The sequence below is a fragment of the Sphingobacterium phlebotomi genome (genome assembly GCF_008180195.1).
Taxonomy (GTDB): Bacteria; Bacteroidota; Bacteroidia; order Sphingobacteriales; family Sphingobacteriaceae; genus Sphingobacterium; species Sphingobacterium phlebotomi.
Genome location: NZ_VTAV01000021.1, coordinates 1 through 57,671 on the forward strand (window position 1 = coordinate 1; position 57,671 = coordinate 57,671).

Below are 57,671 nucleotides of genomic sequence, written 5' to 3' on the forward strand. Positions count from 1 at the left end.
ACATGGTATTTTCATCGTATTCGTACGAACCACCCCTATGCGCAAATATTTTAACTTCTTTTTGCTGCGCAAACGAACTGGAAGCATGAAAAGAGATAATCATTGAAAAAACAATAAAATGAATATGTTTCATATTAATAACGTATTTATTTGTTAGTAGATTTTATCATTCAACGTTGGTTTCCGGCTCCTTTTTCGGCAAGGTGATGAACCTCGTCAGGAATGCACTGATAAAGTATAATCCGGACAATACCCATACAACCCCTTCATCGCCAATTGTTCCGATCAAAGCACCGACAATCGTAGGGCCAACGAACACAGACAAGCCGGCTCCAAGATTGAGAATAGCCATCGCGGCACCTTTATCTTTTTTGACCAACGAAGGCATCAATGCAGAAAGTGGTACATAACCCGCCAATAAGGCACCCCATATTACCCCACAGCCCATGACCGCCCAGTAACTGCCGTCAAACCAAATGGGTGAATAGAAAAGGAGCAATGTTGTGATGCCGCAACCCACGCCCCCAAACCACATCACCGTATTTCGCCAGCCCAAACGATCGCCCACAAAACCAAAAATAAGATTAAAAGCAATGTTACTCGTGAATATGGTTCCCCAAATCTGCAACCATTCTTTGGTACTGAATCCGTGACTAGCCATATAAATAGGTAAAAACACCGGAAAGGCATACATAGCTGTTGTATTAATGACCCGTACAATGCCGCCTATGAGCACTTTAGGTTCATCCCGTACAATGGTGAGTCCTTTCAGCAGTTCCTTTGTCTTCGATCCTGCATCGGTCGACGGTGTAAATTTATCTTTATTAAGTACAAGTGCAAAAAAAGCACCGAGCGATACCCAAAAAATAGAGCTCCATAGCGTATTGTGGTATCCGAGCGCTTCGATCGCCCAACTGGAGTAATATGCACCGCCAACGTTTAAGCCCCCCGTGAAAACAAACCAAAACCAACCCACTGCACGGCCAAGTTTATTTTGCGGTGTCCGGTAGGTTATCCAAACCAAAAATGAATAAGCAAACAGCGGGTAGGACAATCCTCTTATCCCATATGTAATAAGCATAATCGGATAATCGAGATGTTGTATACCTAAGCCCACGAAACCAACGGTACCTATAATATATAGCAATACACCCAACAGCATCGCTTTCCGCGGCCCGTATCCTTCGGCCAGAACTCCCGAAAACCACGATGATATGGCGATGGTTATCCCGTATACGGTAAACAATAGCGCTGATTGCTGCATAGAAAGTCCATTTTCTATGAGATAGGGACTAAGCCACCCCTGTTCAACGCCATCTCCCATCATAAAAATGATGACACCTAGGAATCCCCAGGCAAGGGATTTCGGAAGTCCGATTTTGTCAAAGACAGTGTCTTTTTCTTGTGTAATTGACGTCATAACACTTCGTTATTTACCCGCGGTCTCTTCTTCGTACGAACAGATACGATTTACTTTTTCTGTTGATCCACCTCCAGAAAACTCACTGGACAACCAGATGTCCAACAAGTCTTTGGCCAACTCAAACCCAATCACGCGTTCGCCAAAACAGATAATCTGTGCATTATTACTTTTGCGGGATCGTTGTGCCGAAAATGAATCATGGCATACCGCCGCTCTGACACCTTTGACTTTATTAGCGGATATGCACACACCAATCCCTGTGCCACACACCAGAACAGCCCGTTCAAACTCGCCATTGGCTACCGCCTCAGCCACCTTAAATGCCACATCAGGATATAGGATAACCTCGCCTGCTCCGGCACCATAGTCTACTACCTCATAACCTTTTTCTTCCATGTGCTTTATTAATACGACTTTCATATTATAAGCAGCTTCATCACATCCGATGGCAATTTTTTTCTTTTCCATTATTTTTTCTTTTTAAAGTTCTCTATTCGATATAGCTTTTTATGCGTTAGCGTTATTATAGTATTAATTCTTTTACACCTTCAAGTTTCAGGTATTTTTCATATTGTTCCGCATAATAGTCATGATGTGCTGTATTTGGTTTGTACACCGTTGATATATCCATCTTCATGGCCTTCTGTGCCTGCGGTATATCGGTATATACTCCGGCTACTACAGCAGCGGTGATTGCAGCTCCATGGGCACAGGCCTCCCGGGTAGCAATAACGCTTATGGGCATACCGATGACATCGGCGAGAACCTGCATGACATACGGTGACTTACTGGCAATACCGCCCACCGCTATAATTTCTTCCAGACACCCTCCATTATCCTGAAACTGTGCGGTGAAGGCTTTTGCCCCAAATGCCGTTGCTTCTACTAAAGACCTGTAAACAAGTGGTGCCGTGCTGGATAATGTTAACCCCGCGATGGTACCTTTCAATTCATAATCTACATTTGGAGAGCGGCGGCCGTTTATCCAATCTGTTGAAATGAGATGGCTATCTTCGTGAGGTATCGCCGCTGCGTGACTATTTAGTGCGGGAAGCATTTGAGCGTATACCTCATCGATCAGCTTGGTTTTCGTATCTTGATCAACAATTGTTGTATTGGCCAATATATTATTCAACGGCCACATCAGCATTTTTTTAAACCACGCATATAAATCTCCAAAGCAAGATTGTCCACCTTCATAGCCAATCATCCCGGGTATTATCATATCATAGGCTTGTTGTGGAACTCCGGGAACCTCCTTGTTCGAAGATACCGTAATAGCACAGGTGGAGGTACCTATGATTTCAACAATAGCCCTATCTCTAACCCCGGCGCCGATGGCACCGGCATAACAGTCGAGATTCCCGACGGTCACGATGACTTTGTCGTTCAGGTTGAGTCTTTCAGCCCATACGCGAGTCAATGTGCCTACCGGTTGGTCCAACGTATAAGGTTCTGGGCGAAATGTGTCTATTAACCCTCCCAAGGCAGGATCGAGTGCTTTGAAATATGTATCTGGAGGGTATCCGCCCCATGCTTTATTCCACATCCCACGCGAAGAGGCAGTACTCATTCCGCGCAACAACGTTTCGGGCGTCGTATTGCCTGTCAATTCTCCAGGAAGCCAATCGCACAATTCAACGAACGAATGAGCAGCAGTTCTTATTTTGTTATCCCTGAAGATGTGAAGCGCCTTTGCCCAGAAGTGTTCTGTGGAATAATTTCCGCAGAGTTCGGACCGTGTATAATCTGTATGCCATGTCTTTGAAAAAGTATTGAGATGATCACAGGCCTGTTGACTGGTATGATCTTTCCATAAAACAAACATCGCATTTGGGTAGTCCTCGAATTCGGATTTCATAGCAAGGGGGCTTCCTTCATGGTCCACAGCAACAGGCGTCGACGCGGTCGTATCGATACCGATTGCTTTCACATGATGCTTTGAACCGGGAACCTTATTTAAAACTGCATTTATGACATACTCGATTGCTTCCAAGTGGTCTACGGGATGTTGTCTGAACTGAAACTTAACAGGATTGCAATATAATCCCCGTTTCCATCTTGGATACTCTTTGATTGATAACGCTAATTCCTTTCCTGTTTCAGCATCTATCAAAGCAGCTCTGGCCGAATCGGTTCCATGATCAACCCCAATCACCAGGTTATTCGAATGTTTCATAAATCTGTTTTTCAAATAGCCAAAACCCCACCATCAGCGAAAAGTTCATCTATCCATTTATCGAAATAGCCTGTCCGATAGGCTACATCCAAAACGGTGAATCTGCTTCTTAATTTATGGGCTTTATAAAAGCTTTCTCTCAACCGATCTTTTGTGATACCGATTTGCTCACATGTTACCGGAGCGCCTGTCAGTTCCAGACGTTTTTTTGTTTCTTCATACGGAGTTAATTGCTTTTTTAATTTTTCCTGTATTTCGGGCCAGTTATTTTTTAAAACGGTGAGTTGCTCTTTCAGTCTTTCTTTTGATATATATTTATCGGAGACCTGTTTAAGCGAAAACAATCTAGGCCCCTCTTCGGTAAACATTTCATTGACCTCAGCAATCTGTTCCTCCAGGGGTTTCCACTGACTTACAGCTTTATCAACGTCAAGCTGATCGAGAGGTGTTTCAAATATTCGCTCATATAAAGCGATTACAGTAAGTGTGCCTATACCTACCTTGAAACCATGAGACGGTGCCTGCTCGTCCCGATCTTTGTATAGACCGTATATTTTTGCCATTTCACCTTTGAAGGTATGATGCTCCATATCCCATAAATGGCTAAATTGGTGTTCAGCTCCCGATGCAGGGCGACTTGATTGCAGCGATTGCATAGCAAAACCAGCCAGCATCAACCCTTCAGTCAATGGTTTTATAGCTGCAATATCGCCGGATTTTACCCCTTCCGGGTATTGCAACGCGTGGGCCAATCCATCCTGTACAGTATGCCATGACTGGCTGTCTATCGATTCGACACCTAAAGCATCTGCAAGTATCCAATCGGCGCCTGCGGGTACTTTTGCGTACAAATCAGCATAACCCGAAGCATTACTTACTGCAGGTGCATCGCACATCACTGCTAAGTCTGCCACGATTGCCCTTGGTGCTGGACATTCCATAGTCATCTTCGCTCCGGATTTTGTAATGGAAGCTCCGTATGCAGAATATCCATCCATGGATGCCGCGGTAGCCACACACATATAGGGCTTGTCCACCTCGTGACTAGCTCGTTTAACAAGGTCGTTAATTACACCAGATCCCACCGCGATGGCAATAACATCGACAGGCTCGAGGTGAGGAACAATCTGTTGTACAAAATTATACTCTGCATACAACTTGGGATCATCGATGATTACCGGTGAGGCATACTCCAAATCGGCTTGGGATAGGTGATGATGAACGGCCTCGCCCGCTTTCGGATAGGTGTTTTTATCCGCAATGATGAGACCCTTTTTACCTGGAAATTGATCTTTAAATATTTGTGCAATCTCCCCTAACACATTTTCGCCAAGCTTAAGAAGCTTAGTTTCATTAGCAAGGCTTAACGCTTTTTCTACTTCATTTTTACTCATAACATTCGTTATATTTATTTGTTTATCTAAATTTTTGCCAGTATATAGATTGATTATTCATGATGCTAAATAACGTATGTCGTCGTACGCCAATCAAGTAGCGTACCACCGGCATCACGATCATATCCCCATTCTGGATGGCGAAATCTCCTAAAGCGCTGGTGTATGGTTCATAACGGAAGCCGTATGCAACAAAACAAACAATACGAAATAGATCGAAATAAAAAAGTCTATACTACAAATATAAACAAAATAAATCGAAATTATAATAAAATTTAAAACAACTTAATTCCCCTCAACAGATTAGTGATATTGATGAAAAAAAATAAACAAATACCTCATATTCAATATTTTAAAAAATAATATAAATTTTAGACTTTGTATTTAAAGCGAAAGGAAACACATTCGCAACACAAAAAAGAAACAAAATGAAAACAAATTAAACCCAAAATGAAGAGTCCCTCATTGTCACAGACGGAACAAATAGTAAAGCTATTTTTCTTTTACCATTCTCGGTTTTTTCGTACTTTTACCTACTTTCAGAGTAAAACAAACTGTATCAAAATAAAAGTCATTTTATTTTAAATGAGCGAAGAGACAAATTTTCCAAACGGAGGGAATCCAGATCAGCATACGGACAATCAAGAACACGAGTTAAATTCGACAACAATACCGCTATCGGGCTTGTATGAAAACTGGTTTCTGGATTATGCTTCTTATGTAATCCTGGATCGTGCTGTCCCGCATATCAATGATGGTTTTAAACCTGTACAACGCCGTATCCTCCATTCGTTAAAGGAGATGGATGATGGACGCTACAATAAAGCGGCGAATGTGATTGGTAATACGATGAAATACCATCCGCATGGTGATGCATCTATTGGTGATGCGATGGTTCAACTCGGTCAAAAAGATCTGTTAATCGACTGTCAAGGAAACTGGGGAGATCCTATCACAGGAGACTCTGCAGCTGCCCCACGTTATATTGAGGGTCGTTTGTCTAAATTTGCCAACGAAGTAGCCTTCAATCCAGATACGACCGAATGGCAATTAAGTTATGATGGCCGAAACAAAGAACCCGTTACACTTCCTGTAAAATTTCCTCTTCTGCTGGCACAAGGCGCGGAAGGTATTGCGGTAGGATTGGCGACCAAAATCATGCCCCACAATTTCATCGAACTGATTGATGGTTCAATACAAGTACTGAAAGGAGAACGTCCCAATCTATTTCCAGATTTCCCGACAGGCGGATTTGCTGATGTTTCCAATTATAATGAAGGGCGCAGGGGTGGAAAAATCCGCGTACGGGCGAAAATTGAAGAAAGAGATAAAAAAACATTAGCGATTACGGAAATTCCTTTTGGCAGTACAACAGGAGGACTAATAGAAAGTGTGGTTACGGCCAATGAAAAGGGTAAAATCAAGATAAAAAGAATTGAAGATAATACCGCTGAAAATGTAGAAATTATTGTACACCTAGCTGCAGGTATTTCTCCTGATGTAACGATAGATGCACTCTATGCGTTCACTGCATGCGAAACGTCCATTTCGCCGAATACCTGTGTCATTATCGATAACAAGCCACACTTTATGAGTGTGAACGACATCTTGATCGAAAATACGAAACAAACGAAGGCGCTCTTGAAACGGGAACTTGAAATCAAGCTTCATGAATTGCAAGAGAAAATATTCTTCAGTTCGCTGCTCAAGATTTTCATTCAAGAAGGTATGTATAAGCATCCGGATTATGAAAATGCAGGTGATTTCGAAACGGTTGTGAAAGTACTAAATAACCTTTTCGAGCCATTCTTTGATCAGTTTTATCGCGCTATAACCCCTGAGGATTATAAAAGGCTTATTGATAAACCGATGAGTAGTATCACCCGCTTTGATTTGAAGAAAGCCGATGAGCAGATGAAATCGCTGGAAGACGACATCAAAGTGGTCAAAAAAAATCTCCGAAATCTAACGGAATTTACTATTGACTGGTATGAACATTTACGCAACAAATATAGTAAGGGGCGCGAACGCAAAACGGAAATACGTATTTTTGACAAGGTGGAAGCCTCGCAAGTTGCTCTTGCCAATGCCAAGCTTTATGTAAACCGTATCGAAGGTTTTATTGGAACAGGTATGCGTAAAGACGAATTCGTATCAGAATGTTCCGACATCGATGATATTATCGTATTTCGTGCAGATGGAAAATACTCCGTTACCAAAGTACAGGACAAGATTTTTGTGGGAAAAGATATTATCCACGTTGCCGTCTTCAAAAAAGGTGATGATCGAACCATTTATAACGCTATTTATAAAGATGGCACTACGGGAACGAGCTATATCAAACGTTTTGCAGTAACAGGCGTAACACGTGATAAAGAATATGATATTAGCAAAGGGATAAAAGGCTCTAAGGTCCTTTATTTTACTGCCAATCCAAATGGAGAAGCAGAAATAGTCAACATACAGCTTAAGCCACATTCGAAATTACGTAAACTCACCTTCGATCTTGATTTTGCTGAAATTGCTATCAAAGGAAGGGGTTCACAGGGAAATATTGTTTCCAAATACCCTTTAAAAAAGGTTTCATTCAAAAATGCCGGCGTTTCCACTCTCGCCGGGCGTAAAATATGGTTTGACGATGTTCTTCGTCGGCTTAATGCGGACGAACGTGGACGATATTTGGGTGAATTTGATGGAGATGATAAAATCCTGCTAGTATATCCAGACGGGTCCTACGAATTCTCTAGCTTCGATCTCAGCAATCACTTTGACAGCAATGTTTTGCGGATGGAGAAATTTATACCGGAACATGTATATACGGCCGTTCACCAAGACGGTAAATCGGGGACATACTATGTAAAACGGTTTAAGTTTGACGACCAACCCATTGGCAAGCGCATTTCTTTTATCAACGAAGCTCCTGGTTCTAAGCTTACCGTACTTACAAACGGTACGGAACCCGTAGCGCGTGTAAATCTGTTAAAGGGAAAAACACAAACGCCGGAAACGTTGGAACAACCGCTAAACGAAATTATCGATATCAAAGGCATGCGAGCACAAGGTAATCGACTTTCATTCCATACTGTAAAGAAAGTGAAGTTGATTACAGAGGAAGTTGACTTTACGGAAAAAGTGAAACTGCAAGCCGATGATGATACTCTTTCGCTTGCTGATAATACCGAAAAGGAAATCACGGAAGAAGCTTTGAAACAGGAGCCTACTGACAATGAAGCAGCAGATGAGAAAAATGGAGAAGTGGATGTGCTACAAGATAACGCAGATGATAACGTCAGTTTTGAAATTACGAATCCCGATGATATTAATCTCGACGATTCGGGGCAGACATCATTGTTCTAATCCTCTTTCTTCTTTTCTTAACATACATCAATGTACTCAAACAATATTTGAACCATATTTGTATTGTTCAGATAATAAATAAAACAGAAAATAGATTATGGCAAAATGGAATTTAGACAAAGCGCATAGCGAGCTTGAATTCAAAGTAAAACATATGATGATATCCAACGTCAAAGGAGTTTTTCTTGACTTTGATGTTATAGTGGATGGTAGTCCAGAAGATTTATCTCAAACGCAAGTAGGTGTAGAGATAAAAACAGCATCGATCAATACTAAAAGTGAATCTCGTGATGAACATCTGAAAAGTGCTGAATTTTTCGATGCGAACACCTACCCCACTATAAAGTTTAAAACAACCGAAATAAAGAAAATAGACAACGACGAATTTGAATTAACTGGTGACCTAACGATTAAAGATGTTACGAAACCCGCAATGTTGACAGCAAAATACGGGGGTACAGCGAAAGACCCTTGGGGAAATCAAAAAGTGGGATATACCGTATACGGCAAAATAAACCGCCAAGATTTCGGATTGACATGGAATACTGCATTGGAAACAGGTGGTGTTATGGTCAGTGAAGAGGTTAAATTTTACGCGGAAGTACAATTTATCCTTTCTTAAAGTCAGAAATAAAAGTAGAGACGAAAGAAATTTCGTCTCTACTTTTATAAATGCTCTTTATACGCCAGTTTACGGATACTCCGCTCCAGTTCTGTACGATTTTTTTCAGACAACGCAATTGGTCGTTCTATTATGTCCTTCAGATCATTCAATTGCGCCAATGTACGTACACCTACTGCAGCTACATCCACGACAGGACGACTGAGGACGTACGTTAGTAAAAGATGGGTTTTACTGATACCTAACGAAGATGCTAGTTTTTCTACGTTCCGTTGTGCACGTCCTACTTCTCCTGAAGTCAATTGCAAATAGTCCTTCGCAGGTTTATCAATTAACAATCCCTGTGTCAGTGCGCCACGACTGATAACGGAAATATTTTTCTCCTCCAAGAGAGGAAAAACAACTTCCGATCTACGATCTAATAGATTATATTGCATCATGACACTAACAATATTAGACTTTCTGGCATATTCTCCGATTACGTTCGGGCGTATAGAAGAAAGCCCATAATAGCGAATCTTGCCTTCTTTCACCAACTGCTCAAAGGCTTCTATAATTTCATCGATAGGATCTTCTATTGTTCCGCCATGCAATTGATATAAGTCAATATAGTCTGTATTCAGCCGTGCCAATGAGGCATCTACGGCCTTCACGATGTAAGATTTAGAGGCTTTCCAATCCCATGTACTGCCGTCCGAACGCCATTGATTGCCGACCTTGGTTGCTAGAACGACTTTATCACGTATGGGCGCTAATACTTGGCCGATCATATCTTCGTTCATGCCACGCTCATACAAATCGGCCGTATCAAAATAATTTATGCCCAATTCGAAGGCACGCTGCAAGACTTCTGTGTTTTGTTTTGTAGCGCCACCTTTAAGCGACATCGTCCCTATACCGATGGGTGCTATCTCCAGTTCTGAATGACCTAATTTCGTTAACGCTATCATTGTCCTACATCGTTGTTTCTTGCTCCTTTATCCCAATTAATTCAATTTCAAAAACCAACGGACTATAAGGTGGTATATCCACCCCGGCACCACGTTCGCCATATCCCAATTTCGAGTGGATATACAACCTATATTTCGCCCCACTTGACATTAATGGAATGCCTAATTGCCATCCTTTAATGACATTAGCTAAGTCAATATTCAAAGGCTCACCACGTTCATAGGAATTGTCAAAAACCTTTCCATTCGCCAATGTGCCTTTATAATGTACCTGTACTTCATCGTCTCCCGTTGGTTTTGCTCCGCTCCCCTCTTGAATCACTTCATAATAAAGTCCGTCTTGGAAATGTTGTATACCAGGCTTTTCCTTAATCGTATCGAAAAATACCGTTTCTTCTTCCTTGAATGCATTGATTCTTTCCTCAGCTGCTTTGGCGAATGCGGCCTTAATAATACGTATCCCCTCCTCTTCGCCAATCAGTTCCTCATTTCCTTGTATAGCATCATTTACACCCTGTAAAAAAGTTTCCGAATTAATCGCAATGCCGCTGCTCGCAAGTGAAGAGCCTACATCCTTACCCAATGCATAGGAGACAGAATCCGCATTCGATTTTAAAACCTGTCCTTGCGTTGCGGAGACACCTGTAAATGTAATTGCCATCACGGCAAACCCAATCTTCTTTATATTCATTGTTTATATTTTTCCACTATTTTCGTCACAATTTCCCTTGTCATATTAGGATAGTCAACCGTAACTTTGATTTTACTGTTTAACCATGCTTCAATAGCATAATCGAACTTTTTCTTCAAACTATTAATCACCGGAACACCCATCTGTTCTAAAGCTGCTGCATTTAAATGCTGTTCATATTGGTTTTTCATTGGAATCACCAATAATTTCTTTTCCAGAAATAGCGCCTCAGCGGGTGTTTCAAATCCGGCACCACACAGTACACCTGAAGCATTCGCCATACTTTTTACAAATGTATCGCTCCTTATCGGATTAATGGTTACATTCTTAACCGTGAATTTCTTTTTGTTGTGCTTGGAATAGACGTCCCACTTTACATCCGAAAACTTAGAAAGATTTTTCAGTAAATGCGCATCGTCGTATGCAGGCAAATAAACAGTATAATGTCCGTTATCTTTAGGGTCAAGCTGACGGATAGACTCTCGTATCACGGGCGTATAAATATGGTCGTGATAGGCTTTGAAGTGAAATCCATAGGCCATACTTGAAGGAGCATAATTTTTCATAATGAACTTACCCAACATGTCCGTTTCCTCTGGTTTAGGACTTGCGGGGTGTAATGCGCCTATCTGATGACTAAGCCCAATGCACGGAATTTCCCGTGTTTGACACGCCCAAGCCGAAATAGGCTCGAAATCATTGATGATGAGGTCATATTTTTCCACAGGCAGGCTATTTATCTCTTTCATAAATCGCCGAACAGTAGAACTCATAAACGTACGCCACAAATCCACTCCCCCTGATTTTCCAAAAATAAAACTCAAACCATGCAGGCGGTATTTGACAGGAAACGGCAGTTCTATATCTGCTTGGATGCCGCTGACAAGCACATCTACTTCCCCCAATGTCTGCAATATCGGAATGATGTCCAACGCTCTACATAAATGACCGTTACCTGTTCCTTGCACTGCGTACAATATCTTCATTATATCGCTTTCTTTTAAGTGTCCAAAGTACTAATTTTCCTTCATTTAGGGAACAGATAATCTACTTTAATTTAAATTTATTATCTTTAGTACAAACCATCTATACGAGTGAATTATGTACAATAAATATTGTTACCTTATTAGCATGTTCCTTATTCTAATGCTCAGTTCATGGGGATTTTATGCGCACAAAAAAATTAATCACGCAGCCGTGTTTACACTACCTACACAACTGGCAACATTCTACAAAAAGCATATAGATGTGATCACGGAAAAAGCCGTGGACGCAGATAAAAGATGTTACGTTGATTCTTTAGAGTCTCCTAGACATTTTATTGACATCGAAGAGTATGAAGACGGCGATATGGATTCCATTCCCATACATTGGAGTCGTGCGACAGCGAAATTTCAAGAACGTAAGTTACGTGCAAGCGGCATCGTACCTTGGCAGATATATTTCACCTATCAGAAATTGGTAAAGGCATTTCGGGATCATAACACAGATGCCATCATTCGCCATTCCGCCGATTTAGGCCACTATGTGTCGGATGCACACGTGCCGCTCCACACAACGCGGAACTATAATGGCCAACTGACCGGACAAATTGGTATTCATGCTTTTTGGGAAAGCAGATTGCCGGAGATGTTTGCCGATGAATATAACCTGTTCGCTGGAAAAGCCCAGTACCTTGATAACCCACTCGATTCTGCATGGGTTATTGTACGGGAAAGTCATGCTTTAGTTGATTCGGTACTATTATTCGAAAAAAAACTCTCCGAAACCTTCCCGAAACATCTGCAACGAAGTTATATTACACGGAACAATGTACTTATTTCTACGTATTCGGACGCGTATGCCCGTGCTTACCATCAGCGTATGCAGGGTATGGTAGAAGATCGTATGCGAAAATCCATTCAACGGACGGGCTCTTTTTGGTTTTCAGCTTGGGTAGATGCCGGCCAGCCTGCTTTAAAGGGCAAATTCAAACCCGATCAAAAAGACGAAGAAACGGAGATTGAATACAAGAAAATTATCGGACGGGAGGAATGGCATTGACGGAATCCATACATTTCCACAATATTTCCAATGCCTGCTCAATTTCGGTTTCATTTAAATGACCGAATCCTAACCGCATGGCGGATAATGTATTATTCTGATACAATAAATTCTTTGGAATAAATAAGTCCTCGTTTCTACATAAATTTGCGATTTGAAAAAGCGAAAAACGCTTATCCCAAGTTGTCCATAAGGCTAAACCGCCCGAAGGCTTTTGGAACGCTACGCGTCCATTAAAGCGCGTTTCTAGAATTTCGCAGAACAAATCCCGTCGTTCACGATATACTTTCAGCGATTTTTTGAGATGTCGATGAATCTCCCCCTCCTCTATCATTTCGCCTAAAGCCTGTTCCATAATCACATCTCCTTGCCTATCGATGATGCCGAGATATTTACGCATTTCCGCAATAAGATTATCCGGAGCTACGACAAACCCTGTCCGAAAAGCTGGCGCAAGCGATTTTCCGAAGGAACCGACGTACACCACCATCCCGTCAATATCCCCACTTGCTAAAGGCATAACCGCCGTCTGTTCGTATTGAAAGTCATAATCGTAATCATCTTCCACAATCAGAAAACCATATTCCCGTGCCAACTGCAGTAAGGTGATTCGTTTTTGTGCAGATAAAGTTACTGTCGTAGGGTAATGATGATGTGGCGTAACATAAACCATACGAATCTCACCTGGTTTAAAATGTGTGCGGATGTAATCTATATTAATACCGCTTTCATCTATTGGAATAGTGCGTACCCTTGCACCCATTTTCTGAAAAACCATATTAGCAGAAAACATACTTAAATCGCCCACCAAAACTTGATCGCCTTTCGAAAGCAAGATCTGCGAAATGATGTATAAACTCATTTCCACACTGCGCGTGATGAGCAAGTTATTTTTTGAAATATGTAAACCCCGAGAGAAATTCAAGTAGTTGCTCAACTGTTCTCGAAAATATTCACTCCCTTCCATCTGATGTCTTATAAGGCGCTTCAAATTGTGTTTACGTTTCATCGAAGCACTGTACCATCGGGAAAGATGTTGCATTTGTGTTAGGCGTATATCTGGCTGTCCATCATTGAAAATCAGACTGCAATCCGAAGATTCGAAAGGATTATCCAAAATGGTCGATTCCCGAAATACGAACCCTGTATGGGTCGGGTACTTCGCTAGTGAAATCAATTTTTCGTAAGGTTTATCGAGTTTTACTTGTTGAGATTGATTGATAACAAATGTACCTTTGTTTGGCCTTACTTCAACCCATCCTTGCGCATCCAATTCATCGTAGATAGCGATAACCGTCTTTCGATGCACCTGCAACACTTCACTCAATGCCCTTGTTCCCGGTAGCTTCGTGCCCACCAATAAATATCCACGCTGAACGGCATTTATCACCTGTTGGGAAACCTGTAAATATATAGGTTGTACAGATGTTCTGTCAATAAGTACAAAACTGGAGAACAAATCTAAAACCGGACTACTCATCTTATTAAAATTGGAACCATATAACAATCCGGAAAGATAATATTTTTGCCGCATGAAATTCATAAACAGCAATCAAATATTATTAGCCGCGGCATTTTTACCTTTGTGGGGATATGCACAAGAAACAAAACTAGACAGTATTCAGGAGGTGATGGTTCATGCAAATCGCTTACAAATTCCGTTCAGTAAAGATAACAGAAATGTGGAGATTTTAAGTGCAGAGCAAATTAAACAACTACCTGTCAAAAATTTGAATGAAGTATTGGGGTTCTTAAATGGTGTTGACTTACGGCAACGTGGTCCTTTCGGTGCTCAGGCAGATGTAAGTATCGATGGAGGAAGTTTTGAACAGACCTTAATATTGGTCAACGGTGCAAAGGTTTCCGATTCACAAACGGCGCACCATAGCCTAAACCTGCCTATCCCGTTAGATGCGATCGAGAGAATAGAAGTACTTCGGGGTGCAGCAGCACGTATTTACGGTATCAATGCGTTGACTGGTGCAATCAATATCATCACGAAGACTGTAAACAAAACCTCGATACAGGCCAATGTATATACAGGAAGCCCTTTTAAAAATAGGGACGAAGAGGATAAGGATGGTATTTATTATCACGCTGGAACGCAAGTCGGAGCAGGCTGGTTTAAAGAGAAACACCAACATCAGTTTTTTTACAACAAAGAAAAATCTAATGGTCAACGTTATAATACGGCATCCCAAAACGATAAAATATTTTATCAAGGAAACCTCGCGATAGATGATCATAACGAAATGGAATGGTTAGGCAGTTATATGTATAATCGTTTTGGGGCTAACGGTTTTTATGCTGCTCCTGGTGACCGGGAGTCTGAAGAAATTGTAGAAACTGTATTTGCTTCTCTTGGATCCAAGCATCAGCTTTCTGAGCGTTTCTATCTTAGTCCGCGTATTACCAACCGCTATAACGAGGATGATTATCGTTATATGCGGCAGAACCTCGCTGTAGGTCGTTCACAGCATTATACCAATGCCTTCTCCATAGAGCTAAATAGTCGTTACCAAACTACCTTTGGTGACTTTGGGTTAGGTCTGGAATCCCGTTTAGATCGTATCGCAAGTTCTAATATGGGTGATCATAATCGAAACAACCACGGCGCTTATGCGGAATTTAGAACTGAGGAGATAAAAAACATGTCGGTCAATGTCGGTGCGTATATTAATTATAACACACAGTACGGCTGGCAAGTTTATCCCGGTATCGACCTAGGGTATAGCATAACGCCAAAATGGAAACTCGTATTTAATACCGGAACAAGTCAGCGTATCCCCTCTTTTACCGATCTTTACTTAAACCAACGTCCGGGAAATATCGGCAATCCGGATTTGTTCTCGGAGGATGCCTGGCAAACCGAAGGGGCTATTAAGTTCCAAAGCACCAATTTTATTGCCCATGGAGGATATTTTTATCGAAACATCCGAAACTTTATTGATTGGATAAAAACGGATGTAAACGATCCCTATCAACCATTTAATATTGGCAAAAATAAAGTACACGGGATAAACACCAATTTTTTATATACCTTTCAAGCAGACGATATTCGGTACAGGGTGAATCTAGGATACAATTACCTGCATGCATCTTTAGTGCAAACCGAAGACGTGATATCTAAATATAGTCTGGAAAATCTAAAACATCAGGCGAAGTTGCTCTTCATGGCAAACAATTCGGTTTGGAACGCGTCTATAGCTAACCGCTTTAATCAACGAATATCAGACAAATCTTATTTCTTGACAGATATACGGATTGGTTATAATTTCCCTTCGCTTTCCATCTATACAGATGCACAGAACATCTTTGATGTTACCTATATTGAAACAAGTGCTATTCCCATGCCAGGAAGATGGTATAGTTTAGGAGTCTTTTACCGACTATAAAGAGGCTTTCACCTATTTTTATAATCCATTGACCTAAATCCTCTCCCATTTTTTTTCCTTTCCTCCGTATTTTGTTGTAACATAACACGAAACAAATGGGATGGCTTACATTTTTTAAAAAGAACAAAGACGGTCGGAACGTAGCAGAAGTTCCGTCCGTTCCCGTTAATGCATCAGCAGTATCCACGGATAATACGTCTCAACTGAACGGAGCATCCGTACACGACGGACAAGGTATTTTCCTTATCTACAATTATCTGCGACAGGATTTCGAAACGCGTGGATATAATGATGCACTAACCAGTCCCGATGAAGGCTATCGAAATGACAATATAAAATTAATTAAATACGACCTGGAGATTTTAATCCATCAGGTCAGAACCTATCATGATTCCCTCATGAAAGACATCGAGTTTCATATTCATTCCCGAGAACGAGCCGGATTAATAGATCTAGTCGATGAATTAAGAATCAAACAAACGGATCTGTTGGATCATATAGAAAAGGTCAAGACATTTGAACAAGCATTGCAGATAGATACCGGTTTGTATGAACGTGCTATCCTATCTTACAAACGAGGTTTTATGAAAGGCATGGCTTCCATTACCCAAGCTTATTTATTAACCAAGAGATTCTAAATATATGAAAGACTGGTGGTTAAAATTCGGATGTTTCTTAACAGGTTTCAATTATAATCTCGTCAAAAACTCCAGCGAGCAATCGGCAAAAAATGTTAAAAAGTACACGTCGGCCATGTTGCTTATCGTCTTGGTGTGGTTCTTCATCGGTTATAGTTTTGCTACACGCTACCTACATTTAGCTGGTTGGGAAGGTATTTTCGGTGGTTTATTAATGAGCTTTGTGGTCATTCAAATAGAACGCATTATTATATTATCTACACGCGTCAGTACTTGGTCTACCGTATTCCGTATATTACTTGCTTTGGTGATGTCTATACTGGGTGCATTTATTATGGATCAGATTACCTTCAAAGACGATATTGAATTACGTAAAGCACAAGTAATGGACGAGCGGGTAAAAATTGCGGTCCAACAATCAGAAGAAGATATACAGAAACAAATCCAAGCCCTGGATACGATGATTGCGGCTGCCAATTTAAGATACGAGACGGTCAGCGAAGATCTTAAAAAGAATCCGGTTATCGTAACGTCTTATACTAATCGTAGTGTCACGAGAGACAGTGAAGGTAAGGAGATAAATAGTACCCAATCGACGAACAAGTCCGTCATGGAAAATCCGAAAAAGCTGGAAATGGAACAATTGCATAAACAAATCGAAACGTTACAAAATAAAAAGTTTGCATTGGCAGCTTCCATTACGTCCATTAAAGAACGAAAGGAACAGGAGTTAAAGGCCTCTACTGGTTTTCTGGATGAATTGACATTATTGCACGATGTAGTCACGTCCTCCTCTATCGGACTTTTTGTTTATTTGCTCTTTCTATTCTTTTTTCTTGCCATTGAATTGTTCGTCTTAGTTATGAAATTAACCGAGGGCGATTCGGACTACGACAAACTACTTCGACATCAAACAGATATCAGGGTACAGATGTTAGAAAAACTGCGTTCCACCTAAACAAAGCTATATTAGATATTGTTATTCATTATATTAAACAACTAAAAACAAATATATTATGTCATTCAAAGAAACATTTATTGTAAACGGCGAAAACCTGTTAAAGAAAATAAAGGAAATTATTGCCGATGGCAACGTCACTAAAATTAGCATCTCGGATAAATCCGGAAAAGAAATCATGAGTTTTCCCGTCACGATTGGAGTCGTAGGTGTGGTATTCGCCCCCATATTCGCTGCTGTAGGAGCTTTAGCTGCACTTCTTACAGAATGTAAAATCACCGTGGAAAAGCGAAAAGACGACGATGTTCCTCCTTCAAACGAACCTCCAAAAGAAGAAGGAACGATTATAGAGGTTAAGTAAAGGTAAGTTTCCAAAACCAATTGCTTTGGATACTTGTTATGATTACAACACATAACATAAAATATCATGGCGACAAAAACAATTGGTATAATCGTAGGATCTTTAAGAAAGGGTTCCTTCAGCAAAAAGATTGCAAAGTTTCTTATCGACAATGCACCAGCAGACTATACCTTAGAGCGTATAGAAATTGGCGACCTCGCTTTGTATAATCAAGATTATGACGAAGGTGAAAGTCCTTCGTCTTATGCTCCTTTTCGAGAGAAGATCAAATCGCTAGATGGGGTTATTTTCATTACACCGGAGTATAATCGCTCCGTACCCGGAGTATTAAAGAATGCAATAGATGTAGGTTCTCGACCTTATGGCCAGAATGCTTGGGAAGGAAAACCAACATTGGTAATCTCTTCGTCTATCAGTAACCTCAGTGGTTTTGGTGCAAACCACCATTTACGGCAATCGCTTGTTTTCCTTGATATGCCTACATTGCAACAGCCAGAAGTTTACCTCGCCAATGTACAAAACTTATTCGACGACAACGACTATTTAACTAACGAGGATACCGCTAATTTTTTAAGAGAGGTATTGGATTCTTATGCAAAATTTGTCGAACAGTATTTCAAAAACTCTTTCATCCCACCCGAATAATTTTTGACCTTGTCAAATCCATTTCTCTTTAAAAGAGAATAAGCAATGGTGGAACGATCACCTGCCTGACAATGAATAATGACCTGTTTATCTTTGTCTATTTTATCAAGATTATCCTGCAATGTTCCCACAAAAACATGGTCTGCTCCTTTTACATGTCCTTCTTCGTATTCGATAGCACCGCGTACATCAACAATTTGCGCATCTTCATTATCGATATATGCCTTAAATTCATCTGTAGAAATCACATCTGCTGTTTCTAGTTCCAAACCTAAATTATGTACATCTGAAATGTAACCGTATACATTATCCATACCTATACGCATCAGCTTACGTGTTAAATCTTCCATTTGGTTATCCTCAGCTACCAATATGAACTGTTCTTGATAACTCAGTAGCCAGCCACACCAAGTAGAAAAGGAATTATTGGCCTGAATATTTAAGCTTTCGGGTATAAACGCTTGAGCAAAATCGGCTTTCTTGCGGGTGTCTATAATCTTGAGCCCTTTCTTATAAGCAGAGAGGAATTGTTCTCTTGATAATTTTGGATGTTTCGGCACCTCTATCAGTAAGGGGCGGTCGACCTTGTTGAGATACTTCATCATTGCAAAATATATAGGCGGTTCGGGTTGATCTGCCAAAAAATAATCGGCAAACCCCTGTTCATCCTTATCGTATTGAAACGCCCAATTTCGGATTTTTTCGTAGCCTACTGTAGAACTATGTACCGCTCCTAATGCTTTTCCACAAGCAGATCCCGCGCCATGTGCCGGCCATACTTGAACATACTCGGGTAGCGCTGCAATTTTTTTCAGCGACTGAAACATCTGCTTAACCCCTACTTCTTTCGTCCCCATCAACCCTGCAGCTTTTTCTAACAAATCAGGACGTCCAATATCTCCGACAAACACAAAATCACCTGTAAATACCATGACAGGCTTATCCGTAGCCGGATGGTCAATCAACAAAAAGCTGATACTTTCGGGGGTATGCCCGGGTGTGTGCATAACTTCCAAACTCAGGTTACCTACCTTAATGACATCTCCCCCCCGGAGTCCTTCATGTGGAAACTGATATTGCCAGTCCTCACCACCTTCATCGGAAAGATACATCTTAGACCCGGTAACAACCGCCAATTCCCGAGAACCACAAAGGAAATCGGCATGGATGTGCGTTTCGGCGATATGCGTGATACGAAGATTATTTTCTTTAGCAATGTGAAGATATACATCGATATCTCTTTGGGCGTCAATTACGATAGTTTCACCTGTAGCTTGACAGCCTATCACATAGCTACCTTGCGACAAACTTTTATCATAAACGTGTTGAAAAAACATAATCCTTATTTTAAGTATTTCTATATTAACTTTTTCTGTTGTCTTGTACAAAGTTCCTATTTAATTTTTATTGTTTTGTTACTTTAGTTACACAAGTTTAGATTTCTATAAAGTCGGTTTCTCCTTCTTCGTTTCATAAAACTATTTGTCGACTAACATGTTATTATTAACAAAAGAGAAAATAGATATGGCATCATTATTTCGATACAGTGTACACTTTGCTGACAGTCCTTTCTGGGCTTTTGCTATCCACGACGGACATCAGGTAGATCCGACTGCCGAGCAGTTTATCCTGTTAGATGAAACCCAACGGTTAAGAGAAGAAGATCCTTATACTGCCTCTATGGTAGAATTGCCGGTCAATCAACTTTTTGTAGCGACTTCCCGCTTTCAATTGGATGTTAATCGTAAAGTAGAAGATTCTGTATACTTACGTCCAGACCAAGCCTGGGGACTGGAGGTTTGGAGAGATACATTGCCATCCACTATTTTACAACAGCTCTATGACGAGCACCAGAAGTTCTATCAACAGATAGATAGCTACATACAACATACCATTGATAAGCACGGTTTTTTCGTTGCTTTTGATGTTCATTCCTACAATGCTCAACGAATCAGTGAAGAACAGCCAGTAGATAAGCAAGCCAATCCACAGATAAACCTCGGGACACATTATAATAATGAGAAATGGAGATCTGTCATTAATGGTTTTATAAATAGCGTACAAGAACAACAACTTTTAGGAAAAGCTATTGATATTCGCGAGAACGTAAAATTTAAAGGTGGATATCTGGCACAGCACATTCTCCAAAAATTTCGTGACCGAGGTTGTGTCCTATCGATCGAATTCCGAAAAGATTTTATGAACGAATGGACCGGTCTCCCCTATCAACCTGTTATTCTTGAATACAAACAACTGTTACTTCACACATTAAAAGATTTGCAAAAGTTAGACATATATGGAGTTTAAAGATAAGATATTGCCCCAACTATTACGGGCAATTAAAAACCGAACGCCCATACACAAACAAATACCCAATAAAGGAAAAATTGTTTTTAACAAAATAGTTCCTTATCTATTTATATATCGCGTTCCAGATTCGGGTAAAGATCGCATGCTGTCAGAACTAACAAAATCGGAGTTAGCTAGCGTGATCCTTTTGCCCAATGGCGACGATGATCAGGTAAGCCAGTGGATTCCGAAGTTGGCAAGCGCGCTGGCGGATGAGTTTGGCACCTGCTTGCTTATTGAGGTCTGGAACGCCCCAGAGGATCAAAATACGGATATTGCAGTTCATCTGTCACAAAAAAATGCATTGGTATTAGCTGAATATCTAAAGAAAAATATTGAAACCGAGGCCCCTGAGCTCCTCGTAGAACTTAAAAAAGAAACAAAGTTACCGCGGCCGCCTCGGCTACCACTTCTGGTGAATACGGCTGATACAAAAAGTAACATAGTCCTCTCTCTCGGTATATCGGTTCGTAAGATATATGAAGATAGCGATGGCGTACATTTACCATTATTAGCTCGCGTTTTTCGAGAATCATTAGCTAAAGGTCTATCCAGACTATTCTTTGAATTTGTGCGGCTGTATACTACAGCCAAAGCGACAGAATTTAAAATGAAAGGCCAAGAGAAGCTCTATGCCGAAATATATGATGTCGATCGAGCACTTGCAAAGGAAAGCCAAAAGTTTGATTTCCTGTTGCTGGTGACGCCGACCAATTCGCACGATGCATGGCTACAATTCAAAAAGGATAAATACCGAAAAGCACCCGTTTTTCATTATCGCCCCATACCAATTGACCCCGATATCGTGAAGCGAAACTTGTATAACCTACGTATTGAAGATATCTATGACCCAACAATAGCTTATCTTTTTAGAGATAAACGACGCGAGCTAGATGATATGATGACCATGCTAGCTTCGCGAGGTACATCGGATTTCAAATATGGAAGCCTGATGGTTTTTGGCAATGTAGATGAACAATTATATGAATTGGCTAAAGCTGTTCTCACGGCTATTGATAGTATTTCACAAACGGTTAAACAAAAGGCAGACGAAGAATATCTAGATGCCAAGGCATTTGCGCAGCTGGCAGAAGAGGAAATATCTTTTCTTCAACAACAATCCCCTACCTTCAAAACCAGTGTACGTGTACGTGATGATATTGCCGGTGTTATGGTGAACCATGGGGTTCTGAATATCAGTAAACAATACAAAATAAGTAAACGCAGAGCACTTGCGCTTATTCAGCATGAAGTTGGCACCCATATCATTACGTACTTCAATGGAAAAGAACAACCTTTTAGTTTCTTCCGCCTGGGCGTTCCAGGATATGAGCAGCTACAAGAAGGACTTGCTGTTCTTGCTGAATATTTGGTGGGCGGACTTACTAATGAACGGTTACGTATATTAGCTGGACGTGTTATCGCTGTACAGCATATGCTACTCGGGCATTCATTTGTAGAAACGTTTGATATGCTGCACGAAGAATACGGTTTTAGTATGAATACATCTTTTACCATGACCATGCGTGTATACCGTTCCGGCGGTCTCACTAAAGACACTGCTTATTTACAGGGATTTAAAGAACTTATTCAATATATACAAGACGGCAAGGATTTAAATCTATTGACAATTGGCAAGATCCGAGAGGATTATCTGCCGATTGTACATGATTTGATCCAACGGGGTGTGTTGCGGCCTCCACGCATTAAGCCACGTTACTTACACGAGCCTTATACGGAAAAATTAAAAGATTTAAATCAGTTTGCCAGTATTTTTAAAATGATTAATTACTAATAATAAAGAAAATATATGAACATAGCATTCGTAATCAACCAAACGCACAAAGAGGAAACAATATTTACGACCACTTTACTTGCTTTTAAAGCACATAAGCGTGGACATACCGTACTTTATATCGGTTTGGCAGACTTCAGTTACCATAACGAAAATAGTGTCGGAGCATACTCCCGTGTATTAAAACCAACGGAAGAAGTAAAAGACGCAGAGAAATTACTTGAGATGCTCCGTGATAGGGAGAAAGAGTACTTCGATGCACATGATATGGATGTACTATGGCTTCGTTATGATCCGGTTGTCGATATGATTAATCGCCCATGGGCATCTCCAACAACACTCCAATTTGCACAGCTTATCAAACGGAGAGGTACATGGGTTATTAACGATCCCGATAAATTAGTGGAAGCGACAAACAAATTCTATTTGGAGTATTTTCCAAAAGAAATTCGTCCGAAAACCATTATTACCCGATCCTATGAAGATGTGGTTAATTTTCTAGACCAACAGAACAATAAGATCATCCTTAAACCATTAACTGGATCTGGAGGTAAAAATGTATTTCTGGTAAAAGAAGATGAACGACACAACTTAAAGCAAACAGTAGAAGTTATTACGCGCGACGGCTATTTACTTGCGCAAGAGTATTTGCCTGAAGCCGCCAACGGCGACATTCGCTTTTTTCTATTGAATGGTGACCCAATACAAATCGATGAGAAATATGCTGCGGTCAACCGTGTACAACAAAAAGGCGATATCCGGAGTAATATACATCAAGGCGGAAGTGCCCAACAGGCAGATATTGATGATACTATTTTAGCTACTGTTTCTCAAGTCACCGAGAAACTTAAAGAAGATGGCATGTATTTCGTAGGGCTGGATATAGTAGGCGATAAAATAATGGAAATAAACGTATTTAGTCCAGGTGCACTCAACCTGGCTTCTAAACTTAACGACGTAGACTTTGTTGATTTTGTTTTAGATGATGTCGAGAAACAGGTCGAGAAACGGAAAAATTCTAAATAGAATAATTACGTCGAACTGCCATCGTACCCTTTAAAAAAAGCCCTTCAATATTTTGAAAGGCTTTTTTTTACGTATTATTTCACGCTCTTCTCCAGTTCTTTCACAAAGTCTTTTCCCCAATAATGGATATCATAATACTTCACTTGATCATACAATCTCTTGATACGGGAAGCTCGCTCCTCTTCTGGCATTAGGAGCGTTTTTAATAAGCTGTCTTTCATACTTTTCATATCATATGGGTTTGTTAGAACAGTATAAGGAAGTTCAACAGATGCGCCCGCAAACTCCGACAAGACCAAGGCACCCGCCCCCTTAATAGCTCCCTGCACCGCAACGTATTCTTTCGCTACGAGATTCAACCCATCCCTTAAAGGTGTAATCCAGGCGATGTCACTGATGGCGTAGAGCTTCACGACGTCTTCAAACGGTAATGATCTATAAAAATATTGAATAGGCGTCCAGTCCATTGTAGCAAAACGGCCGTTGACCTCCCCTACGGCACGATTAACCTCATCACGTATATCATCATATATTTTCATACCCTGTGAAGGCGGTGTACAAATGTTGATCAATTCTACTTTTCCAAAATATTCCGGATTTTCATCGAGAAACTCGCCAAATGCATGAATTTTTTCCAACGGTCCTTTAACATAGTCAAGACGTTCCACAGAAAGAATGGTAGTCATCTTATTGGCAGTTTTCCTTTCAAGCGTAGCGGAAATTTCCTTTTTAATATCCGCTTGTTTCAAGATAGATCGTATCTTTTCCATATTCACTCCAACCGGTTGTGCACCTAACCGTACCCGACGACCATCTATCTCAATAACTTTAGTCATTTGGCTTACACCTAATGCGCAGCTATAGGTCAGAAATTGTTTTGCTGTGTTGATCCGTTTTACGACCTTAAAAGGTGTGTGCGACCGCAGTACGTCGATAAAATTCTCTACGTATCGTGGGATGTGGAAACTAATGAAATCACATAGCAATAAGCTTCCTATCAGCTCTCGGCGCCAAGGAATGATATTGAAAATATCGGCTGCTGGAAACGACGTATGATGGAAAAAACCGATCTTCAAGTCTGGACGTAGCGGTTTCAAGTAAGCCGGAACCATCCAAAGGTTATATTCGTGAATCCAGACCAATGCATCTTGATCAGCTTCCTTCGCAATACGCTCCGCAAAAATTCGATTGATTTTTAGATAATGCTCCCAATCGTCATGATTGAATTTCGCTTTATCTACAAAAGAGAAAATCGTCGGCCAAAAAGCTTCCTTCGAAAAAACCCGATAAAACTGATCAATATCCTCTTTCGAAAGACCGATAGTAGCTGCCACCAAGTTTGGATACTTTTCTTCATCAATCAACTGATTGGGGACATCTGGCGCATCCTTTTGTTTCACTTCCTCTCCGACCCAAACACCGGAGCGTTCTTTTTCAAATAACCCAAGTAACGAAGGGATAATACCATTGGGGCTTTTCGGAGCTACCCTCACCGTTTTCCCATCGACAAGCTCCTGTTCGAAAGGCAGCCGATGGTAAACAACAACCAACTGATTAGAACCTTTGTTAGGTTTCGACGATTTATATTGATCTACCGAATCAGCATATTTACGAAAGGGTTTAAAGTGTGCCATTGACTCGATAATACCACCTGCCCCAGGTTCGATAGCTTGGTAAACATTTTTATACTTAGCCGTATGTTCAAGCAATGCCGATTCCGCCTCCCCTACAACAACTCCCTTATACTCAGTATAATACAAGGAGAGGTCATTCAGCGTATCGCCTGCTACCAATACATTCTCTTCATTAATATCCAGATGCTCAACCAACGCTTTTAAGGTACTCCCTTTGTTCACATCTTTGGGTAAAATATCCAAATACTTGTTAACCGAGGTGATGACGTCACAATCGAAACTCTCTGCTATCCCATAGATGTGTGATAAATCCGTATCCGTATCATAGTAGAAAGAGCAGCGTCGTTGCTGCGGGACTTCCTGATAGACAACATCCGTTTTTTCCAAAACGCTCGAACGTATTGCATAAGGAGAAGGCCATCTGCTTTCGATATTACCTTGTATAGGTTCAATGGTTTCCAATGTTAATCCATCGACCACCGTCGCTCCAACGTCTGCAATAATATAGTTAGGTTTTGGAATGAGTGGATCATTAAGCAAAGGGATAACAGATTCCAAACCGCGTCCCGTAACAAACACCAACTGTATATCAGAAAATTGTTTAATTAATCGATACAGACGCAGCCTACTTTTCATACTCCCACCTAAAAATGTTCCATCCAAATCTGTTGCTAATAGCATCATATCATGTTCCTTTTAATCGTTTAAATTTTAATTTGATTGGCATATATAAAGAATTCGCTAAACCGAATACGATTGGGCATATTAAAATTAAACCCCTCTTGCCATTTGAAAAGCCTAAATATAACAAAAATTAAACTATAAAGCAAATACAATAGTAAATTAGCTGCTATATAAAGCTTTGATCCGCTTGCATAACAAATTTATTTACGGGCTGCGAATAAATTAAAAATAATAAGTTGTATATTTAACACAACAACCTATTGACGTTTTTTATGTTTACTAAACTAATCGCTGTAGACGATCAAAAAATTGGCACCGTACATTTCCATGCATTTGTTATCAAAATCGAGAAAGAAGAGGTGGGTTTCGCTATTTTTATGGATGATTTACCCGTACCGCTACTCTATTTTTATCGAGATAGCATAAACAGCATAACGTTTAAAATTGATAATGATCAATTTTTAGGTATTGTCAAAAACAGTAAATTCACAAGCGAGGTACGAAAAGAGCTTTACAAAGAATTTGAGTTTTTTCTTCGCACAATGGAAGAGCGTGCAACGGCTTACTTATTTAAAAATGCTACAGTAAAATATATTACAAATTCCCGTGATATCATCCGATATAAAAACTATTATATTTCTGCTAATACGAAGATGTTTGAATAGGAATAAAGATCAGTAAATGCATACAATAAAAAACTGTTATTTGCCCATCGTCTTTTACTTTCAGAGTCTGTCAAATAACAGTTTTTTTTATAAATATTATCCCAAAAATAGTTAGTTCAAAATAACCACCTCAACACGTCTGTTTTGCTGACGCCCTTCGGGAGTTTTGTTATCTGCGACCGGATTTGTTTGTCCAAGACCCTGCGTGCTGATACGAGCTGGTGAGACACCGGCATCTTCCAAGAATTTCTTAACGGAAGCAGCTCGTTTTTCAGATAACCATTGGTTGTAGCCGGCTTCGCCAGTAGCATCGGTATGCCCATCTACACGCACCTGTTTCGTTGTATCGTTGATCAACAATTTCGATAGTTTACTCAACTCTATCTTTGCCTTATCCGTTAGAAAAGAAGAGTTTGTTGGAAACAGAACATCGGAAGAAAGTGTAAATTTAATTCCCTCGTCCGTGCGCGTAGCATCTTTAAACTCACCTTTTACGTTTTTTAAACCGTCGTCAGTCCCATCCTTGGAAACAACGGCACCTGAATTGACCATGATAGCTTGTTGTTTGCAAGATGTTACTCCCAGAGCAACGATAAGAGAAAATGCCACAGTACCTAGATATTTCATGAAATTTGCTTTTTAAGTTATGCTGTAAAGATAGTAATTTTCATCTTAATAAATTCTCATCCCATCTATGTTTGCTTTGAATAAATCATGGTGGTTTCGATATTCAAACCTAAAGCTTCTTTTTATTTATCCTCTCCAAATAGCTTCGCCAGCAATGCTTTGATTTCGGGGATCTCTTTGTATAAGTCCCATATTAATCCCGAGCGTGCATTTTCTATACAAACGGTAATCGCTGCTTGATTTGTCGCGAAATATTCGTCCGATACATCGTTGTTTCGCAAGTCAAGCCACGCGCGGAATCCATATTCTGTAAAAAAGTTCTCACCATAGTTATCATACAATGCCAACACCGCTTTTCTCCCTTCTTCATTTAATATAAACATGGACGCCGGTGCAATAGCGGGGTTGATCCGATAGCTACCAATACTATCCATACGTTGGTAAAACCCCCAGACATCGGAATTTGTTGATCCTACTCCAATTTCATTATCCCGGCGTTTCCGCACCTTAATATAATTGCGTATCGCTTCTTCATAATTGATATTTCGGTCCCTTAACAACTTGGGATCGATCGTAAAAAACGGTTTATACAAATCCAATAAAGTTGATCCCGAAAAACCAAAAAGCAGATGTTCTCCGTACAGAACAGTATCTTGGAATACAGAAACTCTATTGGCCATATTTTCCTGACTGTTCCGAAGCGGATCAATAGCCAACCGGAAGCTTCTCATAAGGGCTAAAATCGTATCTTTCGCTAGACTGTCCATCTTGTTATAATCTGAGGAGTAAGCCAAATCGATATTCTTGATACCGTTTTCGTAAGCTGAAAGTGGTATTGCATACTTTGGAGAGCTCATCGCCAATAAGTATGCGTTCATGGATTCGTTTATCCCGCCTAGTGTTGGATAACGGTGGGAAGTATCTGCTACTGATATTTTTTCTGCCAACACATCACTGTATCCCTCGGCTAGAAGTTGATTCCATTTAATATTTCCCCAAAGTGCCGTTATCCTCTTCCGCAGATCCACTTCAGTATCGTCTTCCTTTGAAAAATATTGACGCGCCACCAATAACGCTTCAATCATAGAAGATGTCGCCAATACATCGTAAGTCGCTTCATTATTACGATGCTCAGGCAAGCCTGTACGCCCGTCAAAATAAGCCGGGAAGATGCCCAGATGGTTTTGTGCTTTTGACAGGAAAAAAACCATACGGGAAATACGTCCTACCGCCAACGATCTGTTAATTCGTTCCTTTTCTACCCCGACGATGAGGCTCAAGATGGCATTTCCACTTTCCTTAACCGATACGACAGCACGCTCTTTCATACGAAACGGCAAATACATACCGCTATTGATATCGAAGTTTTCTGCGAAATAGTTAACATGTGCGCCCTGTACTAGGTCCAACAATTCAGTTTCGTTCAACTTCTTTGTCTTAACTTCCGTTACTTCAGAAAACGGCGATTCCTCATAATTATAATCTATCCAGGCAATCTTATAATAATATGTTTTGTCAAGGTCGGAAACATAGTCCAAACATCCCTGCATCGATGTGGGGCGTATACCAATTGCGCGAAAATCTTTATTATCCTCCGATCTATATATTTTGATATAACGGATAGAAGGCGTTAGTGGTAATTGCCATTTTAAATGAACTTGCTTATCATACGCTATTGCAGATGATAATATGGCGGGAGACGAAAGTTTTACCTGTGGAACGCCTTTTGAAAGAAATTCTACTTGATCAATAAACAGATAATGCATCTCATCATCCGCTCCATTTTGAGTAAAGCGTAGCGTTGTGATGGTTTCTTTGACATGTAAGTTTTTAAAGTCGGCTACTGGAATCCTCACATCTATCCATTTGTTATAGTCAAGATTCTTTATATAAGATGCTAACTCCAGCTGATCCGTCTCCGAATGTTTTTGCTGAATGCTTATTTTCGGCAGATTGTTATCTTTTGTGTTTTCGGACTTAATATACAATTTAAGCACGAGATGATCAGAACGCTCAACCTGATAGTTTAGTTTTTGACGGCTGTATTGTAGGTCGACCTGCCAGTCTCCCTCCACAGCGGATTTATATTGCAAAGAAAGTGCGTTGCCAGGCGTGAAGAACAATGTATCAGACACTAATAGATGATGGTTCAAGTTCTCGACCCAGGAACGCCCTTGATAACTTACTTTACTTTTGGCATAGGTACCTTTTACCAGACTATTATCGAAGACAACTTCGGGATAGGTATCGGCATACCCTTTTTCTAATGTGGCAATAATACCAGCTAATACCAGAACATACAAATACAATTGCTTCATAACAAATATCAATCTTCGACAAAAATAAGCAAATATTGCACCATTTAACTATTATCGTCTATTTTAAAGGCTTCGGTAAGAAAAATATTACGCACATTTTTAGACGGTTAGCATTAGTCGTATTAAAAAGCGTAAAAATAATTTTTGGAATAAGATTTTCTCTCTATATTTGCATCGTCGCAAGCGAAAGTAGCTCAGTTGGTAGAGCACAACCTTGCCAAGGTTGGGGTCGCGAGTTCGAATCTCGTCTTTCGCTCAGTTGCCTAGGTGGTGGAACTGGTAGACACGCAGGACTTAAAATCCTGTTCCCGTTAAGGGAGTGCGGGTTCGATTCCCGCCCTAGGTACTTAAGGAAGCAACATATACGTTGTTTCCTTTTTTTTATTCGAGTGTTGCCTCATTTTTTCTAATAGATAAACTATATTTTCCTCTATCAGAACCATAAACCTCGTTCATAAATTTATAAAATTCTACATATTTTTCTTTTGGGTAAGTTCCTTCCCGTAGCTGAACCATGCGATAACTAGTCAATATACCATTTGATATTGAAATACGCAGCTCGTATATCCCCATCTCTGTTTCCAATCGCTTATTAACTGGCATAGGCAACGTATCGATATCTTTTGGCAATGTATAGTATATAATGTCGATATCTGTATATCCACGGTTGATATACAAATCGTTGGTTCGGTTTCGTGTTGCAGGTATTGCTCGTGCTTGATTGAATATATTTGGATGTAAAATAGCGTGCGTGCCCGACTTTACTACATAATTTTTTATCATGAGATCCAGTGTTTCACGGAACGCAATCGAATCTTTATCTTCTGAAATCATTTCGTAATCAATCTTTTGGAAGCTGATATTATCAATATCATACCATTTCTTCACGTTGTGCGTTTTATCCTGTTGATTTAAAAAAGTGTTGTAATAATGATTATCAAACTGTCCGCCCTTAAATGTGGTCGTTAAACGCCCTTCTAGTGAACCGTCTGCTAATATCTTAAAATGACCTTCTCGATACTGTAAACTTTCGGTGTGGCTGAATTTGGGTGTCCGCAAGATTCTCCCACCCTCAACCGAACAGGCGATAACAAGTCGATCGTCGGTAAAATCACCTAAAAATCCAAAAGGGATTTGCTGGTTAGTACATTCCAGCCAAGTGGTATCATTTTCAAAAGGTATACATAGGATAATATGGTTTCCATCAGAGACATTAGCAAAGTCAGCAGTAATGTCTCTTTTATATGAACCCGCTTCTACAATACAATAGTAAGAAGGGATATTAACAATGTCTAACAAGCTCTGCATATAATTGACCAACGCTTTACAATCGCCATATCCCAACTGATCCACCATTTTAGCGGGAAAAGGCTCAATCCCTCCTATCCCCACCTGAATACTAATGTAGCGAGTCTTATCCTGCATATATTTATATAAAGCTTTCGCTTTTTCTTTGGACGAATCTATATGTTTCGTCAATTCCTGCACATGTCGAACGGTCGCTTCTGGAAGTTCACGTTTATCCGCCAACAAACGGTCATAATTCCATTTTCCAAATTCTTGCCAGTCTTTAAAATGCCCCATTTTCTTGAAATACTGAAAGCTTTCCGGAACGATCCTGACACGCGCAGCTTGGAGATCATGTGGAGGGCTGTATGGTTCGGATCGACGTGCGGGGATATCCCGTAGTTCCCAAGTATAAGTTTTAATCTTTGCATCCTCCTCCACTCTAGCTTCTGCTTCATAATTTTGTTGGTGTATGCGAATTTTATCTGTTTGGCGACACGTAAAAACGTAACTGCTCCGTTCAATAGCCACATCGTAAGCATAGTCCGGCGTCCATGACGGAATCAACAGATTTTGATTCTCTTTAATTTCTACACGATAAGCAATGGTATAAGGATAGTTATATACCGCAGGACTGTAATTTTTCATCCGGGTGTCATCATATAGGTTACTTTGACCAGAAGCACTCCTATCTCGAAAGTCCTTCAATGAAAATGTTCCGATTGAAATGCCAAATTCATTAAATATTTCTCCTTTTACACTTTTTATCTTTCTCGATTTATTATAATATAATTCAATACCGCCATGTTCTTCCCCATTCCTATTATGGACAGTCACAGCACGGGTTATACGGATGGTCACATCGTTAACACCTTTCATATCAATTTCCACACGTTCATCTCTAACCGTTGCATCTGCCCGTTCTTTTAAGTTCTCACGAATTAAATCCACCGCATATATATTTTGCCCCTTTAAGTATACGTGGATAGCACTAGTTAATGCCAGGATTAGCCATAGTTTCCTTGTCATAGCCTATTTATTGATGAATGCAAAATCTAGTTTTTGATGTTGGATTATTCTCGAGTAAAATTCTTTAAGATGAAAATATTCATCCACTTCATAAATTGCTTTATTCAAGCTCAGCTCTTGTTTGAGCATTAAACTACCCTCTTTATACTGCGACTGGTAGGTATACCTTGCTGCATTCTCCGGTAGAGCTAAAGCGGTGTTCTTCGGTTGACGCTCGACGTGGAAACCGTCTGATAATTGAACAGAGATGGCGTACGTTTCTTTCTGTTTGGAGCCAAGATCTACAGGATAGTTTCTCTCCTCTAAATTAAAAGGATTTTTTGTCATCCTATTAACCAGTATAGGATTAAAGACAAAAGCCCCTCCTCGTAGGTTATCGGAGAAATCCATACTAATCTCATAACTCTCGACGAGGTTGTTATCCAGACTATCCAATTGGTAGATCTTTCCATCTTCAATTTGCATACTGGTGGAATTATTCATCCGTTCCTCGATATAGGCGTCCAATGATGAAAACCTCCGAATATAATTTCTACGGTTCAATGCATCCAGTCCTTCATAAATTATACGGATCTTTCCTTTGAATTGACCGGCATCATCTATCTTTCCGGCGATATCGAAATGAGTAGAGGCTTGGAGCTCATTCTCTAACTTTATCCACTCAGAGGATCTTTTTGAATAAATAATACGGCCATTTCCGTTAATACATCGAAGGGGTAAAAGACCAAATGGAAGATTTTCTTCCGATGCATCCAAAAAATAGCTTTTACCATTTACTCGAACCTGTGCGACAAGATAATTGAAATCAGAAATAACCGGGTGTATCGTTTTAGGAAGGCCATTTTCCCGTGTAGATACTAACACTGGGTAAGCTTCAATATCCGCGGCATTGCAGGCAGAAATCAGTGTAAGATTGATATCCCCAATGTTGCCATTTCTTCTTTCTAAAGCTTCTTTTACTCCGAATTGACTATATTTACCATATACCTTATTCCATTTGATCTGCTTTTTGATATAGCTGTATATTTTACGTGCCTTATCTTCTTCTGAATCACCGTCCGCATATATTTCGGGCAAGATACGTTTAAAATTATTCTCTCGATTAATCTGGCCTCCAAACGAGCGGTTACTCAATAGCTCCCTATCCACATCTTTCCACTCTTTGGTAAGGTTCTGTCGTGCTCCATTCGTCGAATAATACTGCATAAGCTCAAAGTTAATTGCCGATTTATAGTTTTTTGGCGCCAACATATAGCTTTCCTCATGGAAGGCGGGAATATCCTTCATAATATAGGTTAACTGTGAACAATCAAACCGACGCCCATTCAGTAAAAAATGATCTTTCAGCAATCTTGACCTTTCGTCCGTTAACTTATAAAAACCATTCAGTGTTACATTATAGTTATAGACCGCCGGGATTATCGCCGTGTACTCGCTATAGAGTTTAGGAATATCCTCTTGATATCTCCAGGTTCTATAGTTAAAGATATCGGGTGACCTTATCTCATATTCAATATCAATAATACAATTTTCGGTAATGTTCGGCAAAGTGAACTTGCTTAAGTTTACAAATTCATTCACTTTTTCGTGAAAAACAGCCCCTTTGTCCATCTCAACAGTATGTATCTTCCCGTCTATATAATGTGTATATCCTCGAATCTGGCTTATGGTTTCAAATTTATTTCCGATCTTATAAAGAGGAATAACGTAGTCGGCTCTATCAAAACCTTCTTTATCCAAGATCTTAATCCGGACGCCATAGCGGTGTATGACCCGCAGCTCCCTTTCAGCCTCATCCACCTGTATGTCCGAACGCCCTTTTTCTACTATAACCACTGCGTGGGAAGTCGAATCGATTATCGGAGAATCAGATAGATCAAAATCGCGAAAAGAAATCAAGGGCAATTCATTAGTTTGGGCATCCGTATTGAAAAAAAATACTTGGAAAATCCAAACGAGAGCAAAAAATCGGTACATCATAATTAGGCTATTTTGGAGTGAATATAGCAAAAAAACAAATCTAAATGCTAAAAAAAATAAAAAATCCCTCATCTTTCGATGAAGGATTTTTCGAGCGGAGAGCAAGGGATTCGAACCCCTGAACCTGTTACAGTTAACGGTTTTCAAGACCGCCGCATTCGACCACTCTGCCAGCTCTCCGCTGCAAAAGTACAAATTTTCTCTTTCATGCAAAATTTTATTTCAAATTTCCAATATGCAAGCAAATCACGCTTTAAAATAACATATAGACCAACATATAAAGATCTGTTCAGCGTGTTTACATATCCTTTTGATATATCTCACAGACAAAAATTTAGCTAAAAGAAAATATACCTTTGGCGTGCAATAAGTTAGTCCGGCCTTAATAAAAATTAGTCATTTTATTTTGCAAAATAAGCGCAATTGCCTACTTTTGTTGCACCGAAAGGAGGCGCCAATAGCTCAGCTGGATAGAGCAACGGTTTTCTAAACCGTCGGTCTCAGGTTCGAATCCTGATTGGCGTACTTAACGAGCCTGCAATCATTTGATTAGCAGGCTTATTTTTTTTAAGAAAACCACGATCTATTTAAAGAACCGTGGCTTTCGCATTTGTTTACTTATACAATGAATTTATTTTGCTTGGTTCGCACGAATGATATTCAATGCTCCACCAGCTTTAAACCATTCGATCTGTTGTGCGTTGTACGTATGGTTAACCAAGATACTATCTTGTGTACCATCCGCATGGTGCAAGATGATAGTCAGCGGTTTTCCTGGAGCGAACTCTGTTAAGCCAATAATATCAACCGTATCGTCTTCCTGAATTTTATCGTAATCGTCCTTATTGTCGAACGTTAACCCCAACATACCTTGCTTTTTCAAGTTGGTTTCATGGATCCGAGCGAAAGATTTAACCAACACAGCACGCACACCTAGATGACGAGGCTCCATTGCCGCGTGTTCGCGAGAAGATCCTTCACCATAGTTTTCATCACCCACCACAATCGAACCAATACCCGCAGCCTTGTAATTACGTTGTGTTGCCGGCACCGCAGTATACTCTCCGGTCAATTGATTTTTAACAAAATCTGTTTTATCATTAAAGAAGTTGACCGCACCGATAAGCATATTATTGGAAATGTTATCTAAGTGCCCCCGATATTTCAACCAAGGACCTGCCATAGAGATGTGGTCAGTGGTACATTTACCCTTTGCCTTTATTAATAGTTTCAATCCAATAAGGTCGGTACCTTCCCAAGCAGGAAATGGTTCCAATAATTGGAGACGATCAGATGTAGGAGATACATCTACTGTTACAGAAGAACCATCTGCTGCTGGCGCCTGATAGCCCGGATCTTCCACATCAAAACCTTTTGATGGTAATTCGTCCCCTGTCGGCGGATCCAATTTCACCTGCTCACCGTTTTTGTTAGTCAACGTGTCCGTAACGGGGTTAAACCCTAGATTACCAGCGATAGCAATTGCGGCAACCATTTCCGGAGAAGTCACAAAGGCATACGTATTTGGATTACCATCAGCACGTTTCGCAAAGTTTCTATTAAACGAGTGGACAATGGTGTTTTTCTCTTGTTTATCAGCTCCAGCACGATCCCACATACCAATACAAGGGCCACAAGCGTTCGTAAAGATCGTAGCGTTTAGATCTTCAAACGTTTTTAGCAAACCATCGCGATCTGCTGTATAACGCACCTGCTCAGAGCCCGGGTTAATACCAAATTCCGCTTTTGTAACCAGGCCTTTATCAATCGCCTGCTTAGCAATAGAAGCCGCACGGGATAAATCCTCGTAGGAAGAGTTTGTACACGAACCAATCAAGCCCCACTCTACCTTTAATGGCCAGCCGTTCTTTTCAGCTTCTTCGTGCATACGCGAAACGGGTGTATACAAATCTGGCGTAAACGGACCATTCAACGACGGTTCCAATTCAGACAAATTGATTTCGATCAACTGATCAAAATATTGCGCTGGATCCGCATAAACTTCAGGATCTGCTGTTAGATGTTGTTTGATTGCATTTGCTGCATCGGCAACGTCAGCCCGATCTGTAGATCTTAAATAACGCTCCATAGAAGCATCATAACCGAAAGTCGAAGTTGTTGCTCCAATCTCTGCGCCCATATTACAGATAGTACCTTTACCTGTACATGATAAGGACTCTGCCCCTTCACCAAAATATTCTACAATAGCCCCAGTACCACCTTTCACGGTTAAGATACCAGCCACTTTTAGGATAACATCTTTTGGTGCTACCCATCCAGATAACCTACCCGTTAATTTAACACCGATTAGTTTAGGGAATTTAAGCTCCCAAGGTAAACCAGCCATGACATCACAAGCATCAGCTCCACCAACACCGATAGCCACCATACCTAACCCCCCTGCATTCACCGTATGCGAATCCGTGCCAATCATCATTCCACCAGGGAAAGCATAGTTCTCCAATACCACTTGGTGGATAATACCGGCTCCCGGTTTCCAAAAACCTATTCCATATTTATTGGATACGGAAGATAAAAAATTAAATACTTCCGAGCTTTCGTTTTTTGCTCGTGTCAAGTCCTGTTCCGCACCGTCCCTTGCTTGGATTAGGTGATCACAGTGAACAGTTGAAGGGACCGCCACTTTAGGACGTCCGGCTTGCATAAACTGTAATAAAGCCATTTGTGCCGTAGCATCTTGCATGGCTACACGATCCGGCGCAAAATCTACATAAGAAGCTCCTCGCTCATAAGCTTCGGTTGCGTTTCCTGCCCATAAATGTGTATACAAAATTTTCTCAGCAAGCGTTAAAGGCTTGTTAACCACTTGACGCGCAGCAGCAATGCGCTCGTCGTATTGGCGATACACCTTCTTAATCATTTCAATATCAAAAGCCATATTCTCTCTCTAAATAAATTCGTTTATTAACAATTTGATTTAGCGAAAGATACGAAAAAATGAAATAAATATCAAATTATCAAGAATGGAAAACGCCCGTTAACATACAAAAAAACAGCACCCGAAATCCATATGGATTCCGGGTGCTATTCAGGAGATTAAAATGACCTACAACTAATGAACAAGTTGCTTATTGGACGGCGTGAATTTAGTCAAATCGATATCGACTACTGCCGCTTTGTATTCTTCAATCGTCGGAATCCTTCCCAAAATTGCTGATAAAACGACAACTGGCGTTGAAGCCAACAAAGATTCCCCTTTTTTACGTTCCGCATCTTCTACCACACGACCTTGGAAAAGACGGGTCGAGGTAGCCATTACCGTATCACCTTTCTCCGCTTTTTCCTGGTTACCCATACAGAGGTTACAACCTGGACGCTCCAAATACATCATATTTTCATATTCCGTACGGGCGACACCCTTTGGTGCAGCGTCATTAAACTCAAATCCGGAATATTTCTCCAACAATTCCCAATCTCCTTCATCTTTCAACTCATCAATGATATTATAAGTCGGAGCAGCCACAACCAACGGTGCATTAAATTTCACTTCACCCTGCTTTTCTTCTATATTACGTAGCATTTTGGAAACAATTTTCAGATCACCTTTGTGTACCATACACGACCCCACAAAACCAAGGTCTACTTTTTTATCACCTCCGTAATAAGTCAAATCACGGATCGTATCATGTGTATAACGCTTCGAAACATCTTCGTTGTTGACATCCGGATCGGCAATCATTGGTTCGTCGATGATATCCAAATCAATAACCACTTCTGCATAATATTTTGCATCCGCATCTGGCTTCAATGCTGGTATTTCACTAGATTTGACTTCTTCAATACGTTTATTTGCCTTATTAATCAAGCCTTGGAGCACTGCGTTGTCGTTATCCATTCCTTTATCAATCATGATCTGGATTCTACGTTTGGCGATTTCCAATGACTCGATCAAGGTATCATCTTCCGAAATACAGATAGATGCTTTCGCTTTCATTTCTGCCGTCCAATCGGTAAACGTAAAGGCTTGATCAGCGGGAAGTGTTCCTATATGAACTTCGATAACCCTTCCTTGGAATACGTTTTCACCACCAAATTGTTTAAGCATTTGGGCTTGTGTTGCGTGAACCACATCGCGGAAATCCATATAATCTTTCATCTCTCCTTTGAAAGTTACTTTTACGGACTCCGGGATCGGCATAGAAGCCTCACCTGTCGCTAAAGCCAACGCAACGGTTCCAGAGTCAGCCCCAAAAGCTACCCCTTTAGACATCCTCGTATGGGAGTCACCACCGATGATGATTGCCCATTCGTCAACCGTAATATCGTTCAACACTTTATGGATAACGTCGGTCATCGCATGATATTCGCCTTTCGGATCCCGCGCTGTAATCAAACCGAAATCGTTCATAAACTTCATCAATTTCGGGATGTTAGCCTGTGCTTTTTTGTCCCAAACTGAGGCGGTGTGACAACCTGATTGGTATGCTCCATCAACAATAGGTGAGATTACCGTAGCAGCCATAGATTCCAATTCCTGAGCAGTCATCAAACCTGTTGTATCTTGCGAACCAACGATGTTGACTTGTACACGAACGTCTGAACCAGCATGCAAAATCTTGTCCTGCGTTACGCCAACAGCATTTTTGTTGAATATTTTTTCAACAGCTGTCAACCCTTGTCCTTCGACGGTGATTTCCTTAGAAGCTGCAAATACCTGCGGAGCTTCTAGCTCCAAAGTTCTCGCTGCAAATGTCTGGATTTTTTTACCGAACACAATAGCATACGAACCTCCAGCTTTGATGAATTCCATTTTCTGAGGAGTTAATGATTTGGAGATATCAATCAATTCCTGATCACCGCTATATAATTTTTTTGTTTTTGTGTTAATGGTCAACACCGTACCGGTAGCGACAGAATAAACCTCCACCAAAACGGGCTCCCCTTTTTCGTTCAGAACCGGCTTTCCATCTGCATCGATTTTTTTAACCCAGTTCTTTAGGTCGATACCTATACCACCTGTTACATCAACTGTCGTTAAGAAAATCGGCGAAATCCCATTTGTCCCGGCTACTATTGGTGCAATATTTACGAACGGTACATAAGGACTCGCTTGTTTACCGGTCCAGAGTGCCACATTGTTGACTCCCGACATACGTGACGAGCCTACGCCCATCGTTCCTTTTTCGGCGATCAACATCACACTTGCATCCGGATGTTTCGCTTGTAAGGCTTTGATCTCTACCTGAGCGTGGAGGGACATCATACATTTTCCATGCAGCTCACGGTCAGAACGTGAATGCGCTTGATTGCCCGGAGATAATAAATCTGTAGAAATATCTCCCTCAGCAGCGATATAAGTAATAACTTTGATTTCTTCTGGCACCTCAGGTAGCTCCGTGAAAAACTCTGCTTTTGCATAACTTTCCAAGATCTCTCTAGCAATAGTACTTCCACTTTCGTAAGCTGATTTTAAACGATCTGTGTCAGCATCATAGAGAAATACCTGCGTTTTCAAGACTTTCGCGGCCTCTTTGGCAATTGCAGCATCTTCACCTAAAGCTAAATCTAACAACACTTCGATAGAAGGACCTCCCTTCATATGTGACAACAACTCGAATGCAAAAGCTGGCGTAATTTCTTCGACAAAAGACTGCCCAAGGATAATTTCCTTTAGAAATTTAGCCTTTACACCTGCAGCTGGCGTCGTACCAGGCAACGTATTGTACACGAAAAACTGAATTGAATCTTTCCGATATAGATTATTCAAGTCTTTAATCTGTTCAATGATTTCACTTAACAATTCTGCTCCATCAATAGGTTTAGGATGAAGACCTTGTCCTTTTCTCTCTTCGATTTCCTGAATGTAATCGTTATATATACTCATAATGGTGTATTATCAAACTAAAACCATTCTCTAACACAAATGCGAACGGTTATTACTTCTTTTTTTATTACCAATTGCTCTTGCGGCTATTTACCGAAAAACAAGACTCTTTTTTTTCAGCGCAAAAGTAAAAAAAAACAAACTTTATCTAGAATATAAGCACCTGATTGCATAATTTGGAATTATTCTAAACTATATAGATGCCACCAAAAAGAATAAGATTGATCACTTTGATAAACAACCCCATTATTGGCGTTTATACTTAAAGAAAAATCTATGGCTATACCGAATGTAAAGTATAATCAACAGCCTTTAATTTTTTTACCGTCTCCATCGGATCTGTCGCATTAAAGACAAAGGATCCGGTTACCAATACATCTGCTCCAGCCTGCAACAGTGGTGCAGCATTTTGTAAGGTTACTCCCCCATCAATCTCAATTAATAAACTATCGTTCACTCCTGCTGCCAAAGCTCTCAAAGCTCTAACTTTATCATATGTACGTTCGATAAACTTCTGCCCTCCAAACCCAGGGTTCACGGACATTATACACACCAAATCGACATCTTGAATGACATCCTGCAACAGGGATACTGGCGTATGGGGATTCAAGGCGACACCGGCTTTACAGCCAAGTTCCTTTATAGCAGCCAATGTACGGTGAAGATGTGTACAGGCCTCGTAATGCACGGTAATACTGGATGCCCCGGAATCCTTACAAGTTTTTAGATAACGATCCGGATCCACAATCATCAAGTGTACATCTAAAGGCTTGGTTGCGTGTTTAGCAATCGCCTGCATAACCGGAAAACCAAAAGAGATATTTGGAACAAAGACACCATCCATAATATCAATATGAAACCAATCCGCTTCACTATTATTTACGAGTTGTATAGCATCATAGAGATTCGCAAAATCAGCAGCCAAAACAGACGGGGCAATCAGATGTTTTGTTGTAGACATGTTTATATATTTTTCACAAAGATACGGAAGTTTAAGGCTATTATAAGAGGAAATTCGTATTTTGACATCTAAACGATTCCTCAATAAATTAGTACATTTGTTGTAAAATTATATTTTACACTGATAGCATAAAAAACGATAAGCAAGTGGCAAAACTCAAAATCAATTACCTTCGCGATAAGAATCAGAACAATTCTCTGATAGTGAAATCTGCCATGATTATTCTGGCAATTGTGTTGATTTGTATTTTTCTACCGAAGCAACCACGCTTTCGCTACGAATTCGAAAAAGGAAAAGTCTGGAATCATGAAAATCTCGTCTCACCCTACAATTTCGCGATTTTAAAAACGCAGGAAGAACTTAATAGAGATAGAGAACAGATACTTAAGACCGTTCAGCCCATTTACAACTTAAACGTCAGTGCCAGCAAAGAACAAATCGACCAATTTAATACCGACATTGCGGAGAAATGGCAAATCGCAAACATGGATTCGGTATCTGGTCAGGATATGGAAACATACCAATCAGTAGGAAACACACTTCTTAATTACATATACAACAGGGGGATAATTTCGTTGAACAACCGGTATCAAAACAAGGGGTTGAACGCGGAACAAGTGGACAAAGCACAAAGTCAGTATAATTTCACACTGATTCAGGACAATGTCGCGCAACAGAAAAACACGGCTGATATTTTTACGATTGAGTCAGCCAATCAGTACATCGAAAACAACCTTTCCAGAAATAACAAAATAGACCAAAAGATATGGTTAGCAGAAACCCTCAAGAACTATGTTACCATAAACTATATCTTCAATGAAAACTTAACGAACAAGGCGGAGCAAAATGCTTTAGCCAATATATCCACTACTCGAGGAATGGTGCAAAAAGGAGAACTTATCTCAGAAAAAGACAAAATCATCGGTAATGAAACTTATCAGAAATTGACTTCCTTACGCAAGGTTTTTGAAGATGAAGCTCGAATTAGTGGCAATCAAGGTTACGTTATGCTTGGTCAATTTGTGGTCATTTCGATGTGTGTATCCCTCTTAATGGTGTTCCTATATTTTTTTCGATCCACTATCTTTGAGAGCAATAGGCTATTATTTATTATTTTAATCGTGATTGTATGTATGCTTGGTGTACTATCCTGGGCAATCAACATGAAAATTCTAAATCTTTATTATATCCCTTATTGTAGCGTTCCTATTATTTTTAGGGTATTGTTTGATACACGCGTTGCCTTAAATATCCATCTGTTAATGGTCCTACTGGCCGCCCTATTTGTACCGAATAGTTTTGAATTTGTATTTTTACAGTTCGTGACCGGTATGGTTGCTATTTATAGTATCAGAACATTGGTTAAACGGGAGCAATTTTTAGTTTCCTCTCTTATTATCTTAGGCACTTATATTATAGCCTACGTAGGCTTAGTACTAACACGTAATGGATCGATAAGCTCTATCTACTGGACAGATATTATACCTTTTGTTGTTAGTGTAGGGTTAACGCTCCTCGCCTATCCTTTAATATATGCATTCGAACGCTTATTTGGCATCGTCTCCGATCTTACTTTGATGGAATTAACGAACAGCAACTCGCGTTTATTGAGAGAACTTTCACTAAAAGCGCCTGGTACTTTTCAACACTCACTACAGGTAGCCAATCTCGCGGAGGCCGCCATCTATAAAATCGGAGGGAATCCATTGCTAATCCGTGCAGGAGCACTATACCACGATATTGGTAAAATGTCAAACCCCTTATTTTTCATCGAAAACCAAAAAACGGATACCAATCCACATGCTGAACTTACCCCGGAACAATCTGCACAAATCATTATATCACACGTGCACAAGGGCATTGACATGGCGAAGAAAAACCAACTTCCGGAAGTCATTATCGACTTCATACGTACACATCACGGTACGACGAAGGTTGATTATTTCTACAATATGGCTATTAAGAACAACCCAGATAAACTGGTTGACGAAAGCATTTTTAAATATCCTGGACCTGTGCCTTTCTCAAAAGAGACAGCCGTGCTCATGATTGCTGATTCTGTAGAGGCGGCTTCCAGAGCTTTGAAAGAACCCACGGAAGAATCCATCAACAATCTAGTCGATAAGATTGTGGAGTACAAAATCACCCAGCGTCAATTTATCAATTCTGATATTACGATGCGTGATATTACCGAAGTATCCGATATTTTTAAATCGATGCTAAAAAGCATTTATCATGTCCGGATTGATTATGATGTCAACAAAAAAACTACTCTTGGAACCACTGATGTAAAAAATTAAATTGAGTGTCAGATGTTTATTCTTTTTTGACAAAAAAACGGTTTTAAAGCTTTGTGGATTGGAATATTTGCTTTATGTTTGCACTACTAAAATAAAGGAGAGGTGCCTGAGTGGCCGAAAGGAACAGTTTGCTAAACTGTCGTACTGGAAACGGTACCGCGGGTTCGAATCCCGCCCTCTCCGCCAACCAAAATGTAGCCCGACGTTAGTCGGGTTTTTCTGTTTATGGACGAGCCAAGTTTACTTGAGCGAAGTCCATAAACAGAAAAAGAAAGGAGCTTAGCGAATGCTTCAATCAAAAGATTGGAGCTTTTTTATTTCTAAAGCGTTTTTATTTTGCTATCGAAGGGATGAGAACCCGCAGGGTTCGACTCGGAGAGGGTTCAGGTCGAGAGTACGGGCTTGTGGGGCTGAACCAATCCCGCCCTCTCCGCTGAGAGGGGTTTCGTCAAGAAGCCCCTCTTTTATGTAAAATCAATAACATTCATCTAAATATTCTTTGGAAATTCATCCTTCCACCAGGTAAAACGCCAGTCGTCCGCTTCCTCTTCAGTCAAGAGACAGGCTTCCAGCTCGGCTAGACATTGTTCTTTGTCCAGATTTTGACCGATAAAGACCAGCTCATTCTTCCTATCTTCCCATTCAGGGTGCCACCTCTTCAGCAGTTCGCTTCGGATCTCCGTGTAGACGGGATACTGGTACCGCATTTCTTCGGGCATACTGCTCCACCAAGAGCCGGCACTTTCCAGTCGTACACTACCACCAGCCTGGCTGAAGCTGATCGCTATATCAGGTCGCGAAGCCATCCAGAACAATCCCTTAGCACGAATAATATTATGCGGATAGGTTTCGTTAAGATATTTATGCAGACGCTGGGGATGGAACGGCCGTTGTGACCGGAAAACGAACGAGGAAATGCCGTATTCCTCTGTTTCAGGCGTGTGCTCCGTTTCAAGTTCCTTGATCCATCCTGCCGATGCAGAAGCTTCTTCAAAATCAAACGAACCGGTACCCATGATGTCTTTTGGATTTACCTGCCCGAATTGCGTACGGATAATTTTCGCTCCCGGATTGAGCTTGTGAATGGCCGCTTCCAATACGCCCAGCGTTTCTTCCGAAACCAAATCCGCCTTGTTCAGCACGATCACGTTAGCGAATTCAATCTGGTCAGTCAACAGGTTAACGATCGTCCGGTTATCCAGGTCGTCGTCCGTAAGTTCCCTATCCCACAGCGTTTCGGCGCTGCCAAAATCCCGGAAGAAGTTAAAACAGTCCACGACGGTTACCATCGTATCGATGTAACTGAAGGAGGAAAGGTCAATATCGTTATTCGGGTCAACGTAACTGAACGTCTGGGCCACGGGAATAGGTTCGGAAATCCCGGTACTTTCGATCAATAAATAGTCGAATCTATCTTCTTTTGCCAGTCTTTCCACTTCGACCATAAGGTCTTCACGCAGCGTACAGCAGATACATCCATTGCTCATCTCCACCAGCTTCTCCTCCGTGCGGGACAGTACATTTTCTCGCTCAACGGCCTGTGCATCGATATTGACCTCGCTCATATCGTTTACGATGACAGCAACCTTCTGGCCTTCCTTGTTGTGTAGTACGTGGTTCAACAAAGACGTTTTCCCGGCTCCCAAAAAGCCGCTCAAAACAGTAACAGGTAATTTTCTGATCATGTTATATTTATTAAAATCTCATTTTAATTTCTTCCTCCCGGATTATCCGACGAAACCAATCCTTTATATGGCGTAAATGCTCGTGGCCGTACAGGTTAACAAACCGTTTAGTTTCGTCAAGTCTTTCGTCTTCATAAACTGCCAATCGACGTTTGGCAAATTCCAAGGTCAAAGGGATACCACATTTCTTCTCCACGCAGATCTTCCAGCCTTCAAAATTTTGCGGAATGATACTCATAGCTCTCTCATTTGAATACAAAAGTAAAAACAAAACACAACAAAAGCAACATTGTTGCATAATAGTTTTATATTTGTATATCCATCGAATTCGCTACGATATGTTGAAATATATATTAACTCTTATTTTGTCGCTGGGCTTGGCATGCTTCCCTCCCCTCGGATGTGCACAACAACCTCCTACAGCACTGCAGCATCTGCAGGATCATAAACCCTTAATGAATAAAGTGTGGGAAACGTTTGATATGCTCATGTATAAGGTGACCAAAGAAAACGCTAAAACGGTATACACACCGCATTTTCCTGCACCATTGGCGGCGCTGGACGGCAAGACCGTAGAGCTTCAGGGATACATGATCCCAATCAAATCAGGGTTTAGACATAACACTTTCATGCTATCGGTGCTTCCCATCCAGCAATGTATGTTCTGCGGGCAGAACGGGATCCCTGCGATGGTGGAGATAACGCTATCCAATGGAAAAAAAGAAAGGATGTCAGATCGGCCTGTGACTATAAAAGGGAAAACAGTCCTAAACCGACAACAAAAAGACCGATTGGAAATTTGGGTTACCGAAGCCGTTCTTATGGAATGAGATCATGTTCGTATAGGGAGATATTGGGGTATACTATTATTTGCTAGCATGACTATTATAACACGGGGATTTAATTTGTATTTTTGGAGAAAGAAAAGACTATATTTAATGTCCGAAATATTAAAAAATCATATAAAAAAATTTGTAAAAATATCCGAGGAAGAATTTGAAGAAATTCTGACATTCTTCACGGTAAGGCCTGTTTCAAAAAAAGAAAACCTGTTGCAGGAAGGACAGGTTTGTAAGTATCATTACTTTGTACTGAAAGGATTGCTTCGCAAGTTCTACATCAACGAAAAAGGCATTGAACAGACCACCGAATTTGCCATCGAAACTTGGTGGATGACAGACAATATTGCTTATGAACATAGACTACCCACCGAGTTTTATATACAATCCGTAGAAAAATCAGAGATACTCTGCATCACGCAAGATAATCAGGAAAAACTATTGGGCAACTTTCCCGTCATGGAACGTTATTTCCGCTTTGTTTATCAGCGGGCGTATGCGGCAGCACAAATGCGCGTAAAATACCTTTTCTCGCTTTCGAAAGAAGAATTTTACTTTGAACTACTTCGCAAGCATCCCGAATTTGTGCAGCGTGTTCCCCAATATCTCATTGCTTCTTTCCTTGGTTTCACACCCGAATATTTGAGCGAAATCCGCAAGAGAAGCGTTTCTTAAACCAGTTTAAGTTTTCCCGTTTCCGGATTTTTCAATTTTGTGTTGTCAATTTTAAAACAACATAACAATGCAAAAACGAGTAAATATCAACTCCGCAGAACCTCTTGCTTTAAAAGCAATGACGGGACTGGAAATCTATCTGTCACAGGTTTCCATTTCTAAAACTACAAAAGAACTGATAAAAATCCGCGCTTCACAAATCAACGGATGTGCTTACTGTATAGATATGCACACCAAAGATGCATTAAAAAATGGCGAAACCCATCAGCGTATATTTTTACTGAATGCATGGCGGGAAATCAGCGGAATTTTTACCGATGAAGAAAAAACAGTGTTAGCAATTACCGAAGAAGTAACCCTGATACACCAAAATGGATTATCAGACGAAATTTATGAAAAAGCGTTACAATTTTTTAGCGAAAATCAAATTGCGGAAATAGTAATGGCGGTAATTACCATCAATGCCTGGAACAGGATTGCCATTATTGGACATTTTCAGCCAGGGCAAGGCTTTGCTTAAAAATTATGAAATAAAAATCGCAGGTACCCACAATTCACGCAGAAGCCATTTAGCACAGATCTGGGCGCAGGTGGCATGTGTATATCATATTTCAACTGTGTACTGCTATTCGGGCGGTATGGAGGAAACAGCGATCAGAAGAACACCGAAAAACAAAGGATACATTGTTGCCATACTTAAAAATTTAAATTGTTAAACCATCTGTAACGCCTGTTCGCATACCGGTATATTTCACCGGAATGGAAAATCATACGTATCGGGTTCCTTTTCTTTTCGGACAGTCTTAACCCTCTGTTCGGATACTATTCGCCCATGTACCGGGGAGTTACCGTGTAGCCAACGTGTATTTACCGAGGTTTACACGGTAAATACACGGTAAAATCACATAAAAAACACGGTAAAAAGGCGAAGCATGTGTGAAGCAGGTATAAAGCAGGTAAGGAAAGGCAGCCAATAGTCCTTTTTCATATACGTTTTTAGCAGGTTGTTCAATCCGCCAAAATAATAGCGGATCTTGGCATTGAGTCAAATATCACCAATCTTTACGGGGATGATGGCAGGATATTAACACTAACTCCAATACTTCTCCCGGTAACCCATCAAAATCTGCAAATTCTTTAGAAACAAAGCCATTATTAGTCAAGATTTTTCGAGATGGAATGTTTTTCGGATCTATAATAGCGAAAAGCTTTGTAATGAAATTATGTTTTCTTGCCACATCGATCAGTCGACCAGCAACCTCACTCGCTATCCCTTTCCCCCAATATTTAGGTAATAGCATATATCCTAATTCCGCTTCGGTACTATCAAGGGTTTCTATCTCTAATTTTCCCACTCCAATAAAATCCCCTGATTTTTCCTGTATGATTTTAAAATGTCCGAAATCATTATGAAACTGATTTTCCAACATCCGTTTCTCATAATCTGACTTGGCCTCTTCTAAGGGAATAGCACGTTCCGTAATCATCGCCATGACCTCTTCATCACCAACTAAACTAAAATATACAGGAAAGTCCATTGGTGTAAGCTTTTCCAATCGAAATTTTATCTTCATTTACCGATCTTTTTAGTTGTCACACTCGAGTATAACATTGGAATTTTATTCTTTGTCTATATTTATTGACCAATATATAAAAAATTCGAAGTTTTAACCTTTTTTACCTAGATTTAAACGATCAACCGAATGGACGTATGAAGAGAATACTTTCAATAGACGGTGGTGGTATCCGAGGTATTATTCCAGGGATGTTTTTGGTGGCACTGGAAGAAAAAATACAGCATGCAACGAATAATCCCGAAGCTCACTTAACCGACTATTTTGATTTTTTTGCAGGCACAAGTACGGGCGGAATCCTTCTATCTATTCTATTATGCCCCGATGATAATGAACCCAGCAAACAAAAGTATACAGCAAAAGATGCACTTGATATTTATTTAAATCACGGCACAGAAATATTTTCTGCCTCGCATTGGCGTCGTTTTCTGAGCAAATTTGGCTTGCTCAGCGAACTATACGACGAGACGATATTGGAAAATGTACTGGAAAGCTATTTCGGGGATAAAAAACTCAGTCAGCTTATTAAGCCTTGTATTATCACAGCGTACAATATTGAATTGCGTAAAAATCACCTTTTCCGACAGCAAAAAGCTATATCGCATGGTGATTCGCGCGACTTTTATATACGGGATGCATGTCGCGCCACATCCGCTGCGCCTACGTATTTTTCCGTCGCAGAAATTTTCTCTATTGCCAATACACGCTATCCCTTGGTTGACGGGGGTGTCTTTGCGCACAACCCTTCCTTATCCGCTCTTTTGGAAGTCATCAAAAGCTACAATACATATAAAATAAATGATATTTGGATCCTTTCCTTAGGAACTGGGTTATCAAAAATTTCGTATAATTATGAAGATTTCAAAAAGAAATGGGCTATTTCCATTGGACCTGCGTTAGTCGATATTATGAGTAGTAGCTCTGCAGAGAGCACCGACTATTATCTAAAACAATTATTCCGCTCGGTTAACAAATCGAGCAATTATATCCGTATCGAACCCAGCAATCTCTCCTCCATCAATCCGTCTATGGATTCCGCTTCGCCATCTAACGTTCAAAAACTTGTCTCCTTGGGTGACAAACTAATTAGTGAGCATGAAGAGCAAATGAATCAAATCGTTGCTGAAATCATAGCGGATAAGAAAAATAATACAGATCGGTCGGTATGGAGTTTTTTAAAAAATTAACTCCTACATTTACACAGCAAAAAAACAAGTATGGCACTAAATTACATTTGGGTCTCTTTTTTCTTGATAACATTTCTAGTCGCTATCATTAAGCTCATTGGCGGCGATACAGAAATATTCCAAAATATCGTCAACTCCCTCTTTGAAAGTGCAGCGAATGGTGCCACCATATCCCTCGGTTTAATCGGTATGATGACATTTGCATTAGGGATTATGAAAATTGGAGAAAAAGGAGGCATGATTAATATCTTCGCTAAAGCGGTAGGACCATTTTTTAATCGACTTTTCCCTGAAATACCCAAAAATCATCCCGCACTGGGTTCTATCCTCATGAACTTTTCCGCCAATGCCCTTGGATTGGACAATGCAGCGACTCCTTTGGGCTTAAAGGCAATGAAGGAACTCCAAGAAATTAATCCACAGAAAGACACGGCAAGCAATGCGCAGATTATGTTTATTGTATTAAATGCTTCCAGTCTTACCTTGCTACCTATTTCTATCATGGCATATCGACAAGAAGCTGGTGCAGCACAACCCTCCGACATCTTTTTGCCTATTCTTATCGCGACATTCTTTTCTACGTTAGCCGCACTTATTATGGTTGCCATTTACCAAAAGATTAACCTTTTTCATAAAACGATTATCCTTTATTTGGGCGGATTGCTTGTTCTAGTAGGCGGCGCATTATATTATTTCAGCACATTAGCACCGGAAGAAATTGATGTTATATCCCGTGTTTTTGGCAACCTTGTTCTATTTAGCATCTTTGTTTCTTTTATTGCACTCGCGTTATTTAAGCGTATCAATGTCTATGATGCCTTTATTGAAGGGGCAAAAGAAGGATTTGAAGTGGCTGTAAAAATTATCCCTTATCTGGTCGCTATTTTGGTCGGCATTGCCGTATTTCGGGCTTCCGGAACCATGGACTATTTAGTAGAGGGCATCTCCTCTCTCATCGCATTTGTAGGAATAGATACTTCGTTTGTAGAGGCATTGCCTGTCGCATTTATGAAACCTTTGAGCGGTTCCGGTGCACGGGGATTAATGGTAGAATTGATGGCAACGAAAGGTGCTGACGATTTCGCGGCACGTGTAGCGTGTGTGATACAAGGCTCTACGGAGACTACATTTTATGTGTTGGCTGTTTATTTTGGTTCAGTGGCCATCAAAAAAACACGGCACGCGCTTCCATGTGCACTTTTAGCAGAACTAGTTGGTATTATCGCCGCTATCATAGTGGCCTATATTTTCTTTGGATAAAATTATTAAAAACTTAAACTTAACAATAATTAAATACATGAAAAAAACAATTGCACTAATTGCACATGATGGAAAAAAAGCAGATATGGTGGGGTTTGTAAAAGACCATATTGAGTTTCTAAGAAATGCTAATATCGTTGCCACTGGTACGACGGGATCTTATGTGGCCCAAACCGGTTTGGAGGTAGAACTCAAACTAAGTGGTCCGAAGGGTGGCGATGCGCAGATAGCCGCACTAACAGCAGAAGGAAAAGTAGACGGGATTATATTCTTCCGTGATCCGCTAGGCAAACATGTACATGAGCCCGACATTCAAATGCTCATGCGAATATCCGATCTTTATAATGTACCATTAGCTACTAATCCAGCGACAGGAAGTTTAATTATCGAGGGGTTATTTTCGTGACGGATTAAGCAATCTTATTGTCATAGAAAGCAATTTAATATAAATTAATCTACACTTTTTTAGTTGAACATGGTATATTTGCCGACATTAAAAATTTAAATGTATGTCTTCAACTAACAACAGCGAGGTTGATACACCATTTCAGCTATTTGACAGAGCGGAATGGAAAAGTTTAAACGGTCATTTTTCGCATCATCTTACATCAGGTGATATAGAAAACCTACGCGCTCTAAATGAACCGCTTACTGTTACAGAAATTGAAGAAATATATTTCCCGTTAGCCCATTTATTGGGTATTTTGATTAAGCGCACAAAAGATCAACATGCCGCCGTTAATAATTTTCTGAACAAGGGTAATAATAGCCTGCCTTTTATCCTGGGGATAGCAGGGTCTGTTGCTGCAGGAAAAAGTACTACCGCGCGTGTACTACAGAAAGTACTTTCCATGCTCCCTACCAAACCTAAGGTGGAACTGGTGACAACAGACGGTTTTTTGTATCCAAACAAAATCTTAGCAGAACGGAATATCCGGAAAGGTTTTCCCGAAAGTTACGATACTAAACTGTTACTGAGTTTTCTTGCAACGATGAAATCCGGTATTCCCCAATTTGAAGTACCCGTCTATTCCCATTTGGAATACGACATTATGCCTCATGAGAACCAAATCATCGCACAACCGGACATTCTTATTGTAGAGGGCATAAACGTATTGCAAGTAAACTCATCTACAGGAAGCAGTGTCTTTGTGTCAGATTATTTTGATTATTCTATTTATGTCGATGCCGATGAGAAGGATTTGATAAACTGGTATATCAATAGATTTGAATCTTTACGCGCCACATCTTTTCAAAATCCGGCATCCTATTTTCATCGCTATGCCAATCTAGGCAAAGAAGAAAGTATCGCTATGGCGACAAATATCTGGAATACCATTAACCTTCCAAACCTGCACAAGAATATATTGCCAACCCGTTATCGTGCAGATTTAATTCTCGAAAAGGGATCTCACCACTTTGTGAAACAGATAAAGGTGCGCAAAATATAGTTTAAGTGTTTATATCGTATTCCCGCTTAAACTTCAACACTTCCTTAAAGACTTCGTTTTCTACCTGTTTATGCACTTTATTGCTACTGCTTTTCGCATGCATCTCCATTTTGTATTTAACATAATCTTTCCCTATTTCAACAACTTTAAGCTGTAAATCGTCCTCACCTGTTAGATAAGGATGATTCGCTAAAAGCGCTTGTATACTTTCGTCCAGTTTATCCACCTCCACTGCTGCCTGTAGTGGTAATTCAAATTTCACAAGAAAAAGCGACGAACGATGAGCTGATAGATTAATTACGGGTGACGTAAAAACCATGTTATTGGGTACCATGACCATATCATCATCTTCGTTTTGTATAATCAAGCTTGAAAAATTAATATCGACGATACGGCCCTTATGCTCGTCAATCCTTACCCTGTCTCCTACCGACAGCTGATCAGAAAACATAATGAACAATCCCGAAATCAAATTGGTGATATACTCCCGAAAAGTAACGGCTATCGCCATGGCAACAATAGTTAAACTGGTAACAAATTCCCTGGGATCTATACCAAAAGCAATCATGAACGCAATGACAGCCATCGATGTGTTCAATACGACCGTCAAACGGTTGATACCTAACACAAAATTACCCCGAACAATCCGTTTCTCATGCCGCTTTTTATATATCATGATGATGATATACCGACCTATAGAAAACAATATGCTGGCTGTTAAAAACAGGTTAAGTCCATCGGATACTTTATTCAGCCGAGGATGTTGCTCATAAAAGTCGCCAAAATACCAAAACGAGGCATATAATAAAATCCATAAAACCAGTTTAATTAAAAACGGTATGGGATTCGTATCTTTCTTTTCTTCTGTCATGATAATAAAACGCCCTAAATTATAACTTTTCCGCTGATATTGCAATATCACGCAAAATAACCTAACTTAGCATGCTGAAATGCGCTAGACACATATAAAATTATGCAAACAACATTTGATTTTGAAAAGCCTATTGCAGACTTGCAAACCCAAATAGAAAAGGTCTTGCAAGTGCAGGAGAAGACCAAAGTAGATATGAGTGCTACTGTTAATGAACTAGCGGAAAAGCTCGAACAAACCAAAGAAGATATTTATTCAAACTTGACTGGTTGGCAAAAAGTCCAGATGTCTCGTCACCCAGACCGTCCGCAGACGTTCGATTACATCGAGATGATTTGCGACGAATTTATTGAGCTTCATGGCGATCGCACTGTACGGGATGACAAAGCTATTGTAGGCGGGTTTGCCTCTATTAACGGGCAATCCGTAATGGTGATTGGACACCAAAAAGGAAAGAACACAAAAGAACGTCAATATCGCAATTTTGGGATGGCGAATCCAGAAGGATATAGAAAGGCACTTCGATTAATGAAAATGGCGGAGAAGTTTAATAAACCGGTCGTCACGTTAATTGATACAATGGGCGCTTATCCTGGTCTGGAAGCAGAAGAACGCGGACAGGGGGAAGCTATTGCGCGCAACCTTTTAGAAATGTCCGTACTTAAAGTGCCTGTTATCTGTATTGTTATTGGCGAAGGTGCTTCCGGAGGAGCGTTGGGAATTGGCGTAGGAGATCGCGTATATATGATGCAAAACACGTGGTATTCGGTTATCTCGCCTGAGTCTTGCTCTTCTATTCTCTACAGAAGTTGGGATCAGAAGGAAAAAGCGGCAGAATCCCTTAAACTGACAGCAGAAGATATGTTGAAAAACGGATTAATTGATGGTATCATTGGCGAGCCGATAGGTGGCGCACATCAAGATCCCGCGATAGCTGCAGAAAACTTAAAAACAAGGATTTTAAGTGATCTTACAGAACTAACACGAAAAGATGCCGATAGTCTTGTTGCCGAGCGTATCGATAAATTCAGCAACATGGGAGTTGTCGTAGAATAAAATATATAGACAAGAAAATGCCCCTAAATTTTATAGGGGCATTTTTCTTGTCTATTCCTAATATCGAAACGGGTAATCTCTTATAAATTCAAACTTATAATCTGTTGTATTTTGGATCGTATCAATTAGCGATGAGAGCAATTGTTGCCCCTTTTTATTCTGGAACATATCATCATGCATCAATAACACGACGTTATTCGGCTCCATGGATGATTTGTTGTTCATAAAATTCCGGATACGCGTGTATATCTCATTCATTGGCTGTACCGGATTGCCCGAAGCTCCGTTAATTCTCCATTCCACATCCCAACCATAAATTTTATATCCGTTAGTATATAGCATATCGGCTGTACTCGCCCCGCTTTTTAGATCGATTCGCCTTACATCATCATAAATCCAGATATTCCGCCCAGGCAACCGAACTATTTTATGCTTCAACTCCAAATCCACTTCATTTTTTTCAAAATCTTCATACGCACTGACTGGATTGCTATAGAACGTAGTAAATCTATTACCCGCATGCGTATAGCTATGATTGTAGCATTCTACCAAAGCGTTATCCTTATAACGCTGAAGATCCCTTTTCAACCGTTTCGACATATTCGCATGTCTACCGACCAAAAACACATTGATCTTGATATTCTTTGCTTTCGAAATAGAATCAATTGCCGAACTCCCTATCAAGGGGCCATCATCAAACGTAAAATAAACATGTTTCGGAAGCTTATCTAATTCCCGACGTACGGAGTCCCTTACACGACGACGTTCTCCTCTTGTATATCTCTCTAGGGAATCTTTACTGATAGGATTCAAGGTATCTACCGGAATACGAACAGGATCTCGCCATCGCTCCGTTAAATATCCTTTTTTATTTTTCACAGTATCTTCTAACTCCTGATCAGATAAAACAGCGATACTATCGATTTCTACCGTATCGGGGAGCGAACTTGCAATACTCGTACTCATATTTCCTTGACAACCCATTAAAGATAAGGTTGCAACCATGACAGCCCCCACGTTGAAAATGGGTTTTATCGCTTTCCACATATGTTATTTCAATTACTAAATTTGACTCAAACTTAAAAAATCTAATTGACAAAATTGAATTGTACGGAAAGAATAGGCAAAAATCCCGAATTTTAGCTACATACACCTGATTTTCGCTATCTTTGTGCGATTTAAAAAAAATAAAATTTTCATGGCTTTACAATGTGGTATAGTAGGTTTACCAAATGTGGGTAAATCAACATTATTTAACTGTCTTTCCAATGCAAAAGCACAGGCGGCAAATTTCCCTTTTTGTACAATAGAACCTAACGTCGGTGTTATTACCGTACCCGACGACAGATTAAATAAATTAGCGGAAATTGTTAAACCACAACGCGTCGTTCCCAATACTATCGAGATTGTAGATATTGCCGGTTTAGTAAAAGGCGCCTCCAAAGGGGAAGGGTTAGGAAACCAATTTTTGGGAAACATTCGCACCACGAATGCTATTATTCACGTTTTGCGTTGTTTCGATGACGGCAACGTCATACACGTAGATGGTTCTGTAGACCCCATTCGCGATAAAGAAATCATCGATACTGAATTGCAGTTGAAGGATTTGGATACCGTTGTAAAGCGTATTCAAAAGGTAGAAAAGATGGCAAAGACAGGTGGTGATAAGGACGCAAAAAAAACATATGAAATTTTATCCGTTGTCAAAGGACATCTAGAAGCTGGTAAATCCGCTAGAACTACACCTATCCAACCAGAAGATTTTGAGTTTATCAGTGATCTTGCTCTACTTACTATAAAACCTGTTTTATATGTATGTAATGTAGACGAAGCTTCGGTAACGACAGGAAATGCTTATGTCGACCGCGTGAAAGAAGCTGTAAAGGATGAGAATGCGGAAGTACTCGTAATTTCGGCTCAGATTGAATCTGAAATCGCTCAACTTGAATCATATGAAGAACGCAAAATGTTCCTCGACGATTTAGGATTGGATGAGTCTGGTGTTTATAAATTAATCAGGGCAGCTTATTCCCTATTGGATCTTGCTACTTATTTTACAGCGGGTGTTCAAGAAGTACGTGCCTGGACAATCGAAAGAGGTTATACGGCACCACAGGCAGCAGGTGTTATTCATACGGATTTCGAAAAAGGTTTTATCCGCGCCGAGGTCATCAAATACGAAGATTTCATTACGTATGGTTCGGAAAATGCAGTTAAAGAGGCAGGTAAGCTTAGTGTAGAAGGAAAGACCTATATCGTGGAAGATGGCGACATTATGCACTTTAGATTTAATGTGTAACGGTACAATCTTGTTATAAAACTAACGCCCGGCTATTCTATTTGTTGGGTGTTTTTTATATTTTTTTTATCTTCGAGTATGAAATTTGGACAAGTAAGCAATCCCGAGGAAATCGATTTTTCCCTACCTCCTACACCAACAGAGTCATTCCGGTTGCTAGAGGCTAACAAACAGGATAAACCGATTGAAATCGCTGTAGGTTGTGCAAAATGGAACAAAACAGATTTAAAAGGTTTCTACCCTCGAGGTACAAAAGATGAATTAGCCTATTATTCTAGACAGTTCAATTCGATTGAATTAAATGCAACATTCTACAATTCTCCTTCCAAAGAACAGGTAAAAACCTGGAAAGATAAAACACCTGATGACTTCAAGTTCTTCCCTAAAATTCCGCAATCGGTTAGTCATTATTCCAGGCTGATCAATACGGAAGAGAAAATAAAGGATTTTGTGGATGCGACCGTGCTATTTGAAGAGAAACTCGGTATGGCATTTCTACAGATGCACGATAATTACAAACCGAAGGATTTTGACCGCTTGGAAAAATTCCTGTATAGTTTTCCGAAAGGCTATCCACTGGCAGTAGAAGTCCGTAATCAAGAGTGGTTTTCGGACAACGAAATCAGCGAAAGGTTATACAAATTATTCGAACAGACGGATACAACCAATGTGCTCGTCGATACCGCAGGGCGTCGTGATATGGTGCATATGCGTTTAACGACCCCTACAGCATTTATACGATATGTAGGCGCTAACCATCCATCAGACTATGACCGGTTACTCCAATGGGTCCATGTCATTAAGGAGTGGAAAGAAGCGGGTTTACAAAAATTATACTTCTTTATCCATCAGAATATAGAATTGGAATCCCCGCTATTAGCTGCACATTTCATCGAGCACCTTAACAAGGAAATAGGTTCAAACCTTCGCATACCGAACAAAGAAAACACATTGTTTTAACTAACGGTTGGTTCGTCTAAGACGGATAGAGTTGTATTCCTGGTTTTAGTTTTTATAAGCCTGTCTACCCTGTACATGAACAATATTGAAACCAATGATATGGCAACAACTGCGTATCCAACCATATCATAGTGTTCCAACGGGCTGAATTTATTTTGCTGGTAGACGATAAGTCCAGCAATCGTTGCAGCAATTCCTCCAGCTATTTGCTGTAGCGATGCGTTGATACTCATAAATGCTCCACGATCTTGCATATCCGGAACGGCGGATATAAGTGCAGACGACGGAACCATTCGGCTCATAATCCCCATCATCATACAGATATTGACCACCAACACCCAGATAAAAGGAGTCGTGGAGAGGTTGGTATAAATAACACAGATGACCATCAGCCAAATCGTCGCTCCTGCAAACAGTTTATATTTATTCACTCTATCACTCATTTTTCCAATGAATGGCATAATAAGAAGGGAGCTTACACCCGAGGCCATAAACAAAAAAGGTAATTGTTCATTGCTTATTCCAAGATTATTGACGGCAAATACTGTTCCGTATGGCATCATCATAAAACCACCGACAGACAATACAGCAGTCGTTAAAAAACCAACACGATATGGTTTCTTTTTTAACGTTTGCATTAAATGGCTGATGGCTTTTT

At 40.3% G+C, this 57,671-nt stretch carries 46 protein-coding genes and 5 tRNA genes (1 of these 51 running past the window's edge); 27 read left to right on the plus strand and 24 right to left on the minus strand.

Features of this window, described 5'->3' with window-relative positions:
- Window positions 1–166: 166 nt before the first annotated feature.
- Genes FXV77_RS19880 through FXV77_RS19895 form a run of 4 tightly spaced genes read right to left on the minus strand, consistent with a single transcriptional unit; the run spans window position 167 to window position 4,996 of the window.
- Entirely contained in the window at window positions 167–1,420 is a 1,254-nt protein-coding gene (locus FXV77_RS19880; protein ID WP_148920997.1) for an MFS transporter, read from the minus strand.
- A 9-nt stretch (window positions 1,421–1,429) separates the two neighbouring features.
- Entirely contained in the window at window positions 1,430–1,891 is a 462-nt protein-coding gene (rpiB, locus tag FXV77_RS19885) for a ribose 5-phosphate isomerase B (protein ID WP_148920998.1), read from the minus strand.
- 55 nt (window positions 1,892–1,946) lie between these two features.
- Window positions 1,947–3,602, minus strand: a complete 1,656-nt coding sequence (locus FXV77_RS19890) for a ribulokinase (protein WP_148920999.1) — start codon at window positions 3,600–3,602, stop codon at window positions 1,947–1,949.
- An 11-nt stretch (window positions 3,603–3,613) separates the two neighbouring features.
- Window positions 3,614–4,996 (minus strand): sn-glycerol-1-phosphate dehydrogenase, encoded by a 1,383-nt coding sequence (locus FXV77_RS19895; protein WP_148921000.1) that lies wholly within the window; start codon window positions 4,994–4,996, stop codon window positions 3,614–3,616.
- Window positions 4,997–5,581: 585 nt separating this feature from the next.
- Here FXV77_RS19895 and FXV77_RS19900 point away from each other — a divergent pair.
- Window positions 5,582–8,353: a DNA gyrase/topoisomerase IV subunit A gene (locus tag FXV77_RS19900; RefSeq protein ID WP_148921001.1), complete on the plus strand. Its 2,772-nt coding sequence runs from the start codon at window positions 5,582–5,584 to the stop codon at window positions 8,351–8,353.
- Between the two features lie 97 nt (window positions 8,354–8,450).
- The gene (locus tag FXV77_RS19905; protein ID WP_148921002.1) at window positions 8,451–8,975 is read left to right on the plus strand and encodes a YceI family protein; all 525 of its coding nucleotides are present in this window, start codon (window positions 8,451–8,453) and stop codon (window positions 8,973–8,975) included.
- A 44-nt stretch (window positions 8,976–9,019) separates the two neighbouring features.
- Here the strand turns inward: FXV77_RS19905 and FXV77_RS19910 are convergent, their stop codons facing one another.
- Genes FXV77_RS19910 through FXV77_RS19920 form a run of 3 tightly spaced genes read right to left on the minus strand, consistent with a single transcriptional unit; the run spans window position 9,020 to window position 11,602 of the window.
- Window positions 9,020–9,925, minus strand: coding sequence for an aldo/keto reductase (locus FXV77_RS19910; protein ID WP_246162535.1), 906 nt, complete (start codon window positions 9,923–9,925; stop codon window positions 9,020–9,022).
- 4 nt (window positions 9,926–9,929) lie between these two features.
- Window positions 9,930–10,616, minus strand: a complete 687-nt coding sequence (locus FXV77_RS19915) for an FKBP-type peptidyl-prolyl cis-trans isomerase (protein WP_148921003.1) — start codon at window positions 10,614–10,616, stop codon at window positions 9,930–9,932.
- Entirely contained in the window at window positions 10,613–11,602 is a 990-nt protein-coding gene (locus FXV77_RS19920) for a glycosyltransferase family protein (protein ID WP_148921004.1), read from the minus strand. Before FXV77_RS19920 ends, FXV77_RS19915 begins: the two co-directional genes overlap by 4 nt.
- Window positions 11,603–11,747: 145 nt before the next feature.
- On the opposite strand from FXV77_RS19920, the gene FXV77_RS19925 reads away from it, so the two are divergent.
- A complete protein-coding gene (locus FXV77_RS19925; RefSeq protein ID WP_246162536.1) occupies window positions 11,748–12,659 on the plus strand; it encodes a zinc dependent phospholipase C family protein in 912 nt (303 codons plus the stop codon).
- Here FXV77_RS19925 and FXV77_RS19930 read toward each other — a convergent pair.
- The gene (locus FXV77_RS19930; protein WP_148921006.1) at window positions 12,634–14,139 is read right to left on the minus strand and encodes an aminotransferase-like domain-containing protein; all 1,506 of its coding nucleotides are present in this window, start codon (window positions 14,137–14,139) and stop codon (window positions 12,634–12,636) included. The genes FXV77_RS19925 and FXV77_RS19930 overlap by 26 nt on opposite strands.
- A gap of 52 nt (window positions 14,140–14,191) precedes the next feature.
- Between FXV77_RS19930 and FXV77_RS19935 the strand changes: the two genes are divergently transcribed.
- From FXV77_RS19935 to FXV77_RS19955, 5 genes are all read left to right on the plus strand, one after another.
- Entirely contained in the window at window positions 14,192–16,054 is a 1,863-nt protein-coding gene (locus tag FXV77_RS19935) for a TonB-dependent receptor plug domain-containing protein (protein WP_148921007.1), read from the plus strand.
- Between the two features lie 95 nt (window positions 16,055–16,149).
- Window positions 16,150–16,692: a hypothetical protein gene (locus FXV77_RS19940; protein ID WP_148921008.1), complete on the plus strand. Its 543-nt coding sequence runs from the start codon at window positions 16,150–16,152 to the stop codon at window positions 16,690–16,692.
- A 4-nt stretch (window positions 16,693–16,696) separates the two neighbouring features.
- Entirely contained in the window at window positions 16,697–17,650 is a 954-nt protein-coding gene (locus tag FXV77_RS19945) for a DUF4407 domain-containing protein (RefSeq protein ID WP_148921009.1), read from the plus strand.
- A gap of 58 nt (window positions 17,651–17,708) precedes the next feature.
- Window positions 17,709–18,011, plus strand: coding sequence for a DUF4342 domain-containing protein (locus FXV77_RS19950; RefSeq protein WP_148921010.1), 303 nt, complete (start codon window positions 17,709–17,711; stop codon window positions 18,009–18,011).
- Between the two features lie 66 nt (window positions 18,012–18,077).
- On the plus strand, window positions 18,078–18,656 hold the full coding sequence (locus FXV77_RS19955; RefSeq protein ID WP_148921011.1) for an NADPH-dependent FMN reductase: 579 nt from the start codon (window positions 18,078–18,080) through the stop codon (window positions 18,654–18,656).
- Here the strand turns inward: FXV77_RS19955 and FXV77_RS19960 are convergent.
- Window positions 18,602–19,993, minus strand: coding sequence for an MBL fold metallo-hydrolase (locus tag FXV77_RS19960; RefSeq protein ID WP_148921012.1), 1,392 nt, complete (start codon window positions 19,991–19,993; stop codon window positions 18,602–18,604). The genes FXV77_RS19955 and FXV77_RS19960 overlap by 55 nt on opposite strands.
- A gap of 187 nt (window positions 19,994–20,180) precedes the next feature.
- On the opposite strand from FXV77_RS19960, the gene FXV77_RS19965 reads away from it, so the two are divergent.
- The 3 genes from FXV77_RS19965 to FXV77_RS19975 are packed head-to-tail and all read left to right on the plus strand — an operon-like array spanning window position 20,181 to window position 23,826.
- Entirely contained in the window at window positions 20,181–20,963 is a 783-nt protein-coding gene (locus tag FXV77_RS19965) for an N-formylglutamate amidohydrolase (protein WP_187444190.1), read from the plus strand.
- Window positions 20,953–22,800 (plus strand): flavohemoglobin expression-modulating QEGLA motif protein, encoded by a 1,848-nt coding sequence (locus FXV77_RS19970; protein ID WP_148921014.1) that lies wholly within the window; start codon window positions 20,953–20,955, stop codon window positions 22,798–22,800. Before FXV77_RS19965 ends, FXV77_RS19970 begins: the two co-directional genes overlap by 11 nt.
- A gap of 15 nt (window positions 22,801–22,815) precedes the next feature.
- Window positions 22,816–23,826, plus strand: a complete 1,011-nt coding sequence (locus tag FXV77_RS19975; RefSeq protein WP_148921015.1) for an ATP-grasp domain-containing protein — start codon at window positions 22,816–22,818, stop codon at window positions 23,824–23,826.
- Between the two features lie 74 nt (window positions 23,827–23,900).
- Here the strand turns inward: FXV77_RS19975 and ggpS are convergent, their stop codons facing one another.
- Window positions 23,901–26,144 carry a glucosylglycerol-phosphate synthase gene (gene ggpS / locus FXV77_RS19980; protein WP_246162537.1) on the minus strand — a complete coding sequence of 748 codons (2,244 nt, stop codon included), beginning with the start codon at window positions 26,142–26,144 and terminating at the stop codon, window positions 23,901–23,903.
- A 272-nt stretch (window positions 26,145–26,416) separates the two neighbouring features.
- Here ggpS and FXV77_RS19985 point away from each other — a divergent pair, with 272 nt between their 5' ends.
- Window positions 26,417–26,809: a hypothetical protein gene (locus FXV77_RS19985; RefSeq protein WP_148921016.1), complete on the plus strand. Its 393-nt coding sequence runs from the start codon at window positions 26,417–26,419 to the stop codon at window positions 26,807–26,809.
- A 111-nt stretch (window positions 26,810–26,920) separates the two neighbouring features.
- Here FXV77_RS19985 and FXV77_RS19990 read toward each other — a convergent pair whose 3' ends face one another.
- Window positions 26,921–27,436: an OmpA family protein gene (locus tag FXV77_RS19990; RefSeq protein ID WP_148921017.1), complete on the minus strand. Its 516-nt coding sequence runs from the start codon at window positions 27,434–27,436 to the stop codon at window positions 26,921–26,923.
- 122 nt (window positions 27,437–27,558) lie between these two features.
- The gene (locus FXV77_RS19995) at window positions 27,559–29,754 is read right to left on the minus strand and encodes a glucoamylase family protein (RefSeq protein WP_148921018.1); all 2,196 of its coding nucleotides are present in this window, start codon (window positions 29,752–29,754) and stop codon (window positions 27,559–27,561) included.
- A gap of 183 nt (window positions 29,755–29,937) precedes the next feature.
- On the opposite strand from FXV77_RS19995, the gene FXV77_RS20000 reads away from it, so the two are divergent.
- Together FXV77_RS20000 and FXV77_RS20005 are read left to right on the plus strand one after the other, a co-directional pair.
- Window positions 29,938–30,010: transfer RNA gene (locus FXV77_RS20000), tRNA-Gly, on the plus strand.
- Window positions 30,011–30,015: 5 nt separating this feature from the next.
- Window positions 30,016–30,100, plus strand: a tRNA-Leu gene (locus FXV77_RS20005).
- 35 nt (window positions 30,101–30,135) lie between these two features.
- Here the strand turns inward: FXV77_RS20005 and FXV77_RS20010 are convergent.
- From FXV77_RS20010 to FXV77_RS20020, 3 genes are all read right to left on the minus strand, one after another.
- Window positions 30,136–32,070: a DUF3857 domain-containing protein gene (locus tag FXV77_RS20010; RefSeq protein WP_148921019.1), complete on the minus strand. Its 1,935-nt coding sequence runs from the start codon at window positions 32,068–32,070 to the stop codon at window positions 30,136–30,138.
- 3 nt (window positions 32,071–32,073) lie between these two features.
- Window positions 32,074–34,050 (minus strand): DUF3857 domain-containing protein, encoded by a 1,977-nt coding sequence (locus FXV77_RS20015; RefSeq protein ID WP_187444191.1) that lies wholly within the window; start codon window positions 34,048–34,050, stop codon window positions 32,074–32,076.
- A 95-nt stretch (window positions 34,051–34,145) separates the two neighbouring features.
- Window positions 34,146–34,230, minus strand: a tRNA-Ser gene (locus FXV77_RS20020).
- A gap of 271 nt (window positions 34,231–34,501) precedes the next feature.
- Between FXV77_RS20020 and FXV77_RS20025 the strand changes: the two genes are divergently transcribed.
- A tRNA-Arg gene (locus tag FXV77_RS20025) sits at window positions 34,502–34,575 on the plus strand.
- Window positions 34,576–34,681: 106 nt separating this feature from the next.
- Here the strand turns inward: FXV77_RS20025 and FXV77_RS20030 are convergent.
- The 3 genes from FXV77_RS20030 to rpe form a co-directional block, all read right to left on the minus strand.
- The gene (locus FXV77_RS20030) at window positions 34,682–36,949 is read right to left on the minus strand and encodes an aconitate hydratase (protein ID WP_148921021.1); all 2,268 of its coding nucleotides are present in this window, start codon (window positions 36,947–36,949) and stop codon (window positions 34,682–34,684) included.
- Window positions 36,950–37,123: 174 nt separating this feature from the next.
- Window positions 37,124–39,895, minus strand: a complete 2,772-nt coding sequence (locus FXV77_RS20035) for a bifunctional aconitate hydratase 2/2-methylisocitrate dehydratase (RefSeq protein ID WP_148921022.1) — start codon at window positions 39,893–39,895, stop codon at window positions 37,124–37,126.
- A gap of 280 nt (window positions 39,896–40,175) precedes the next feature.
- On the minus strand, window positions 40,176–40,856 hold the full coding sequence (rpe, locus tag FXV77_RS20040; RefSeq protein ID WP_148921023.1) for a ribulose-phosphate 3-epimerase: 681 nt from the start codon (window positions 40,854–40,856) through the stop codon (window positions 40,176–40,178).
- Window positions 40,857–41,002: 146 nt separating this feature from the next.
- Between rpe and FXV77_RS20045 the strand changes: the two genes are divergently transcribed.
- Entirely contained in the window at window positions 41,003–43,156 is a 2,154-nt protein-coding gene (locus FXV77_RS20045) for an HD family phosphohydrolase (RefSeq protein WP_148921024.1), read from the plus strand.
- A 96-nt stretch (window positions 43,157–43,252) separates the two neighbouring features.
- A tRNA-Ser gene (locus FXV77_RS20050) sits at window positions 43,253–43,342 on the plus strand.
- Window positions 43,343–43,644: 302 nt separating this feature from the next.
- Here the strand turns inward: FXV77_RS20050 and FXV77_RS20055 are convergent.
- Both FXV77_RS20055 and FXV77_RS20060 read right to left on the minus strand, forming a co-directional pair.
- Window positions 43,645–44,841: a GTP-binding protein gene (locus FXV77_RS20055; protein WP_148921025.1), complete on the minus strand. Its 1,197-nt coding sequence runs from the start codon at window positions 44,839–44,841 to the stop codon at window positions 43,645–43,647.
- 10 nt (window positions 44,842–44,851) lie between these two features.
- The gene (locus FXV77_RS20060; protein ID WP_246162538.1) at window positions 44,852–45,079 is read right to left on the minus strand and encodes a hypothetical protein; all 228 of its coding nucleotides are present in this window, start codon (window positions 45,077–45,079) and stop codon (window positions 44,852–44,854) included.
- A gap of 100 nt (window positions 45,080–45,179) precedes the next feature.
- Between FXV77_RS20060 and FXV77_RS20065 the strand changes: the two genes are divergently transcribed.
- The 3 genes from FXV77_RS20065 to FXV77_RS20075 all read left to right on the plus strand — a co-directional run bounded on the left by FXV77_RS20065 (window position 45,180) and on the right by FXV77_RS20075 (window position 46,875).
- Window positions 45,180–45,671 (plus strand): hypothetical protein, encoded by a 492-nt coding sequence (locus FXV77_RS20065; protein WP_148921026.1) that lies wholly within the window; start codon window positions 45,180–45,182, stop codon window positions 45,669–45,671.
- 108 nt (window positions 45,672–45,779) lie between these two features.
- Window positions 45,780–46,355 (plus strand): Crp/Fnr family transcriptional regulator, encoded by a 576-nt coding sequence (locus FXV77_RS20070; protein ID WP_148921027.1) that lies wholly within the window; start codon window positions 45,780–45,782, stop codon window positions 46,353–46,355.
- Between the two features lie 67 nt (window positions 46,356–46,422).
- Window positions 46,423–46,875 carry a carboxymuconolactone decarboxylase family protein gene (locus FXV77_RS20075; protein ID WP_148921028.1) on the plus strand — a complete coding sequence of 151 codons (453 nt, stop codon included), beginning with the start codon at window positions 46,423–46,425 and terminating at the stop codon, window positions 46,873–46,875.
- Window positions 46,876–47,407: 532 nt separating this feature from the next.
- On the opposite strand, the gene FXV77_RS20085 is transcribed toward FXV77_RS20075, so the two are convergent.
- Complete coding sequence (locus FXV77_RS20085) at window positions 47,408–47,929, minus strand: GNAT family N-acetyltransferase (RefSeq protein WP_187444192.1); 522 nt, start codon at window positions 47,927–47,929, stop codon at window positions 47,408–47,410.
- A 137-nt stretch (window positions 47,930–48,066) separates the two neighbouring features.
- On the opposite strand from FXV77_RS20085, the gene FXV77_RS20090 reads away from it, so the two are divergent.
- The 4 genes from FXV77_RS20090 to coaA all read left to right on the plus strand — a co-directional run bounded on the left by FXV77_RS20090 (window position 48,067) and on the right by coaA (window position 51,827).
- A complete protein-coding gene (locus tag FXV77_RS20090) occupies window positions 48,067–49,116 on the plus strand; it encodes a patatin-like phospholipase family protein (RefSeq protein ID WP_148921029.1) in 1,050 nt (349 codons plus the stop codon).
- A gap of 30 nt (window positions 49,117–49,146) precedes the next feature.
- Complete coding sequence (locus tag FXV77_RS20095; protein WP_148921030.1) at window positions 49,147–50,376, plus strand: nucleoside recognition domain-containing protein; 1,230 nt, start codon at window positions 49,147–49,149, stop codon at window positions 50,374–50,376.
- Window positions 50,377–50,413: 37 nt separating this feature from the next.
- Window positions 50,414–50,782 (plus strand): methylglyoxal synthase, encoded by a 369-nt coding sequence (locus FXV77_RS20100; protein ID WP_187444193.1) that lies wholly within the window; start codon window positions 50,414–50,416, stop codon window positions 50,780–50,782.
- Window positions 50,783–50,885: 103 nt separating this feature from the next.
- Window positions 50,886–51,827: a type I pantothenate kinase gene (coaA, locus tag FXV77_RS20105; protein WP_148921031.1), complete on the plus strand. Its 942-nt coding sequence runs from the start codon at window positions 50,886–50,888 to the stop codon at window positions 51,825–51,827.
- A 1-nt stretch (window position 51,828) separates the two neighbouring features.
- On the opposite strand, the gene FXV77_RS20110 is transcribed toward coaA, so the two are convergent.
- Window positions 51,829–52,698 carry a mechanosensitive ion channel family protein gene (locus FXV77_RS20110; protein ID WP_148921032.1) on the minus strand — a complete coding sequence of 290 codons (870 nt, stop codon included), beginning with the start codon at window positions 52,696–52,698 and terminating at the stop codon, window positions 51,829–51,831.
- Window positions 52,699–52,800: 102 nt separating this feature from the next.
- On the opposite strand from FXV77_RS20110, the gene FXV77_RS20115 reads away from it, so the two are divergent.
- On the plus strand, window positions 52,801–53,754 hold the full coding sequence (locus FXV77_RS20115; protein ID WP_148921033.1) for an acetyl-CoA carboxylase carboxyltransferase subunit alpha: 954 nt from the start codon (window positions 52,801–52,803) through the stop codon (window positions 53,752–53,754).
- 57 nt (window positions 53,755–53,811) lie between these two features.
- On the opposite strand, the gene FXV77_RS20120 is transcribed toward FXV77_RS20115, so the two are convergent.
- Complete coding sequence (locus FXV77_RS20120) at window positions 53,812–54,801, minus strand: polysaccharide deacetylase family protein (RefSeq protein ID WP_246162539.1); 990 nt, start codon at window positions 54,799–54,801, stop codon at window positions 53,812–53,814.
- 151 nt (window positions 54,802–54,952) lie between these two features.
- Between FXV77_RS20120 and ychF the strand changes: the two genes are divergently transcribed.
- Both ychF and FXV77_RS20130 read left to right on the plus strand, forming a co-directional pair.
- Window positions 54,953–56,053 (plus strand): redox-regulated ATPase YchF, encoded by a 1,101-nt coding sequence (gene ychF, locus FXV77_RS20125; protein WP_148921034.1) that lies wholly within the window; start codon window positions 54,953–54,955, stop codon window positions 56,051–56,053.
- A 78-nt stretch (window positions 56,054–56,131) separates the two neighbouring features.
- Window positions 56,132–57,013, plus strand: coding sequence for a DUF72 domain-containing protein (locus FXV77_RS20130; protein ID WP_148921035.1), 882 nt, complete (start codon window positions 56,132–56,134; stop codon window positions 57,011–57,013).
- Here FXV77_RS20130 and FXV77_RS20135 read toward each other — a convergent pair.
- On the minus strand, window positions 57,010–57,671 hold the 3' portion of the coding sequence (locus FXV77_RS20135; RefSeq protein WP_148921036.1) for an MFS transporter. 607 nt of this gene lie beyond the right edge of the window; the window shows 662 of its 1,269 coding nt (coding positions 608–1,269); its start codon lies beyond the right edge, outside the window — the gene reads right to left on this strand; its stop codon occupies window positions 57,010–57,012. The two genes, FXV77_RS20130 and FXV77_RS20135, sit on opposite strands and share 4 nt — an antisense overlap.

Coding starts and splice junctions, on each gene's coding strand:
- FXV77_RS19880 (WP_148920997.1), bottom strand. CDS start 1,420: ATGACGTCAATTACACAAGAAAAAGACACTGTCTTTGACAAAATCGGA.
- rpiB (WP_148920998.1), bottom strand. CDS start 1,891: ATGGAAAAGAAAAAAATTGCCATCGGATGTGATGAAGCTGCTTATAAT.
- FXV77_RS19890 (WP_148920999.1), bottom strand. CDS start 3,602: ATGAAACATTCGAATAACCTGGTGATTGGGGTTGATCATGGAACCGAT.
- FXV77_RS19895 (WP_148921000.1), bottom strand. CDS start 4,996: ATGAGTAAAAATGAAGTAGAAAAAGCGTTAAGCCTTGCTAATGAAACT.
- FXV77_RS19900 (WP_148921001.1), top strand. CDS start 5,582: ATGAGCGAAGAGACAAATTTTCCAAACGGAGGGAATCCAGATCAGCAT.
- FXV77_RS19905 (WP_148921002.1), top strand. CDS start 8,451: ATGGCAAAATGGAATTTAGACAAAGCGCATAGCGAGCTTGAATTCAAA.
- FXV77_RS19910 (WP_246162535.1), bottom strand. CDS start 9,925: ATGATAGCGTTAACGAAATTAGGTCATTCAGAACTGGAGATAGCACCC.
- FXV77_RS19915 (WP_148921003.1), bottom strand. CDS start 10,616: ATGAATATAAAGAAGATTGGGTTTGCCGTGATGGCAATTACATTTACA.
- FXV77_RS19920 (WP_148921004.1), bottom strand. CDS start 11,602: ATGAAGATATTGTACGCAGTGCAAGGAACAGGTAACGGTCATTTATGT.
- FXV77_RS19925 (WP_246162536.1), top strand. CDS start 11,748: ATGTTCCTTATTCTAATGCTCAGTTCATGGGGATTTTATGCGCACAAA.
- FXV77_RS19930 (WP_148921006.1), bottom strand. CDS start 14,139: ATGAGTAGTCCGGTTTTAGATTTGTTCTCCAGTTTTGTACTTATTGAC.
- FXV77_RS19935 (WP_148921007.1), top strand. CDS start 14,192: ATGAAATTCATAAACAGCAATCAAATATTATTAGCCGCGGCATTTTTA.
- FXV77_RS19940 (WP_148921008.1), top strand. CDS start 16,150: ATGGGATGGCTTACATTTTTTAAAAAGAACAAAGACGGTCGGAACGTA.
- FXV77_RS19945 (WP_148921009.1), top strand. CDS start 16,697: ATGAAAGACTGGTGGTTAAAATTCGGATGTTTCTTAACAGGTTTCAAT.
- FXV77_RS19950 (WP_148921010.1), top strand. CDS start 17,709: ATGTCATTCAAAGAAACATTTATTGTAAACGGCGAAAACCTGTTAAAG.
- FXV77_RS19955 (WP_148921011.1), top strand. CDS start 18,078: ATGGCGACAAAAACAATTGGTATAATCGTAGGATCTTTAAGAAAGGGT.
- FXV77_RS19960 (WP_148921012.1), bottom strand. CDS start 19,993: ATGTTTTTTCAACACGTTTATGATAAAAGTTTGTCGCAAGGTAGCTAT.
- FXV77_RS19965 (WP_187444190.1), top strand. CDS start 20,181: ATGGCATCATTATTTCGATACAGTGTACACTTTGCTGACAGTCCTTTC.
- FXV77_RS19970 (WP_148921014.1), top strand. CDS start 20,953: ATGGAGTTTAAAGATAAGATATTGCCCCAACTATTACGGGCAATTAAA.
- FXV77_RS19975 (WP_148921015.1), top strand. CDS start 22,816: ATGAACATAGCATTCGTAATCAACCAAACGCACAAAGAGGAAACAATA.
- ggpS (WP_246162537.1), bottom strand. CDS start 26,144: ATGATGCTATTAGCAACAGATTTGGATGGAACATTTTTAGGTGGGAGT.
- FXV77_RS19985 (WP_148921016.1), top strand. CDS start 26,417: ATGTTTACTAAACTAATCGCTGTAGACGATCAAAAAATTGGCACCGTA.
- FXV77_RS19990 (WP_148921017.1), bottom strand. CDS start 27,436: ATGAAATATCTAGGTACTGTGGCATTTTCTCTTATCGTTGCTCTGGGA.
- FXV77_RS19995 (WP_148921018.1), bottom strand. CDS start 29,754: ATGAAGCAATTGTATTTGTATGTTCTGGTATTAGCTGGTATTATTGCC.
- FXV77_RS20010 (WP_148921019.1), bottom strand. CDS start 32,070: ATGACAAGGAAACTATGGCTAATCCTGGCATTAACTAGTGCTATCCAC.
- FXV77_RS20015 (WP_187444191.1), bottom strand. CDS start 34,050: ATGATGTACCGATTTTTTGCTCTCGTTTGGATTTTCCAAGTATTTTTT.
- FXV77_RS20030 (WP_148921021.1), bottom strand. CDS start 36,949: ATGGCTTTTGATATTGAAATGATTAAGAAGGTGTATCGCCAATACGAC.
- FXV77_RS20035 (WP_148921022.1), bottom strand. CDS start 39,895: ATGAGTATATATAACGATTACATTCAGGAAATCGAAGAGAGAAAAGGA.
- rpe (WP_148921023.1), bottom strand. CDS start 40,856: ATGTCTACAACAAAACATCTGATTGCCCCGTCTGTTTTGGCTGCTGAT.
- FXV77_RS20055 (WP_148921025.1), bottom strand. CDS start 44,841: ATGATCAGAAAATTACCTGTTACTGTTTTGAGCGGCTTTTTGGGAGCC.
- FXV77_RS20060 (WP_246162538.1), bottom strand. CDS start 45,079: ATGAGTATCATTCCGCAAAATTTTGAAGGCTGGAAGATCTGCGTGGAG.
- FXV77_RS20065 (WP_148921026.1), top strand. CDS start 45,180: ATGTTGAAATATATATTAACTCTTATTTTGTCGCTGGGCTTGGCATGC.
- FXV77_RS20070 (WP_148921027.1), top strand. CDS start 45,780: ATGTCCGAAATATTAAAAAATCATATAAAAAAATTTGTAAAAATATCC.
- FXV77_RS20075 (WP_148921028.1), top strand. CDS start 46,423: ATGCAAAAACGAGTAAATATCAACTCCGCAGAACCTCTTGCTTTAAAA.
- FXV77_RS20085 (WP_187444192.1), bottom strand. CDS start 47,929: ATGAAGATAAAATTTCGATTGGAAAAGCTTACACCAATGGACTTTCCT.
- FXV77_RS20090 (WP_148921029.1), top strand. CDS start 48,067: ATGAAGAGAATACTTTCAATAGACGGTGGTGGTATCCGAGGTATTATT.
- FXV77_RS20095 (WP_148921030.1), top strand. CDS start 49,147: ATGGCACTAAATTACATTTGGGTCTCTTTTTTCTTGATAACATTTCTA.
- FXV77_RS20100 (WP_187444193.1), top strand. CDS start 50,414: ATGAAAAAAACAATTGCACTAATTGCACATGATGGAAAAAAAGCAGAT.
- coaA (WP_148921031.1), top strand. CDS start 50,886: ATGTCTTCAACTAACAACAGCGAGGTTGATACACCATTTCAGCTATTT.
- FXV77_RS20110 (WP_148921032.1), bottom strand. CDS start 52,698: ATGACAGAAGAAAAGAAAGATACGAATCCCATACCGTTTTTAATTAAA.
- FXV77_RS20115 (WP_148921033.1), top strand. CDS start 52,801: ATGCAAACAACATTTGATTTTGAAAAGCCTATTGCAGACTTGCAAACC.
- FXV77_RS20120 (WP_246162539.1), bottom strand. CDS start 54,801: ATGTGGAAAGCGATAAAACCCATTTTCAACGTGGGGGCTGTCATGGTT.
- ychF (WP_148921034.1), top strand. CDS start 54,953: ATGGCTTTACAATGTGGTATAGTAGGTTTACCAAATGTGGGTAAATCA.
- FXV77_RS20130 (WP_148921035.1), top strand. CDS start 56,132: ATGAAATTTGGACAAGTAAGCAATCCCGAGGAAATCGATTTTTCCCTA.